The sequence below is a fragment of the Halomonas sp. SpR1 genome (assembly GCF_031010175.1).
Taxonomy (GTDB): Bacteria; Pseudomonadota; Gammaproteobacteria; order Pseudomonadales; family Halomonadaceae; genus Vreelandella.
The window spans coordinates 56,543-114,213 of the sequence record NZ_JAUAMB010000003.1 but is presented as its reverse complement, the minus strand read 5'-3'; the positions used below and the strand labels follow the sequence as shown (position 1 = coordinate 114,213).

Here is a 57,671-nt window from a genome sequence, read left to right as displayed (position 1 = left end):
TCAGCAGGAGATAGCCCCATTGCGTTGCCCCATCCGGATCTATATAGGGGATATAACGACTGGCGATTAACCAACCCAACAGCATATTGGCGAGGGTCCAGGCAGCGAGCCAACGCCAGTGAAAAAAGAGCTTCGCGATCATGGGAAGATAATCCAGAACAATTAACCGTCAGCCAGAGGAGATCCTAATGGCAGTGGGGGAGAAACGAAAAGCGGCAAAATAGTAACCCAGCTGCGTAGGTTCCCCAAGAGGTGTCACCCTCATTTTTGCTGACACGTACTGCTCTTTACCTAACCGAAAAGGGGCCGTAAGTGTTACGTTGCTGGTAGTTGCCTGAAGACTGAAATACGTACGGCCCGATGTATCAATGAATCTGGTATCAGTGAATTTACGTTTTATGGGCAATATTTTTCAAGAGCCGTAATTTTCCGAGTGGCGACCCTCTAGGTTGATAGACTCCCCGCCATCCACAAACAGAATTTGCCCTGCCACAAAAGGGGTGTTCAATAAGTAGTGCAAAGCTTGTACAAGGTATTCGGGGTCACCCTGGCGCTTTAGCGGAATGCCTTCAATGCGCCACTCAATATAGTCGCTGGTGCGCTGTGAGGCAGGCAGTACTACGCCAGGGGCGATGCCGTTAACGCGAATGCGCGGGGCAAACTCTAGCGCTGCCATACGGGTCATCTCTGCCAGACTTTTTTTCGATAACAGATACGCTGCGTAGGGGTATTGGTGATAGGCAACTTTGTTATCAATGATATTGATCACCTGGCCCTCTTTAACCTCTTTGGCAAAGTGGCGGGTGAGCAGTAATGGGGTAAACATATTGACCCTGAACTGGGTTTCCAGCATCGCCAGTTCGGTCGCGGAAATTGGCGCTGACTCGTAGGCGGAGGCGCTGTTCAGCAGCAAGTTAAGCCCTGGGAAGCGCTGCTTGGCCGACTGGATTAAGGCATTTAAGTCGTCGTTTAAAAAATCGCAGGAGAATATTGCGCACTCCCGCCCCTTGGCGCGGATACCACTGGCGACCTCTTCGGCCTCCTCCCGCGAGCTATTAACGTGTAGAGCAATATCGTAACCCGCATCGGCCAGGGCTTCGGAAAAGTAGCGACCCAAGCGGGTGGCGCCGCCGGTTACCAGAGCAGCTTGATGGCACATAGAGCGTTCCCTACTGTTTTATTGGTATGGGAAGACTTTCTGCGTGAGTGAAACGTTTGTCAATAACTTATACACAGCTTGCACGAAGCGCTAGCTTAGGAGTATGAGTAGAAGTGTCCTACTTTCAGGATGCTCTACGAGACGTCACTTTTAACAGGATGTCGCTATGCCTCCAACGACGCTATCTGCCGCCCCCTCTGCCCAGCTCCATGAGTGCTTGATCTCTTTAGGCTCTAACATTGAACCCGATCACTATGTGGTTCAGGCGCTTGATATCATTAGTCGTGAATGCAATCTGTTAGCTCGCTCAAAAACGATTCGCACCAGGCCGGTGGGGTACCAGCATCAGCCCGACTTTCTCAATGCCGCGCTGTTGGTGAGCACACCGCTTGAGCGTGAGGCTTTTCGTGCTTATCTCAAAGGGGTGGAGGATCGTCTGGGCCGTGTTAGAGGAGCGATTAAGTCGGGGCCACGCACCATGGATCTAGACATTGTGGCCTGGGATGGGGAGGTGGTCGATGACGGCTATTATCGGCACGATTACGTGAAAAAACCTGTCGATGAAGTGTTAGCGAGCAGTGGCCGCACCCTCTTATCACAAACGCGTTAATGGTTTTTGCTTCTAGGCCGATAGTAACCTTGCAGCCCCCAATAAGTTGGGCAGGCTAACTTCCCCCTCCCGGAGGCACGACACGCGTTGTTCAGCCTAAATACTAATGTGATGTCGCTTATCGTGCAGAATAACCTGCGCGGCAGTCAGCAATCCATGCAGACCGCAATGCAGCGCCTCTCTTCCGGGTTGCGCATTAATAGTGCCAAAGATGACGCCGCCGGACAGGCGATCGCCAATCGCATGACGTCACAAATTAAAGGCATGACCCAGGCGATCCGCAACACCAATGATGGCATCTCTATGGTGCAGACAGCGGAAGGCTCGCTCAATCAGATTAACGATAACCTGCAGCGCATCCGTGAGCTGAGCGTACAAGCGGCTAACGGCACCAACTCTTCCAATGATCTTGCTTCTATCCAAGCCGAGATTGGCCAGCGCATGGAAGAGATTGACCGCGTTGCCGGGCAGAGTAAGTTCAACGGTGTTGGGCTGTTGAATGACACTAAGTCGCTGAATATTCAGGTGGGCGCTAACGTTGGTGATAGCATTGCCGTTCGCTTTGAAGCCATGAATTTGCAGGGTTTGGGGCTGGAAGGCCTAAACGTATTGGACGATGGCAGTTCGACGGGTAATCCTATCGATATGGTGGATGAAGCGATCAAACGGCTAGATCAACAGCGCAGCTATTTGGGCGCCGTTCAGAACCGCTTTGAAAGTGTGATTGATGGGCTCAATAACAGCATCGTTAACACTTCTGATGCGCGGTCGCGCATTCAGGACGCCGACTACGCGAAAGAAGTTTCCAGCCTTCTTCGCGCGCGTATCCTTCAGCAGGCAGGCATCGCTATGCTGGCCCAGGCCAACCAGCAGCCGCAAATGATTCTGCGGCTGCTGGAAGGGCTGTAGCGCTCTTATCGTTTACTTCTTGGGTTCGTTAATTTAAAAACCATTCCTTTTTTGCAGCATTGCGCTTTTTTTACTTTAAATACCTGCTGTTTTTGCTCTTAACATTCCAATTTGGAATGCATTGAGCGTTTTTTTTCGTTTGTGAACCGTTGCGTGAATTTGCTTTGATACTGTCATTCACATGAAATGACAGGAGACGTCACGACAATGGATCTTCCCCATGTAAGTGCCGCGCTGGGTGTCATACACCCGATTTGTATTGCGCGTGGGCGTAATGCTGAAGTTTGGGATGAAGCCGACCAGCGTTATATCGATTTTATCGGTGGCATTGGCGTGCTGAATCTTGGCCATAGCCATCCAGCGGTTGTCGAAGCCGTTAAAGCCCAAGTCGAGACCTTAATGCACTCTGCCTTTAATGCGCTGCCGCATCGAGGCTATCTAGCGGTGACGGAAGCGCTGAATCAGTTCGTGCCGGTCTCGTATCCGTTGTCGTGCATGTTGACGAACAGTGGCGCAGAGGCCACCGAAAATGCGCTTAAAGTTGCCCGCGGCGTGACGGGGCGGCAAGCGGTTATTGCGTTTGATGATGCTTTCCATGGCCGGACGCTGGCAGCGTTAAACCTAAATGGCAAAGTTAAACCTTACAAATCGGGATTAGGCGCCTTGCCGGGGCCGGTTTATCACCTGCCTTTTCCTAGCCGGGATAGTGGTGTGACAGCGGAGCAGGCGCTTACTGCGCTGGAAAGGCTGTTTGACGTTGAAATACCTGTCGATGAAGTCGCCAGCATTATCGTTGAGCCCATTCAGGGCGAAGGTGGCTTTCGTTTACTCTGCCCGAAGTTTGCCAAAGTACTGCGAGACGTTTGCGATAAACACAACATCGTATTGATTTGTGACGAAATTCAGTCTGGCTTTGGGCGAACTGGCCAGCGGTTTGGCTTTACCCATTTGGGCATCGAGCCGGATCTCTTGCTAATGGGGAAGAGCATGGCCGCAGGCTTGCCGTTAGCCGCAGTGGTAGGCCGGCGCGAATTAATGGATGCGTTGCCCAAAGGCGCCTTGGGCGGCACCTATTCGGGGAATGCGGTGGCCTGCGCGGCTGCACTGGCAGTGATGGATGCCATGCAGGAAGACGCGCTAAGTGCATGGTCAGATGCACAAGAAGCGGCGATTGTTAGTGCTTATCAGCGCTGGAAAGCAAGCGAGCGCTTCCCCATGGTGGGGGCGATGACAGGCATTGGCGCTATGCGCGGCATTGTCTTTGAAGACACTGAAAACGCGACGGGGGCGGAGCACCTGGCCAACCTGTTGGCAGCCGGTCGTGATGCCGGGGTTTTATTAATGCCCAGTGGCCGTAAACGTAATGTCCTGCGCTTATTGCCGCCTTTGACCACCGAACCAGAGATCATGGCAGAAGGCCTGGGGCTCATCGAGCAGGCGCTGGAGACGCTCAAGGCATGATCGCAATGGTAGGCAAGGTGGCCGTGCAAAGAGGGTATGTGGCGTTTCTAGAGGCCTTGCGCGCCCGCGGCTTTGAGGGCGAAATCGCCCCGGATTATGCCAACCGCACGGTGCTGGCGACGGATAACTCGATATACCAGCGCCTGCCTCAGGCAGTGGTGTTTCCTAAGCACGCAGCAGACCTTGAACGCCTGGCAAAACTGGCTGCTGAACTGCCGCATCGCGATATTCTGCTAACGCCCCGCGGCGGCGGCACCGGCACCAACGGTCAGTCCCTCACCGACGGTATCGTGGTGGATGTCTCCCGCCATATGCACCAGATCCTTGAGATCGACGTTGAAAACCGCCGGGTGCGTGTCCAGGCGGGGGTGATCAAAGACCAGCTCAACGCGGCGCTCAAACCCCACGGGCTGTTTTTCGCCCCGGAGCTCTCCACCTCCAATCGCGCCACCCTTGGCGGCATGATCTCCACCGATGCCAGCGGCCAGGGCAGCTGCGAATACGGCAAAACCCGCGATCACGTACTGGAACTGGATACCATTCTGATCGGCGGTCAGCACCTGCACAGCCGTGCTTTAACCCAGGACGAAGAACAGGCCGAGCGCCAGCAGGAAGGCATTCTTGGCCGCGTGCATACCACCGCCGCCGAGATTATCGACCAGCAGCGTGAGCTGATTGCGGCTAAATTTCCGCCGCTCAACCGCTGTTTAACCGGCTACGACCTGGCCCATTTGCGCGATGGTGACGGCCAGCTTAACCTCAACAGTCTGCTGTGCGGCTCGGAAGGCTCATTAGGCTTTCTAAACGAAGCGGTGCTCAATGTGCTGCCGATCCCCAAGCATTCCACGCTGGTCAACGTGCGCTATACCAGTTTTATGGACGCGCTGCGCGATGCCAAAACGCTGAAAGCCGCCAGCGCTCGACCCACCTCCATCGAAACGGTGGATGACACCGTCCTCCAGCTCGCCATGGAGGACTTTGTCTGGGACAGCGTGGCCGAGTTTTTCCCAGCAACCGGAACGGCGCCGATTCGCGGCATCAATCTGATCGAGTTTAATGACGACAATGAAAACGCCCTCACCGAGCGGGTAAGGTCTTTTACCGAACAACTGAGCCAAGACACCAGCGTCGAGCGCCTGGGCTATACCCTGGCCGAAGGGCGCGGGCAGATTCAAAAAGTCTATGCCATGCGCAAACGTTCGGTGGGCCTGCTCGGCAATGTCCAGGGTGAGAAGCGCCCGATTCCATTTGTGGAAGATACCGCCGTGCCACCGGAGCATCTGGCGGACTTTATTGCCGAGTTTCGCGCCGCGCTGGATGCCCGCGGGCTTGCTTACGGCATGTTTGGCCATGTGGATGCAGGGGTACTGCACGTACGCCCCGCCATCGATATGAAGGATCCCGAGCAGGAAAAACTGATTCGAGCGGTCTCCGATGAGGTGGCAGCGCTTACCCAAAAATACGGCGGCCTGCTGTGGGGCGAACACGGCAAGGGCGTGCGCTCGGAGTACGCCCCCAGGTTCTTTGGCGAACTCTACCCCAGCCTGCAGCGGGTCAAAGCCGCCTTTGATCCGTTTAACCAGCTAAACCCTGGCAAGATCGCAACGCCCTCCGAGAGCAGCAAGCTCATCGCCAAGGATAGCGACCCCGATCTGCTGACCATTGATGGCGTGCCCATGCGCGGCCAGCTCGACCGTACCATCGACGAGCGTGCCTGGCAGGCTTACGACGCCGCGGTCTACTGTAACGGCAACGGCGCCTGCTACAACTACGATGTCGATGACCCCATGTGCCCGTCCTGGAAGGCCACCCGCGATCGCCGCCACTCGCCCAAAGGCCGCGCCAGCCTGATTCGCGAATGGCTGCGCCTGCAGTCCCAGGCGGGTATCGATGTGGTGGAAGAGTCGCGCAAGAAGAAAGCCGAGGGCGGCTGGGGCTTTATTAAACGCTTTCCGCTGCGGGTGGCGAATACCCTAAGCCGCAAACAGCACCACGACTACTCCCATGAAGTCTACGACGCCATGGCGGGCTGCCTGGCGTGCAAATCCTGTGCGGGTCAGTGCCCGATTAAAGTCAACGTACCGCAGTTCCGTTCGCAGTTCTTGGAGGTCTACCACGGCCGCTACCTGCGCCCGCTGCGCGACTACGTCATTGGCGGCACCGAGTTTATGCTGCCCACCCTGGCCAAGGCCGCGCCGCTGTATAACGCGGTGATTGGTCAACGCTGGGTAGAGCGGTTAATGCGCCGTACGCTGGGCATGAGTGATTCCCCCGCACTCTCTCGGGCCAGCGTTAAAAAGCAGCTGCACGCCTGGGGCATCGCCGAGGCAACGCCCCTCTCGCTGGCCCTGCTCACCGAACAGCAGCGCGCCAACAGCGTGATTATTGTTCAGGACGCCTTCACCACCCACTTTGAAGCCAAGCTGGTAATGGATGTCGTCGAGCTGTTGTCGCGACTTAACCTGCGCGTGTTTGTGATGCCCTTCTCCGCGAACGGCAAACCACTCCAGGTGCAGGGCTTTTTGGGAGCCTTCGAGCGTACCGCCGCCAAGCAGGCCGAGCGGCTGCGCACCCTGGCGCGCTTTGATATCCCCATGGTGGGTATCGACCCGGCGATGACGCTGACCTATCGCCAGGAGTACGTCAAAGCGTTGGGCAATGAGGCGGTGCCTGAGGTGCTGATGCTGCAGGAGTGGCTGGCGACCCGCATCACTACCCTGGCGCCCAGCCAGCTTAAGCTCACCGACCCAGGATTTAAGCTGCTCTCCCACTGCACCGAGAAGACCAACGCGCCGGGCAGCCCCAAAGCGTGGCAGCAGGTGTTTGCGGCGTTTGGGTTAGAGCTTGAATTGATGGCCACCGGCTGCTGCGGCATGTCCGGCACCTACGGCCACGAAACCCGCAACACTGCTACGTCAAAAACGATCTACGCCCAGTCCTGGCAGCCCCAGGTCGAGGCCGATGACAACACGGGTAAGCTGTTGGCTACCGGATACTCCTGCCGTAGCCAAGTGCAACGTTACTCAGCGCAAACGTTGCTCCATCCCCTGCAGGCACTATTGGCGCAATTGACGTCGGTATCTCACCGTTATCCCAACAATAGGCAAGAGAGAGCAATAAAATGACCCAAGCAGATCTTCTTTCCAGCAATGAGGTTCGCGACCGTTTTTCCAAGGCCATGTCGGCCATGTATCAAACAGAAGTGCCGCAGTACGGCACGCTGCTTGAACTGGTGGAAAGCGTCAACCAGGAAACGCTTAGCCAGCAGCCTGAACTGCACCGTCGACTGGAAGCTCAAGGAGAGCTGGCACGTTTGAGTGTAGAGCGCCACGGAGCGATACGTGTGGGAACAGCTGACGAGCTTTCCATGCTGCGCCGTCTGTTTGCCGTCATGGGTATGTACCCGGTGGGTTATTACGACCTTTCTGAAGCGGGGGTGCCGGTTCACTCAACGGCCTTCCGGCCCATTGATGATGACGCTCTGGCAATCAACCCTTTCCGGGTGTTTACCTCGCTACTGCGTTTAGAGCTCATTGAAAGTGATGCACTGCGCCAGCGTTCAGAAGAAATTCTGGCGAAACGCGATATTTTTACCCTGGGTGCGCGCGAGCTGATTAAGCGTCATGAAACCCAGGGGGGATTAACCAGTGAGGAAGCCGACCAGTTTGTAATGGAAGCACTGGAAACCTTCCGCTGGCACCAGGATGCCACGGTCAATCTGGATACCTATCAAGCGTTACACGACGAGCATCGTTTGATTGCTGATGTGGTGTGCTTCCGCGGGCCGCACATCAATCACCTGACGCCGCGTACCCTGGATATCGACGAAGTACAGCGCCGTATGCCGGAGATGGGCATGAACCCAAAAGCCGTTATTGAAGGGCCGCCGCGCCGTGAGTGCCCCATTTTGCTGCGTCAAACCAGCTTTAAAGCGTTAGAAGAGTCGATTCGCTTTGCTGGTGACGCCCAAGGTACCCATACCGCACGTTTTGGTGAAATCGAGCAGCGCGGTATGGCGCTAACGCCGAAAGGCCGTGCGCTGTATGACCAGTTGCTCAACGAAGGCCGCCAGCAGACCGCTGGGCTGGATAACGACGCACACCAAAAGGTCATGAAAGACGTCTTTGCCAAGCTTCCTGATAATGACGAGGCCATGCGCCGAGAGGGCCTGGCGTATTTTCACTATCACCTGACAGCCGCAGGTCAGGCCGTTAAAGAGAGTACCGGTCACGATATAGAAGCGTTGATCGAGCAAGGCCTGGTGGAAGCTCAGCCAATTACTTATGAAGACTTTCTACCGGTCAGTGCGGCGGGCATTTTCCAGTCGAACCTGGGGGGAGGGCAGAACGAGGCCTATGCGGGTAACGCTAATCGTGATGCCTTCGAAGAGGCGCTAGGTGTTCAAGTAACGGATGAGCTGTCACTCTATGCGGAACGCGAATACGCTTCTAAAGCCAAGGTGCTGGCAACGTTAAACGATGAGGTACTCGTTTAGAATCTACATGCAGCACAAGGATGTGCTGCAGTATCTTTAATTTAAAAGATGGCATTTAAAACATAAAAACGTGCGCATGCGGTTAACTCGCGGCGCACGTTTCTATTTCAGGTATGCATGCTTGATTAGATAAGCACCCTTAGACACTGGCCTGCATGGTATAGCGAGAAACCGCTTTCATAAGCACAGCTCCATAACGGGCGTGCTTTAATGGGTTTAGGCTGCGATAACGGCAGAGGGAGCAGGCTGTCATCGCCCTTGGCAATATAGTGAGCAAACCCCTCACCAACCACGGTACCGGTGGTAATGCCGCGCCCGTTGTAACCGGTGGCTGACAATATCCCTGGCGCAGGTTCAAAAATGCGTAAGGTGTGGTCAGGAGTAAAGGCGATCTTGCCCGTCCAGGTGTATTGCCAGCGAACGTTGCCGAGCGCAGGGAAGTAGTGGTTCTGTATCGTATCGGCCCAACGGGTCAGGTAGGCCAGCGGTTTGCCTTCGCCTTTGCCCAGGCTGCCCAGTAACAGGCGACCTTCCTTATCGCGCCGGATGCTGCTCAGCACGGTGCGGGTGTCCCAAGCACCTTGCTTGCCTGGGAGAATCGCCTCGGCGGCTTCGCTGGTAAGAGGTTCCGACGCCAGTTGATAGTAATGCCCAGTGAAAAAGTGCTTGCGGACTTGATTCCAGTCATCTTCTGTATAGGCGTTGGTGGCCATCACCACTCTGTTCGCGGTCACGCTACCGTCTTGGGTCAACACGCGCCAGCGGTCTCCTTGTTGCTCGATACCAGTGACTGCACTGTGGCAGTAAAGCGTGGCGCCTAAGTTGGCCGCCGTGCGAGCAAGTCCTCGCGTGTAGGCGCATGGATTGATAGTACCCGCGCGCTCATCAAGAAGCGCTGCCTGTATCTGGGACGTGCCGGTCGCAAGCTCGCATGCCTCACCTTCCAGGAGCGTCACCGGCGCCCCACGGTTTTGCAACTGATCGCGACGGCGGGCGAGCTCTTGGCAGCCTTTGGCATTATGGCCAAGGTGCAGCGTACCTGTTCGGGTAGCATCGCATGCGATCCCATGGCGCTCGATGAGATCGAAGACCTTTGACGGCGCGCCGCCCAGCACCGTGTTAGCCCGCTCACCGTTCTCTTTGCCCAGTGCGGCCACAATGTCATCGGGGGGTATCCAAAGCCCGGCATTGACCAGACCAACATTGCGTCCTGACCCGCCACTGGGGATATCCCCCGCCTCCAGCAAGGTTGCTTGGATACCTTGCTCGGCCAGGTGCAACGCGGTGGAGAGACCCGTAATCCCGCCGCCCACGACACACACATCGACCTCTTCATGGCTGGCTAACGCGGGGTAGTCGAGAGGCGTTTCAGCGCTCGTTTCGGGCCAAAGGCAGCGCTCGGAGAGGGTCGTTGGCATTTTAATACCTCCTTAAAAAGAAGCGCAGGCCGGCCCAAGGCCGACCTTATGTGTGGCTATGAAGTCGCTTGAGAGGTGGGAGCAGAGTGTGGCGCTTCAGTCGCGTTTGTTTCAGGCTGCTCGGGTTCGTCGCGGGGAATAAAGCGGCCGGTGAGCGCCCACAGCAGCCCGAATAGCGGCGATAGCCAGCAAGCAAAGGCGAAAGGTGCATAGGCCAGTGTGGGTACCCCGATAGTCGACGACACAAACCCACCGCCCATGTTCCAGGGAATCAATGGAGAAGAGAGCGTGCCGTTGTCTTCGATCGAGCGCGACAGCGTACAGGTTTTGTAGCCCATGGCCTGATACTGACCTTTTAGCAAACGGCCGGGTAACACCAGCGTTGTATACACATCGCCGATAATCGTGCTCACCGCGAGCGTCGTGCCGGAGCTTGTCGCCACCAGGCTGAAGCGACCTTTAATCAGCCGCATTAGCTGCTTGATGATCGCATCCACAGTGCCATACGCCTCCAGCATGCCAGCGAACCCCAACGCAAAGAACGTCAAGGTAACCACCCAGGTCATGGAGAGCACGCCACCACTGCTTAGCAGTGCATCAATCGCCGAATTGCCGGTATTGCTGCTAAAACCATTCTGCATGGCATCGAATACGGCGTGTAAGGTTTCGCCTTGAACACCGATGGCCACCAAACCGCCTATCGCCGCGCCGGTAAAGATGGTGGGAAAGGGAGGAAACTTGAACAGTGCCAGACCAATCACAACAACGGGTGGAATCAGCGTAACCCAGGAAAGTGTAAAGGTGGCATCAAGGGCCTGGCGAAAGGTGGCAATATCCGTGCTGCGTTCAAACTGACCGCCATAGTCAGCGCCCAACCACACATAAAGCACCAACGCTATGAGCATCGCGGGCACTGTGGTCGCCATCATGCTGCGTATATGGCTCCATAGATCCGTTTCACAGACCGCCGGTGTTAAATTGGTCGTCTCTGATAAGGGCGACATTTTATCGCCAAAGAAGGCACCTGAAACGAGCGCGCCGCCCGTTAGGTGCATGGGAATGCCCAGCCCCTCGCCGATGCCCATCAGGGCAAGCCCGAGTGTCCCGACTGTTCCCCAGGAAGTGCCCGTTGCGAGCGATACCAGGGCACTAATCACACAAGTAGCGACGAGGAAATAGGAGGGCGAAACCAGTTGAAAACCATAATACATCAGCGTGGGCACTGTGCCGGAAAGGATCCAGGTGCCAATCACCATGCCGACCGCCAAGAGAATAAAAATGGCGGGCATGCCGAGCTTGACCACCTCTAGCATAGAGGCTTCCATTTTTTCCCAGGGGACGCCCCGTATACGCCCGCATATGGCGCAAATCATAATGCCGAAAACTAACGGAATATGGGGAGTAAAGTCGGAGAAGATAAAAAACTGCAGTATAAGAATGGCAGTAGTGGCCAGGAGTGGTAATAGCGCCATCGCGAGGCCCGGCGTCGGGCCGATTTGGACATCGTCACGCATACATCACCTTCTTTTTTATGTTTTTAGTAAGGGCTCCTTACATAAGAGCCCTTGCTTGATGGGGAAGGGTTAGTCGAATTTAATGCCTTGCGCTAACGGCAGTTCACGGGAGTAGTTCACGGTATTGGTTTGGCGACGCATATAGCTCTTCCAGACGTCAGACCCTGACTCACGACCGCCGCCGGTCTCTTTCTCGCCGCCAAAGGCGCCGCCAATTTCAGCGCCGCTGGGGCCGATGTTGATGTTAGCGATGCCGCAATCACTGCCAACGGCGGAGACGAAGGTTTCAGCCTCACGCACATCGGTCGTAAAGATGCAGGATGACAGCCCCTGGGGAACGTCATTATTGGTGGCAATGGCCTCATCCAGCTCTTGATAGGTGAGCACATAGAGAATGGGCGCAAAGGTTTCGTGCTTGACCAGCGAATTTTGCTCGGTTACCTCAACAATGGCGGGTTCCACGTAGTAGCCATCATCGTTATTGGCAACATCGACACGTTCGCCCCCGAAGACATTCGCACCCTGCTCACGTGCTTTGGCCAATACGCTCTGCATCGCATCAAAGGCTTGTTGATCAATCAGTGGGCCTACCAAGTTGCCTTCCAGTGGGTTGCCAATGCTCACCCCTTGGTAGGCCTTTTTCAGCCGCGCTAACACGTCATCTTTTATGGACTCATGAACGATCAAGCGGCGTAGCGTGGTGCAGCGCTGTCCAGCCGTACCTACCGCGGAGAAGAGAATGGCGCGCGTCGCCATGTCCAGATCGGCACTCGGTGCCAAAATCATCGCATTGTTGCCGCCCAGCTCGAGAATGCTACGGCCAAAGCGCGACGCTACTTTGGGGCCGACTTCGCGACCCATACGGGTGCTGCCAGTGGCACTGATAAGCGCCACGCGTGAGTCATCTACTAGCTGCTCGCCCGCTGCCCGTTCGCCAATAATCACCTGGCTCAGGTGCTCGGGCGCTTCATCACCGAATTCTTCTATTGCGCGATCCAATAACGCTTGGCAGGCGAGTGCTGTTAACGGGGTTTTTTCAGAGGGTTTCCATAGCAGGCTATTACCACATACCAGGGCCAGGGCCGAATTCCATGCCCAAGGGGCAACAGGGAAGTTGAACGCGGTAATCAGGCCAATCGGGCCCAATGGATGCCAGCTCTCACGCATATGGTGGCCGGGGCGCTCGGAAGCAATGGTTAGGCCAAACAACTGGCGAGATTGGCCAACGGCGAGATCGCAAATATCGATCATCTCCTGAACTTCGCCCAGGCCTTCCTGAAGAATCTTGCCGCACTCCCAGGTGACCAACTCACCCAACGACTGTTTATGTTCGCGCAATTGCTCGCCAAACAGGCGAACCAATTCACCGCGACGCGGCGCTGGCACACGCTTCCAGGCTAAAAAAGCTTTTTCTGCATTCGCGATAGCGGTATCGATTTCGCTGTTGGAGGACGTTGTTAGACGACCAATCTCGCTGCCATCAATGGGGGTGGTTACAACAAGGTCACCGCCTTGATACTGCTCTTTTGCGACGCCCATTTTTTCCATCAGGGAATGAATCATTGCTTCACCAAATATTGAGTTGTGAGTAAATTGGTTGCAGGGCCAGTATTGCGAGGGTATTGGTGAGCCATCAAACGATGTTTATGAAAAATATCATTCCTTTATTTCATAAGGTGGGTTGGGATGCGACGTCGACATTTGCCTTCATTAACCGGCTTGCACTGTTTTGAAGCAGCTGCGCGCCATCTAAGTTTCACCCGTGCAGCGGATGAGCTCAGTTTGACCCAGAGCGCCGTGAGCAAGCAGGTCTCGCATCTGGAAGCGACGCTGCAACATCCGCTATTCCGGCGGGTAAGAAAGCGGTTGCATCTAACGCCGGAAGGGGCGGTTTACTTGAGTGAAGCGCGCAAAATATTAGCTCAGGTGGAGATGTCGACACGCTATATGCAGTCTTATGGCGTGGAGTCCGATGTATTGAATGTTGCCACCTTGCCCACTTTTGGTGCGCGTTGGCTCATCCCACGATTGAAGGGTTTCCGCTTTAAACACCCAAGCATTAACCTCAATATTTCGAATCGAGCCGAACCCTTTGACATGCAAAAGGAGCGCATTGAGATTGCGTTCTTTTTTGGCCATGGAGTATGGCCGCGCGCTGAGTGCATTAAGTTATTGGATGAGGAAGTCGTGCCTGTCTGCGCGCCTGGCGTGATGGAGCAAACGGACGTTAATGACCCGCTTGCACTCACCAAGATGATTTTGTTGCAGGTATCGACGCGTCCGGAAGCCTGGCACGACTGGTTTGAAGCCCAGAATCTATATACAGAGCACAGCTACCACGGGCCAAGGTTTGATACCTTTTATATGGCACTAAGAGCCGCGCGAGCAGGGTGTGGTGTCGCGTTAGTACCGAGGTTTCTTGCTCAAGAAGAGCTTGATGAAGGGAAACTGGTTATTCCCTGGCCGTTCTCACTCAACAGCCAGGATGCTTACTATATGGCCTACCCAGAACACATGGCTGATCTACATAAGGTCAAATCATTTACTGAATGGATTAAAGCGCGACTATAAGTGCCAAGCAGCGTTACTCGCTGCTTGGCACTTTATGCGTTACTCGATAATGCCCTGTTCCCGCGCCATGGCGTAAGCCGCTTTCGGGCCGTCCCACAGTGAGGGCAATAGAATGAACGACACCGGAATAGCGGTAATCACAATAAATTGTTGAAGGGCCGAGATTTGGCCAGCGCCCATATATAAAAGTACGGCTGCCATAATCGCCATGGCGATTCCCCAGAAGGCGCGCATATAAGGGCTGGGGTCGTCGTGGCCCGCACCCACTACCGCAATGGCGTAGCTCATCGAGTCGCCGGTGGTGGCGACGAATATCGTCGTCAACACTAAAATGGCCAGTGTCATCCAAGCACCGCCCGGCAGGGCCTGGGCAACTGTCAACGTCGCGACATCAAACTGGAAGCTATTAAGTGCCTCGGTGAGCTCAATTGCGTCAGTCATCTGGTAATAAATACCCGACCCGCCGAGCAGGGTAAACCACACGGTGGTGGCGATGGGGGCGAGAACCGCTACCGCGACGATCATTTCGCGGATGCTGCGGCCGCGGGAAATACGTGCCACAAAAATCGCTACCAGCGGTCCAAAACCGATAAACCAGGCAAAGAAGAAAACCGTCCACCACTGCAACCACCAGGCGGGTGCGGTTTCTGCTGTGATGGTGGCCATGGGGAAGAATTCATTCATATAGACCCCCATGCTGGAAAGGTAGCTATTGAATAAAAACAGGCTAGGGCCAAACAGCATAATGACGCCACCCACTGCCATGGCCAGGAACACATTAAAACGGCTAAGTAATTGCATCCCTTTGTGGACACCACTCATGGCAGAAAGCACGTACATACTGGCTAACACCGCTAATATAACCAATTGGCTGGTGTAGCTGTTGGGAAGACCAAACACCTCATGCAGGCCAAAACTGACCTGAGTCGCTAAAAAACCGATGGGGCCAACCGTACCGGCGACAACCGCTATAACGCAGCACGCATCAATGATGCCACCCAAGGGCCCGCGCATTAGCCGCTCTCCTAATAGCGGGTAGAGCAGGGTGCGCGGCTGTAATGGTTGACCTTTCACATAGTGAGCATGGGCAAGCACGATAGCGGTTAACGATCCTAACACCGCCCAGCCAATAAACCCCCAATGCATAAACGACTGCGCCAAGGCGTTGGAAACGGCTTCCGTCGTGCCTGCTTCGCTACTAAAAGCGGGCGGCGTTACAAGGAAATGGTAGACCGGCTCACCGGCGGCAAAAAATACCCCGCCGCCCGCCAGCAGCGTACACAAAATAATCGAGAGCCACTTAAACGTGCTCATTTCTGGTGCATCTAAATTGCCGATTTTGGCTTTTGCGGCTGGGGTTATCGCCAAACCCATCGCAATAAAAAAGGTAAGTAGCAACAGCAGTTGGAAGTAACTACCCAAGGCTAATGCCGTCCAAGCGAAGCCTTTGCTGATGGACTCAGCGACGAGTGTTACGTCGTAAAGCGATAGCGCCAGGAAAGCGACGATAAAGCCGATGCTCAAGATTAAAACGACAGGATCGCCGAGCGAAAGCCGCCCAGAACCGTTAACGTCAGGGACTTCGCCGCATGTGGCGGGGTGATTCATGGTGAATACCTTGTAGGGGCAGGGCTGGCAAAACAGCAGCCTATCAACGTCTTTTTAAGCGGCGTAGTGCTGATTAATTAGTGCTGAATAACATGCCAAATAACGGATAAAAAAAAGCGCCATTCAATGAATGGCGCAAGGACAGGAAACTGAGCATAGTATACCGCCAATTTAGACTAACGTCTAACATGATTTATCTTGGTGCGTTGTCAGGGTGCAAATGCACCATATTGGCGAAATAAGGTCAGGAGTGAGCGCTTAAAAAGTTGCTTAATAACTTGATAAACCAATAAAAAACTAAAAATGGCAGCATTGCTGCAAAGCTAAAGCATATTTTGTATACAAGGTATGCTCACGATGATGATGCCCGCTTCAAAACTCTCTTTCTCTACTCCAATACTCGGTCTCTCTACTGCACGCCTGCTCACTGGCTGCGTGGCAGCGTTGCTATTAATACCGGCGATCAGCCATGCCGATGACACCCAAATACGCTTTCAATTGGACTGGCGCTTTGAAGGCCCCTCTGCGCCATTTTTAATGGCCGCTGAAAAAGGCTACTTCGCCGATGAGGGGTTGGACGTTCAAATCGACTCCGGCAGTGGTTCGGCAGGGGCAATTAACCGCGTGGCGTCTGGGGCCTATGAAATGGGCTTTGGCGATCTTAACGCGCTGGTCGAGTTTCTCGCTGAAAACCCCGGCGGCCCCGGTATTCAGGGCGTTTATATCGTCTACGATGGTACCCCCGCTGCGGTGTTTGCCCGTAAAGACCGCGGTATCGAGAGCCCGGCTGATCTGAATGGTAAAACCATCGCAGCCCCCGCCTTTGACACTGGTTACCGCGCCTGGGGCGTGTTTGCCGCCGCTAATGACCTGGAAGCTGATGCAGTGGAGTGGCAAAACGTCGACCCCACGCTGCGTGAAACCCTGCTAACCCGGGGCGATGTAGATGCAATCACCGGCTTCTACTTTACCAGCCTGCTCAATCTTGAAGAGCGTGGTATGAGTGAAGAGGAACTGACGATTATGCCGTTCCCCGACTACGGCGTGCCGTTATACGGCAACGCGATTATCGCCAGCGAATCCTTCGCCGAAGACAATCCCGAAGCCGTGAAGGGTTTTCTACGTGCCTTTAACCGCGCCCTCGGCGATACCATTGCCGACCCAGAGGCCGCTATTGAGTACGTCAGAAACCGCGATGGCCTGATTGATGTAGAGATGGAAACCCGGCGTTTGAAGCTCGCCCTGGAGAGCGTCGTGGATACCCCTGATGCGCGTGAAAATGGCGTGGGCGGGGTCGATGACGAACGCCTAGCCCAGGCGATTCAACTGGTCGCCGATGCTTACCAGCTTGAGTCAATTCCAACCCCAGATCAGGTGTTCAACTCAAGCTACTTACCTCCCCAGGAAGCACGCATGCTGTTTTCGGCAGAAGGTGAATAAGCATGTCGGCAGCGTTCGTCACCTTTGATGACGTTAGCCTGGCCTACGATACGTCGGGTAACGCTATTGAAGATATCAACCTGAGCATCCACGAAGGCGAGTTTGTCGCCTTTGTTGGGCCTTCTGGGTGCGGTAAGTCGACCTTTATGAAACTTTGCACTGGTTTGCATGCGCCCACGACCGGGGCTGTGAATGTGGATGGAGAGCCGGTCACTGGGCCGCTGAAGATCTCCGGCATGGCGTTTCAAAACGCTAACCTGCTGCCCTGGCGCACTACCTTGGATAACGTCTTGCTGCCGCTGGAGATCGTCAAGCCTTACCGCCATCAGTTTCGTAAACGGCGTAAAGAGTTTATCGGCTGGGCGCGCAAGCTGCTCAAGACCGTAGGGCTTGAAGGCTACGAAGACCAGTACCCCTGGCAACTTTCCGGCGGTATGCAGCAGCGGGCGTCGATCTGCCGGGCGCTGATTCACCAACCGCGCCTGCTGATGCTGGACGAACCCTTCGGAGCGCTGGATGCGTTTACCCGCGAAGAGCTGTGGTGTGTGCTGCGCGACCTGTGGGAGGCGCAGCGCTTTACGGTAGTACTGGTGACCCACGACCTGCGTGAAGCGGCGTTTCTCGCCGACACCGTCTACATCATGAGCCGCCGCCCTGGCCGAGTGATCGAGCGCCGCCAAATCGAGCTGCCGCGCCCCCGCGCATTGGAAACCACTTACCAAAAACCCTTTATTGATCTGGTGCAGGAACTGCGCGCCCAGATTGGCGAAGTACGCAGTACTTAAAATTAATAGTACTTAATGAAAGGCGCGCTTATGACGAAACATAACCCCTTAATTGAACGGCTCGCGCCGTGGATCGCCGTGGTCGCTCTGGTCATTATCTGGGAAGTCACGGTACGGCTGTTTGATGTGCCCAGCTTTATCTTCCCTAGCGCCTTGGAGACCGCCCAGGCGCTGGTGACCTATTCCGGGCCTATCGCCATGCACTCCTGGCAAACCTTTTGGACAACGCTGATTGGCTTTGGCCTGGGCGTTGCCGTGGGGCTGGTGTTGGGCTTTATTATCGGCTCGTCGCGCTTTCTGTATAACGCCTGCTACCCGCTACTGGTGGGCTTTAACGCTATCCCCAAAGTCGCCTTTGTGCCCATCCTGGTCGTCTGGTTTGGGATCGGTTCAGTACCGGCGATTCTCACCGCCTTTTTGATCTGCTTTTTCCCCATCGTGGTTAATGTGGCCACCGGATTGGCCACTTTGGAGCCCGAGATGGAAGACGTGCTGCGGGTTTTGGGCGCGCGGCGTATGGATGTGCTGCTTAAAGTGGGCCTGCCGCGCTCGCTGCCGTATTTCTTTGCTTCGCTGAAGGTCGCTATCACCCTGGCATTTGTAGGCACCGTGGTGTCAGAAACCGTGGCCTCCAACCAGGGTATTGGTTACCTGATGATGAGTGCCGGTTCGCAAATGCGCATGGGGCTGGTATTTGCCGGGCTACTGGTGATCAGCGCCATGGCCATGGTGATGTACGAGCTGTTTGCTCAGTTGGAAAAGCGCATGACCGGGTGGGCGCACCGGGGGCAAAATCGTTAGGCTTACCAGCGATAGAGCAAAGATGCACTGGTGGTTGTGTCGGTGCGTACATTGGTGTCGTCAGGTGGCTGGGAGTTGTGCTTGATTTCGTGAGATAAACGCAGCGATAGCTTTGAGTTAAGCCGTGCTGTAAGCGCTGTAAGTGATCGAGAAGTGGTGTTTTGGTCGGTATACTCCACCGACATTTCCTGCTGAATATCGGCGTAGTCCGAAAATTTCCAGCGATAGTCCAGCGCGGTATAAGTCACCATCAAGCGCTCATCATCGTACTCGCGCAGCCGATCGTGACGATAACCCGGGCCCGCTTCCAGCGACAGCGTATGGGTGTCGTTCGACAGAATCTGGCGGCCGTAACCGCCAATCGCGGAGAGCTGCTGATCGTAACCGGCAAAGCGATCCTTCTCCCAGCGGGCAAAGCCAAATAGATAGTGCGGGCCATCCAGTTCATAGCGTTCGCGTCCAGAGACCAGGTACTGCTCGGCGCTGGTCTCGTCATCCTTGGTAACGTTACGCACTTCACCACGTAGCGAGTAGGTGAAGTTACCGGTAAGCCACGTCAGTAGCGTTTTACCAATCAGCGTTTGGCTGTTGGTGTTGCCTGAAAGGTGGGTAAAACCCAGCTCAACATCGCCGCTAAACACAGGGGCATCATCAGGCGGAGGGGGAGGGCCATAAAACGGGTTGGCATACGCCGCGGTTAACCACAGGGGCCAGCAGGCCAGCAAGAGTATCCATCGAACGATTGCCACTACATCCCTCCTTGGTTTCGGCATTACGCCATTATATCAGCGAACGATGACTTTAGGGTGACGGCGATTACGCCGTTGGCTAGCGCGTGCCATAATGGTGCGGTCACGCATTTCGAGTTTAACTATGAGTGTTTCTCGCCCCCGAACATTAGCCGACCTGCAGCGCTGGCGTCGCACCCGTGCAAGGCGTAGCTGGTACAAACGCAGTTTTCGCCTTCAGGTAATGTTGTTAGTCGGGTTACTGCTGGCAGGCATGCTACTGGCACAGGGTACGTATCTCAATCATCGCAAGGCGGAAATTATAAGCCAGCAGATGGGCGAGCGAGCGCTGGCAGTGGCCAAAACGGTGGCATCGATGCCGCAAATTATTAATGCCTTTGCGATCCCCGACCCCTCTTTCATTATTCAGCCCCTGGCGGAGCGCGTTCGCCATGAAACGGGGGCGCGCTATGTCGTCGTGGGCAATGCCCAAAGCATTCGCTACTCCCATCCTCTGCCGGAGCGGATTGGCCAGCCGATGGTGGGGGGCGATAATGATCAGGCGCTGATTCATGGCCAATACTATGTATCCGAGGCAACCGGGTCATTGGGCACCGCCATTCGTGGCAAAGCGCCCATTTGGGACGAAGAGGGCAATATCATCGGCCTGGTGTCTGTAGGCTTTATGATGGATCGGGTGGCGATGGACGTGGCGCGCTACAACAGCTTTGGCTGGGCATTGGTGGCGTTGATGATCTGTCTCGGCTTTGCCGGTGCCTACTGGTTATCGCAGCACCTCAAAAAGGTCATTTTAGGCCTGGAACCCTACGAAATAGCCCGTTTGGCTATGGAGAAAGAGGCCATTTTACAGTCGATCCACGAGGGCATTCTGGCGGTTAATCGTGAGGGCCATATCACCCTGGTCAACCAGCAGGCGCGGCGCTTTCTCAACTTAGACGATGAGCATGTGCTGCTGGGACAGCCCATCCGTGAGATCGTGCCTAATTCGCGGCTACTGGAGGTACTCCGGCGCGGCGAGCAGGAGTTCGACCAGGAGATGTGGCTGGGCGATCACCCGGTGGTGGTCAACCGCGTACCGATTCTGCACGAAGGCGAAATCGAGGGGGCAGTGGCCACTTTCCGCAGTCGTCGTGAGATCGTCGATCTATCCCAGGCGCTAACCCAAGCCAGCCGCGATGTGGATATGCTGCGCGCTCAGGCCCACGAGTTTTCCAATAAGCTCTACACCATCTCTGGGTTGCTACAGTTAGAGCGCATCGAGGAAGCCTTGGCGCTAATCCATCAGGAAACCGAGCGTGCCCAGGCGCAGATGAGCTTCTTAATGCGCAACGTAGCCGACGCCGTGCTTAGCGGTACGCTACTGGGTAAACTGACCCGCGCACGGGAGTTGGGCGTAGCGCTGGAAATTGATGAGCAAAGCTCGCTCTCCTGCCCGCTAACACCTACCGGGCAAGAGGTAATGATGAGCGTGGTGGGTAACTTGCTGGACAACGCCTGCCATGCAGCGCTGAATGGGCCGAGTAAAGCGCCTAAAGTACGCCTGTTTTTCACCGACCTGGGCGAGCAACTGCTGATTGAGGTGGAGGATAACGGGCCAGGGGTGCCTGCTCAATTCGCCGAGTCGATTTTCCAGGAAGGCTTTTCGACCAAAACGGGCAAACATCAGGGCATTGGCCTGGCGCTGGTGGCCAGGCTCTGTCGCCAGCACGGCGGTGCCGTGACCCTGGAGGAGAGTGAGCTGGGCGGCGCGTGCTTTATCGCGGTACTCGACCGCTCGCTGTGCCAAAAGCAGTCTTAACAGCAGTCTCAAAAACAATCTCAAAAACAATCTCAAAAACAGTGACCACGACGGCTAGGGAGGAAGGCAATGGCTGATGGAGAGTACGGCATTTTGGTCGTTGAAGACGATTTTCGCATTGCCGATATCCACAGAGCCTTTATTGAGCAGAGCGATGGCTTTTATGTAGTGGGCATGGCGCGAAACGGTGATGAAGCCAAGGCCATCATGGCGGAGCAGGCCGCCAGCATCCAACTGATTTTACTGGACGCCTACCTGCCCGATGTTGAAGGTTTGGAGCTGCTATGGGCTATTCGTCGCGACTATGTGCATGTGGATATCGTCATGGTCACCGCCGCTCGGGAAGTGGAAACCATTAGCGAGGCGCTGCGCGGCGGGGTGTTCGACTACCTTATCAAGCCCATTGAAGCCGCGCGGATGACGCAAATGCTGACCCGCTTTCGCCTCGAACGTGAAGCCTTGGCCAACCGGGCCGAGATGAATCAGGACGAATTGGATTCCGTGTTGGCGCGCCTGAAGCCCGGCGAGCCGTTGCGTGCTAACAACCAAGCCCTGTCCCAAGCCCTGCCTAAAGGGATTGATCGGTTGACGCTGCGCCGGGTGATTGATGCCCTGGCCAACGCCCCCGACTCTCTCACCGCCATGCAGATGGCGCGCACCATGGGCGCCAGCCGCTCAACCGCCCGCCGCTATTTAGAGTTTTTAGTTGCCGAGCAGGCAGTGAGTGCCGAGCTGGGCTATGGTGATGTAGGGCGGCCCGAGCGTCGCTATCGCTTGTTAGAAACGGCACACAACTGGCTTGAGTCTCTATAAATGCATGTATAAGCAAGCCGGCGTGAACAAAATGAACAAAATGCCCATAAAGAACTTTTTGTCTTTTATGAGCACAAGCTTGTCGGTCAGGGGCATGGTCTTCTAACGTTCGCGGCGTGCAGTCTCACAACAAGACGCCCCACACAACAACACTGATACGTGGAGAACGCCATCATGACGTCGCTTACCCTCAAGCGTTTATCTGTATTTGCTCTTCCCATCGTTGCTTTTGCCGGCATGACGACCGCGGCACAGGCGCAAGAGTGGACGCCGAGCCGCTCCATCGAATTCGTCGCACCGGCTAACCCCGGTGGCGGTTGGGATACCCTGGTTCGCACCATGTCCCGGGTGATTCAACAAGAAGAGCTGGCCGACGAAAGCTTCGCCGCGATTAACGTCCCCGGCGGCGGTGGTGCCGTAGCCTGGGCCCAAATCGCCCGCGATAGCGGCAACCCGCATAAGCTATTTGCTACCAGCCCGCCGATGATTCTGGTGCCGCTGGCAGGCGCCTCACGCTACGACCATACCGACTTTACCCCGGTCGCGCGGATTAACACTGACTACTCGATCATTCTGGTTGCAGCGGACTCCGAGTATCAAAATCTTGAAGATCTGCTCACCGCGCTGAAAGAAGACCCCAGCCTGAGCGTGGGCGGTGGCAGCGCCCCTGGCTCTATGGATCATATCGCCATTGCAGGCCTTGCCTCAGCAGCCGGTATGGACGCTTCGGCCGTTAACTACATCCCCTTCTCGGGCGGTGGCGATGCCATGACCAACCTGATGGGCGGCCACATTGAAGCCGTTGTCGGCGGTGCTGGTGAAGCGGTAGGCCAACTGGGTGAAGGCAGCCAACTGCGCGCGCTGGGCGTCTCTTCTGAAGAGCGTTTGGGCGGCGGTTTGAGCGAAGTGCCGACGTATCAAGAGCAGGGCTTCGACTACACCTTTGATATCTGGCGCGGCGTGATGGGCGCTCCAGATATGCCTGAAGAAGCAGTCGCCTACTACGAAGATCTGTTCGCCGAAATGTTGGAAACCGATGCATGGCGTGAGGCGAGCGACCAACTGGGCTGGATCGATGCCTACCAAAACAGCGAAGAATTTGGCGCCTTCCTGGATCAGCAGCAAGAGCAGTTCAGCGACGTGCTGAGCGAGCTTGGCCTACTGCGCCAGTAATTCCACTCCTGTATCGCCCAGCCGCCCAAGTGCGGCTGGGAGTCTTCCATAGTTAACGCCATAAGTTAATCGTTAACCGTGGGAGGCATGTCGGCTCTTTCGGAGAGACTCCTATGACTCGTTTAAATACCAACCAATGGTTAGCACTGGTATTTGCGGTATTGGCCGCTGGCTATATCGCGATGGCGTGGCAAATTCCCACTTTTCCTCTGCCGCGCCCGGTCGACTCTGACCTCTTTCCTAAAGTATTAGGCTTCGCGCTACTGATCCTGTCGGTGTTTCTGTTTTTCGAGAAACCTTCCCCGATATCCGGTGCCGATGAGATAGATCAAGAAGCCACCCAAGGCCCAATGCTGTTTACGCCATGGGCGCGGGTCATCGTGACCTCGCTGGCGATTGCCGCCTATGCGTTTTTGCTGGTACCCCTGGGCTTTGTGCTCGCCTCAACGCTACTCTGCGTCGGGCTGACGGTCTACTACGGTTATCGCCGCCATGGGGTTAACCTCGCTACGTCGCTGGGGGTAGTGCTGGCGCTCTACCTGACCATGACGCGGGTGATGGATGTTTACCTGCCCACTGGCGTGCTGCCTTTCTAAACAAAGCCGTGTTAGCAGGTCTTTCCGCTAGCAGTTCTTAAGAGAGTAATTCCCATGGATGCCTTCAATAATTTGATGTACGGCTTTGGCATCGCGCTTGAGCCAATCAATATTGCCTACGTGTTTGCCGGCGTATTTGCTGGCACCATCATCGGCATGCTGCCGGGCCTGGGGCCTATCAGTGCGCTTGCCTTGATGATTCCTATCACCTTTGCCATGGATCCTTCATCGGGCTTGATCCTGATGGCAGGGGTATACTACGGCGCCATTTTCGGTGGCTCTACGTCATCGATTCTGCTCAACGCTCCCGGCGTAGCGGGTACCGTGGCGACCTCCTTTGACGGCTACCCGATGGCTAAAAAAGGTCAGGCGGGTAAAGCGCTGGCGATTGCCGCCTACGCTTCCTTTATCGGTGGTACTGTTTCCGTTATCTTCTTAATGCTGATCGCCCCGCTGCTGTCGAAAGTGGCCGTGAGCTTTGGCCCTGCTGAATACTTCGCCTTAATGGTGCTGGGCTTAACCGCTGTCGTTTCGCTGTCGGATAAGTCCCTGGTTAAAGGACTAATTGCCGCTGTGGTGGGGGTGATTATCTCTATTATCGGTATCGACATGCAGACCGGGACTGAGCGCTTTACTTTCGGTTCAGTGCAGTTGCTTGATGGCATCGACTTCCTGGTGGTGGCTCTGGGGATTTTCGCCCTTGCTGAGGTGTTTTACATGCTGCTGCGGGGCGGCGGTGGCAAAGAAGCGCCCCGCAATGAGATTGGCTCGCTGAAATTGTCACGTAGCGAAGTGAAAGAAATCGCTGGCCCTATTGGTCGTAGTTCGATACTAGGTTTCTTCACCGGCGTACTGCCGGGCGCGGGCGCGACCATCGGTTCGTTTCTGGGCTATAGCATGGAAAAACGCATTGCTAAAGATGGTCACACCTTTGGTCAGGGTAATATCAAAGGCGTGGCGGCGCCGGAAGCGGCCAACAACGCTGCCTGTACTGGCTCCTTTGTGCCGCTGCTGACACTGGGCGTACCGGGTTCGGGTACTACCGCGGTACTGTTGGGTGCACTGCTGGTCATGGGCGTTAACCCCGGCCCGATGATGCTTGCAGAGCGCCCGGACGTGTTTTGGGGCGTGGTTGCCAGTATGTATATCGGCAACATCTTCCTGCTGGCACTTAACCTGCCGCTGATTCCCTATATCGCCAAAATTCTCGATATGCCCCGCCCATTGCTGCTGTCGCTGATTCTGATCTTCTGCATGATCGGTGTTTACGGCATGAGCTTCAGCGTATTTGATCTGCTGCTACTGCTTGGCTTTGGTTTGGTCGGCCTGGGTATGCGTCTGTTTGGCTTCCCCGCGGCACCGCTGATTCTAGCGCTGATTCTGGGCAACATCATGGAAGAGTCCATGCGCCGCGCACTGCAGATCTCCGGTGGCGACTGGATGACCTTTATCGACAAGCCCATCTCGCTAGGCCTGCTGGTGGTTGCCGTGCTGTCGCTCGGCCTACCGTTGCTGAAAAAACGGCGTAAGAAAGTCCCACCCGACGTGGCTGTTTAGCACCGCCATTTAAAGGGTGAATAGCGAGGAGTCTTGGTGATACCAAGGCTCCTTTTTTTAGTGCGCCAGGCATGGCGCGCAGCGCCTTGACTGGCGCTGTTCCTGGGGGTGGTGCCTCAGGATGACTTGGGGATGAAAGTCCCCTGCACGCCCGGCAAGGGGAAGTGCTAGCCGACGGCAAGGGTGTCTCCCGCGAGGGGGAATCTGAAGGCAGCCCGAGGCAAAACGCTGGCCTGACGAACAGGAAGCGGATACGAGGCGGTGTGGCGGGGTGAGATGGCTATAATCATCAAAGCCCAGTACTTGCACGGAACGCCATAACGTAGATCCGACAGGCATAAGCGGGAAGGTCGCGCGTCTTACCCTGGGAGGTCTGGTGGTCTGCCACGGTGCTACCGGCGTCGAGAGGCGACGGGATGGCTCACCAGACGTCAGCAGAGGCCATAGTAAGTGTCGATTCACCCCGGCACCAAGGGCCGAACATGAAGAACCGCGAGTAGGCGATAACGTCTCGAGGATCGATCATGAAGACAGAAACCGACGCTAATACCGTCACTCACCCAGAGGGGCAGGAGCAGTACTCCGCGTCCCAGCCGGTGAGCGTCGAGACGAGCCCGGCGTCGTTATCGTGGACGAAAGCGGAGCCAGCCTCGCTCATGGAACGGGTCGTAGACCCGGAGAACATGGCGCGAGCTTACCGTCGGGTGGTCACCAACAAGGGCGCACCGGGTGTCGATGGCATGACGGTGCATCAACTGGCTGACCACCTAAAGAAGCACTGGTCAACGCTGCACGAGCGGCTATTGGCCGATGAGTATCACCCCAGCCCGATCCGAGCCGTCGCCATCCCCAAACCCAAGGGTGGGACGCGGCAGCTTGGCATTCCTACGGTTACCGACCGCTTAATCCAGCAAGCGCTGTCCCAAGTGCTCATGCCGATCTTCGACCCAGCGTTCTCTACGTCGAGTTACGGCTACCGCCCCAGGCGCAGCGCTAAGCAGGCCGTCTCGGCCATGAAGGCCCACGTCACCGCCGGCCACCGCTGGGTGGTCGACCTTGATCTGGAAGCCTTCTTCGACCGAGTGAACCACGACCTGCTGATGGCCCGGGTGGCGCGGCGCGTTGACGACAAGCGCGTGCTGCGTCTGATCCGCCGCTATCTGGAAGCGGGCATGTTCCAACACGGCTTGCCCACGCCGAGGCGGCAGGGAACGCCCCAAGGCGGGCCACTCAGCCCGCTGCTGGCGAACATCCTGCTGGACGACATGGACAAGGAGCTTGAACACCGAGGCCACCGCTTCTGCCGCTACGCTGATGACGTGCAGGTGTATGTCAAAAGTCGGCGAGCAGGCGAGCGTGTCATGGAAAGCTTGAGTGAGTATCTCGAGAGCTCACTTCGGCTGACGGTCAGCCGCACGAAAAGTGCGGTGGATCGGCCATGGAAACGCGGCTATCTGGGCTACAGTCTTACTCGGCACAAGCAGTCGAAACTGACGCTAGCCAAGAGCAGTCTGAAGCGCATGATGCAGCGTGTCCGTGAGATCCTGAAGCGTGGGAGGGGGCGTCACATCCAGCGAGTGATCAAGGGGTTGGAACCCGTCCTGCGGGGTTGGGCCAACTACTTTGACCTCGTTGATGTAAAGCGCCCGCTGGAAGCGCTGGATCAATGGATACGCCGCCGCTTACGCGGCCTGATCTGGCGGCAATGGAAACGCCCAGCAACTCGGCGCCGGAAGTTAAAAGGGCTGGGCATAAACAGGCACCGCGCCTGGAAATCGGCGGGTAACGGTCGAGGCCCCTGGTGGAATGCCGGGGCTTCGCACATGAATCAAGCCCTGCCGAGAAAGTGGTTTTACGACCAGGGACTGATCTCGATACTGGACGCGGTAAGATGGCTCAAGCGTTCTTCATGAACCGCCGTGGTACGGAACCGTATGCCCGGTGGTGTGAGAGGACAGGGGAGGCGACTCCCCTTCCTACTCGATTCTATTCTTTTTTTATTCACCCCTTTTTATCGACTTTTTTAACTGATAACAAAGAGTGTGTTTGTAACTAATGGGTGAGTATTACGTTACCGGTCTGTGTTCAAAAAGCTCATGTGCTTAATTGGTGCGCTGTATCTTGGTGGTGCATTGAGAACGTACTTTGGCAGCGGTGTTGCGCTTTATTTTGGTGCAGAAGGGCAGTGTTGAATTTTTATGATGATTATTAAGTGGCTGATTAAATAGCTATAAGACCACTTTGTGCCAATCTGGCGCACCCCTTGCAAGTGTTAATGGCTAGTGGACGTATTGGCTAGTGGACGTATTGGGGTAGCTAACACAACAACCCCAAGTGCGAAGCCAATCATCAAGCCCCGGTCATAACAAACCCCAGTCATAAGGGGTGCAAGGAGATTAACAATGAACACTCTCAAACGCTCGACACACCCGCAACCATTCCTGTCACGTGGCCGTTTCGCGACCGCTCTACTTACCGCTGCCGTCATGGGCGCCAGCACTCAGGCCATCGCCCAGGACGGTGATCCGATCAAAGTCGGTATCCTGCACTCCCTCTCTGGCACCATGGCGATCAGTGAGACTGTCCTCAAAGACACCGTCGAAATGCTGATTGAACAGCAGAACGAAGCCGGTGGCTTGCTGGGTCGTCAGCTAGAAGCCGTGGTCGTCGACCCCGCCTCTAACTGGCCACTGTTTGCCGAACGCGCCCGTGAGCTGCTGGCTCAAGAAGAAGTCGACGTGATCTTCGGCAACTGGACCTCGGTTTCCCGTAAAGCGGTACTGCCGGTGGTCGAAGAGCTGAACGGCTTACTGTTCTACCCCGTTCAGTATGAAGGCGAAGAGTCCTCAGAAAATGTCTTCTACACCGGTGCCGCGCCTAACCAGCAGGCCATTCCTGCGGTTGAGTACCTGATCAACGAAGTGGGTATCGAGCGCTTTGCGCTGGTGGGTACCGACTATGTCTATCCGCGCACCACCAACCGCATCCTCGAAGCCTTCCTCAAGGATGAACACGGCATCGCGGAAGAAGACATCATGGTCAACTACACGCCGTTCGGCCACTCCGACTGGCAGAACATCGTGGCCGAAATTCGTCGTTTCGGTGAAGAGGGCAAACCCACCGCGGTAATCTCCACGGTTAACGGCGACGCCAACGTGCCTTTCTACACCGAGCTCTCTAACCAGGGGATCGACGCTGCCGATATTCCGGTCGTCGCCTTCTCAGTGGGTGAGCAGGAGTTGACCGGTATCGATACCGACCCGCTGGTGGGCCACCTGGCCGCCTGGAACTACTTCATGAGCGTCGATAACGACGACAACTACGACTTTATCGATGCCTGGATTGAGTACACCGGCGACGAAGAAGCGGTCACCAATGACCCCATGGAAGCGCACTACATTGGTTTCAATATGTGGGCTGAAGCGGTGCGTAAAGCCGGTACCACCGACGTAGATGCGGTCAAGGACGCCATCATCGGTGTCACGGTGCCTAACTTGACCGGCGGCTATGCAGCGATGATGCCCAACCACCACATCACCAAGCCGGTGCTGATTGGTGAAATTCAGGACAACGGCCAGTTCGATATCGTTTGGCAAACACCGTCTACCGTGGCGGGCGACGCCTGGTCTGACTACCTGCCTGGTTCGCGCGACCTGATTGCCGATTGGCGCAAGCCGATGGAGTGCGGCAACTTCAACGTCGTTAACGGTTCATGCGGTGGCAGCACCGCAGCAGAAGAAGCCGAAGCGGCACTCGCTGAGTAACGCATAACACCCCCTTGCCGCGCCGTGGTTCGATGGTAGGCGCGGCAAGGAGCACGCTATCTTTCCCTCTTAGATAACCAAAGGAAGAACCCCATGAGGCGTTTCCTTTCCTTGGCGCTGCTCTGCTTTCTGCTGGTGGGGACTACTCTCACCGCGCAGGCACAATCAACAGACGCCGCCAGCAATCCCACAAATGATGCGGCCGCGCTCGAACTGTTAGAGGCGCTGGACGTTGATTCCTACACCGCTAAAGGCGAAGCCATTACGGCTATTCTGCAAAGCGATGACGAGCGCGCCCGTGATTGGCTGCAGGCACTGCTGGATGGCCGCTTACAGCGCACCGAAAACGGTCGCTTTGTACTGGTGCTGGAGAACCGCGGCCGCGACTGGCCGGTGGCCGATGTATTGACCGGCGAAGCGCTGGGCGAGATGTCCCGACGCGATCTGGAGCGTATCGGTATTAATAACAACCTGCGCAATCAACTGCGCAGCGCCATTGCGGTCGTTGACCTCTACTCGCCCAGCGTTGAGCGCCGGCGTACCTCGGCTGAGCGCCTGTTGGGAGAAGTGGATGGTGAACTGGTGCCCACACTCAATGAACTGATCGAGCAGGAAGAAGACGATCAAGTGCGCTATCGCCTGACCCAGGCGGTGGCGATTTATCGCGCGGAAGCGGGCGAAATGGCGGGCGTCGAAGCATTGGATGGCAGCCTGCACCCGCGCTCTCGCGTGGCCTTAAGCCGAGCGGCCAATAGTGACGACCCGGTGGTGGCCAACGCCGCAGCAGCCTCTTTGGCGGGCATCGAGCAGCAGCTCAAAATCAACCGCGGTTTGGAAACCCTCTATTTCGGTTTGAGCCTGGGCTCGGTTCTGGTGCTCGCGGCGATTGGCCTGGCGATCACCTTTGGCGTCATGGGCGTGATCAATATGGCCCACGGCGAACTGATGATGCTGGGTGCCTATACCACCTGGGCGATGCAGCAACTGCTACCTGGCCAACCAGGGCTGGCGCTGATTCTTTCGATTCCTGCAGGCTTTATGGTCGCGGCGCTAGCCGGTGTGGCGATCGAACGCGGCGTTATCCAGTTCCTCAAGGGCCGCCCGTTGGAAACCCTGCTGGCAACCTTCGGTATCAGTTTGATTCTCCAGCAGCTAGTGCGCACGGTGATTTCACCGCTTAACCGTACCGTCATCACCCCGGAGTGGATGAGCGGCTCGCTGGTGGTTAACGATGCGCTGTCGCTCACGCTCAACCGCATGTACGTGCTCGGCTTTGCTCTGGTGGTGTTTGCGGGCCTGATGCTGATTATGCGCCGTACCCGGCTGGGGCTAGAGGTGCGTGCCGTGACCCAAAACCGCGCCATGGCGCGCTCCATGGGTATTCGTGCCACCCGAGTGGATATTATGACCTTTGCACTGGGCTCCGGCGTGGCCGGTCTTGCCGGGGTCGCGCTCTCCCAGCTCACTAACGTCGGCCCCAACCTGGGTCAGAACTACATCATCGACTCCTTTATGGTCGTGGTGTTCGGCGGCGTGGGCAACCTGTGGGGGACGCTAGTCGCTGGGCTCTCGCTGGGGGTTATCAACCAGGTGCTGGAACCCTGGGCAGGCGCGGTGCTGGCCAAAATTATCGTGCTGGTCTTTATCATCCTATTCATTCAAAAACGCCCGCGTGGACTCTTCCCGCAGAAGGGCCGGGCTGCGGAGGGCTAAACGATGTCATTAACGACCGAATCATCGACAAACTTTTGGCTAACACGCCCGTTCAGCGAACGTTCGACGCAGATATTTCTCGGCGTTTTAGTCGCCGCGCTGGCGTTGGTGACGCTGCTACACGTGGCGGTGCCACCGGAAAACCCGCTGCATATTGGCGCCTATACGGTCAACCTGTTCGGTAAATACCTAAGCTACGCGCTTCTGGCCGTGGCGGTGGATCTGGTGTGGGGCTATCTGGGCATTTTAAGCCTCGGCCACGGCGCCTTTTTTGCCATTGGCGGCTACGCCATGGGCATGTATTTAATGCGCCAGATCGGTGATCGTGGCACCTACGGTCACCCGGTACTGCCCGACTTTATGGTGTTCCTGAACTGGGATAGCCTGCCGTGGTTCTGGCAGGGCTTCGATATGGCCTGGTTTGCGTTTGCCATGGTGCTGCTGGCCCCGGGGCTATTAGCGCTGGTGTTTGGCTTTTTAGCGTTCCGTTCCCGGGTCACCGGGGTGTATCTGTCGATCATCACCCAGGCGCTGACCTTTGCCTTGATGCTGGCGTTCTTCCGCAATGAAATGGGCTTTGGCGGCAATAACGGCCTGACCGATTTCCGCGAAATAGTCGGCTTTGACTTACGCAGTGACGCCACCCGTTTGGGGCTTTTCCTGGCCACCGGCATTGCCCTGGCGCTGGGGTTTATCCTCTGTCGCGCCATTGTTACCAGCAAGCTGGGCAGGGTAAGTGTGGCCACCCGTGACGCCGAAGCGCGCACGCGCTTTCTTGGCTACCGGGTCGAACGCTTCCAGCTGTTTGTGTTTGTGGTTTCGGCCATGTTGGCAGGCCTGGCGGGGGCGCTCTACGTACCTCAGGTGGGGATTATCAACCCCAGCGAGTTCTCGCCGATTTTCTCCATCGAAATTGTGCTGTGGGTTGCGCTGGGCGGACGCGCCACGCTGTATGGCGCAGTGATCGGCGCCATTTTGGTCAACTACGCCAAAACCATCTTTACCGGCGTGATGCCCGATGCCTGGCTGTTTGCGCTAGGGGCGATGTTCGTACTGGTCACGGTGTTTCTGCCCAAAGGGGTGGCGGGGCTGTTTCGCTATCTCAAGCGGCGCAAGCGCGACGATCCGGCAAAGTCTGACCCGAATGCTGCTCCCACACCCAAGGAGGCCTCCGCATGAGTTTGCTGCACTCGCTGACCCAGCGTGACCGGGTGTTCGATTTTATGGCGCCCCAGGCCTCGCCGGTGGACGTCCGCCACGGCCCGATTCTTTACATGGAAGACGTCACCGTTAGCTTCGATGGCTTCAAAGCCATCAATAATCTCAACCTAACCATCGACGACGGTGAGCTGCGCTGCATTATCGGCCCCAACGGGGCGGGTAAAACCACCATGATGGATATCATCACCGGCAAAACGCGACCCACTAGCGGCAGCGTTTGGTTCGGCAGCCGTCATAACCTGTTGAATATGAACGAGCCCGATATCGCCAGCCTGGGCATTGGCCGTAAGTTTCAAAAGCCCACGGTGTTTGAAGCGCTGTCGGTGTTTGAAAATCTTGAGCTGGCCATGGCCGCCGATAAGCGGATTTTTCCCACGCTCACTGCGCGCATGACTGGCGAGATCAAAGACCGTATCGACGAAGTACTGGAAACCATCGGCTTAGCGGAGCTTCGCCATCAGCCCGCGGGGATTCTTTCCCACGGCCAGAAGCAGTGGTTGGAGATCGGCATGCTGCTGATGCAGCGCCCGCGGTTACTGCTGGTGGATGAGCCGGTAGCGGGCATGACCGAGCAGGAGATGGAGCGCACCGCCGAGCTGTTAACCGGGCTTGCCGGAAAGCAGTCCGTGGTGGTGGTGGAGCACGATATGGGCTTTGTGCGCTCGATCGCTCGTCAGGTAACCGTGCTGCACCAGGGCAGTGTGCTGGCGGAAGGCACCATGGATCAGGTCTCCAACGACCCCAAAGTCATAGAGGTCTACCTGGGTGCAGACGACGAGGAGGCCGCCTGATGCTCGCGATCGAAAAACTCAACCAGTTTTACGGCGAAAGCCACACGCTGTGGGATCTGGATCTTGACGTGCCCAAAGGCCAGTGCACCTGCGTGATGGGGCGTAACGGCGTAGGCAAAACCACGCTGTTAAAAGCCGTTATGGGCGAAGTGGCAGTGAAAAGCGGTAAGCTGCGTTACACCACTGAGACGGGCGAGATCGAGCTAACCAAAAAAGCGGTGGAGGAGCGCTCGCGACTGGGCATCGGCTATGTGCCCCAGGGGCGGCAGATATTTCCGCTGCTCACCGTGGAAGATAATCTGCGTACCGGCCTTGCCGCCCGCAGCGACGGGCTGAAAAAAATCCCCGAGCGGGTCTACGAGCTGTTCCCGGTGCTTAAGGAGATGAAAAACCGCCGGGGCGGCGACCTTTCTGGCGGGCAACAGCAGCAGCTGGCCATTGGCCGTGCGCTGGTCATCGAGCCTAAGCTGCTGATTTTGGACGAACCGGGGGAGGGCATTCAGCCCAATATCGTCGCCCAAATCGGCCAGGTAATCCGCCAGTTGATCAACGAGGACGGGTTAACGGTGCTGCTGGTAGAGCAAAAACTGCCCTTTGCCCGCAAGTACGCCGATCGCTTCGTGATCATGGATCGCGGCCGCCCGGTGGCCAAAGGCGAGATCAGCGAACTTTCCAATGAGCTGATCAAGCAGCATTTGACGGTTTAAGTTATCCACACCCGGTTCAGAGTCTTGGATCGGGTTGGAAGGGCAGCGCTTCGGCCGTGGCGACGATTTGATCAAATAAAGGGTGTGCCGGGTTGAGCATATAGTTGAGCTCTCTCGGCACGACCACGCTAGGCAGCGCCAGCGCCAGACTTTGGCCGGATGTCAGCCAGCCATCACCCAGTTCGGCGGTCTCTGCTGGCGCGGGTGCTTCCTGCCAGTTCTCCGGTAGATTTTCGACTCCAACGCTTAAAATACTCTTGGCCGGCAGCGTCAGGCGCAGCAGCACATAGGCATTAAGCAGCCGATAGCTTTCCAGATGCACCATAATTTCCAGTAGCGCCAGCGATTCAGAGCTTGCCACATACACACAGGCATTCCCTGGGCTGTTCCAGCGCCCACCGTAAAGCCGTGCACCTTCGCCATCAAACGCTGTCTCCTGAAACTTGCGCTTCACCAGCCGGTAAGCGGTGACCTCGCTCATACCGAGACCCCGTGCTCCAGCCGCCCGATCAAGTTAAGCACCGTTTGATACTCCGCCGAGGTTGCGCTCATTTCGACGGGACGGCGCCCGCCTAGCCCGGCATTAGGCTTGAGCAGCCAAGCGCGGGCGCCATCGGCGTCGCCTTCAAACAGATCCAGCGTCGCTTTAAAGAGCTCAGCAAAGCGATACAGCCGGTCACTTTCCGCCATCTTAAAGCGCCCCGATTTGGCGCGACGGCTCAACGTGGCAGAGGGAATGTCCACATAGCCTGCCAGTGCTTTTTGCTCGATACCTGACACTTTGGCAAGCTGGGGGTAAACCCGGTACTCCACGCCTTCATGCAATAACTCATGCAGCTTGCGGCCACGGGCAGGCAGGCCAACTTGTTGCCAGAAACCCGAAGCCAAGGCTTTGGGTGGTTGGTATTGAGTGAAGTGGACATCCATGGTGCCATCCTCTTTTGATAGTTCAAAGATATATCATTTGGTATACAGTGTGTGCTGGCACTCGTCAAGGAATACACATGGTCGAAAGACCTCTGAGGCAGTGATCAACTAAGAGCGCCTCTTTTCACTAAAACCCTGTTCTGTGTTCGGTTGTAGGTGATTCTTTGTCTGTAACATAGATTGCTTTAGCAATCAGAATCGGGTGGGGTATGCGCTATAAAGATAAACATCAGCTCGCCGCCGAGTGGCAAACGCTTCTGGAGCGCACGCCTAGGCCGCTGCGTCAGGCGGTAGAAACATTAGTAGAAAACCACTGTGGCTACTTTGCAGATCACTTTTATGGGGTGATGCTGGACGATCCCCATGCCTCGCTGTTTCTCTCAAACGGACAAGTGCAGCAACGCTTAAATCCTTCTATGCAGCGCTGGCTAAGTGCAATGTTCACTGTTGAGCATGTCGACTTTACTGCGTTGGTAGAGCATCAGGAGAAGGTGGGGCAGGTGCATGCCCGTATTGATATTCCCGTTAACCTGGTGCTTAACGGGGCGCGGCAGCTTAAGCAGGCGTTTTACCAGCAGATCAACGCGACGTTTGAAAGCCCGCTGTCGCCAGGGGATGCTTCGGTGTATGTCTCCGAGCATATTGATATGGCCATGGAAATCATGAGCCACGCCTACTCAGTGGCCAGCGACCGTAATGCGCGCACCGAAGAGGCGTACAAGCTATTTTCCCTCACTCAAAGCATCGGTGATGAGCGTGAGCGCCAGCGTTCGGCGCTGCTGAACTGGGAAAATGAGCTGATGTTTGCGGTGGCCGCCCAGCACGATATCGCCACGCTGCCGAAGTTAGCCAATTCCGATTTTGGCCTGTGGTACTTCCATAAAGCGTGCCATGCGTTTGAGGGCGCGCCAGAGATCGCCACTATCTCCCGGCATATTCAGCAAGTGGATCGTGAGTGGCTGGAACGCCTGCTACATGAAGATGCCAGCCAGCGGCTTAAGGCGCTGGGCGAGATTCGAGACGCCGCCCGCACGATATTGATGCTGCTCGACGATGTACTGAAGCGTGCTTCCGGTTTAGATGCCGGACGCGACAGCTTGACCCGCTTACTCAACCGCAAGTTTCTGTCGGTCGTGCTTAGCCGCGAAATCGACATTGCTCGCCATTCGGAGCACAGTTTTGCGCTGTTAATGGTGGATATCGACCACTTCAAATTGATCAACGACACCCATGGTCACGACGCAGGCGACAGCGTGCTGCAGCAGGTGGCAAGTATTCTTGATCGCTCTACCCGTGGGGGTGATTACGTGTTCCGCATGGGCGGCGAAGAGTTTTTAATCGTACTCGTGGATACCGATCATGAGGGTAGTCGATTATTTGCTGAGCGGTTGCGCCAGTCGGTGGCTAAAGAGCCGATGCTCGCTGGCGCGGATACGCTGCTTAACGTGACGATTAGCGTGGGCGTTACGCTTCACGATGGCCATCCTGACTATCACCACTCCCTGCAGCGGGCTGACCAAGCACTTTATCAAGCGAAGCGCGGCGGGCGAGATCGGGTCGTGGTGCTGTGATTATGTTGGAAGTGTAAATCTGATACTTCAATGCACTTATTTGGTGCCTCTGTGCTATCGGTGATCTTTTTTGGTGCGAAAAAAAACAAGGGTTTCGCCATGTCGTTAGACTTAAATTCCCGAATTGATCGCTCAATAGGGTTTTTCACCATTTTGGCGCATTAATTGCTTCTATTAAGTTAAAGGCACAGTGAATATCTGTCTGCCAAAGGCTTAGTGAAAAGGAAGCGATAGCTACCCATGATTCTGTGCGACCTCGCAAAACCACAAGTAGCCTCCGGCCACCGCTTCGACGAAGGCCGCCATTGGGCGGCTTCGTTGGCGTTACGCTTTGCCAACCGCGACGGCGCCACCCGCATGGTGCAAGCTCGTCACGCCGGGCCGCTACGGGTGCAGCGCCCGTTTTACCCGGAAGGCAGTGATGAGGCGTGCCATATCTACGTCCTGCACCCGCCGGGTGGTTTGGTCAGCGGCGATGCACTTACCATCAGCGCCCATGTAGAGCATGGTGCCCATGCGCTACTCACCACGCCAGCCGCCAATAAACTCTATAAAGCCGACAGCCAGGGCGTTGCCTGGACACAGCACACCCGGTTGAGCGTTGAAGATGGCGGCACCCTTGAGTGGCTGCCCCAGGAGACCATCGCCTTTGATGGCTCCAAGGGCGAGCAGCGCACCCAGATTGACCTTCACGGCAGCGCCCGTTGCCTAGGCTGGGAAGTGATGGCGCTAGGCCGCCCGGCCAGCGAGTTGCCTTATATTTCCGGGCGGATTGAGCAGCACTTTCGCTTAACCCTGGACGGCAAGCCGCTGTGGCTAGAGCGCCAGCCGCTTGATCCGCTTCACCCACGCTTTAAAGGTCGTTGGGGCCAAGGCGGTGCCACCGTGCAAGCGACGCTATGGGCGGTAGGCATTTCTGACGCGCCAGCGGCGATTGATGCCCTGCGTGAAGCGCTGCCGGATAACCCACGCTGGGCGGTCACCGTCCGTCATGGCGTTCTACTGCTGCGCTATCTCGGCAACTCGCGTAACGAAGCCTGGGCGCTGTGTGAACAGGCCTGGCACCTGCTGCGCCCCCGTTGGATAGACCGCGCCGCGCATACGCCACGGATTTGGCTTACCTAATCAGTATCCCTGTGATGCACTGCTGGAGACATATGCCATGGAATTAACCCCGAGAGATAAAGACAAGCTGCTGCTGTTCTCCGCCGCCCAACTGGCCGAGCGCCGCAAAGCCCGCGGTTTAAAGCTCAACTACCCCGAAGCGGTAGCGTTGATCAGCTTTGAGATTATGGAAGGCGCCCGGGATGGCCGCAGCGTAGCTGATTTAATGAGCTATGGCCGCGAGATCCTTAGCCGCGACGACGTGATGGAAGGCGTCGCTGAAATGATCGACGACGTGCAAGTGGAAGCCACTTTCCCCGACGGCACCAAGCTGGTCACTGTTCATACACCTATTGTGTGAGGGGTTAATTGTGAGGAGTGAGGGGTTAAGGGTGAGGGGTGAGGGGTGAATGGTTAGGGGTGAGTGGTTTTACTCCTCACATCTTACTCCTTACACCTCACAACAAAACGAAGGAGCAACCAAATGATTCCCGGTGAGTACAAGTTAAAAGACGGTGATATTGAGCTCTGCGTAGGGCGTGAGCGAATTAACATCGAAGTGGCCAATACCGGCGACCGGCCGATTCAGATCGGCTCTCACTACCACTTTGCCGAAGCCAATCCCGCACTGACCTTTGATCGCGCCAAGGCGCGCGGTTACCGCTTGGACGTGGCCGCAGGCACGGCGATTCGCTTTGAGCCTGGCCAAACCCGTGAAGTCACGCTGATTCCCTATGTGGGCAAGCGGGAAATTTACGGCTTCCGTGGCGATGTGATGGGTGCGCTTGATGGAGGTAAGCAATGAATCCGGTTAACAAGATCAGTCGGCAGGCTTACGCCGATATGTACGGCCCAACGGTAGGCGACCGTGTGCGCCTGGGCGATACCGACCTATGGATTGAAGTCGAAAAAGACGCCACCCACTACGGCGATGAAGTGAAGTTCGGCGGTGGCAAAGTCATCCGCGACGGCATGGGTCAGAGTCAGCGTGCCGACGACACGGTGATGGATACAGTCATCACCAATGCGCTGATTCTAGACTGGTGGGGCATCGTTAAAGCCGATGTGGGCATTCAAAACGGCCGCATCGCCGCGATTGGCAAAGCGGGCAATCCGGACACCCAGCCGGATGTAGAGATCGTGATTGGCCCCGGCACCGAAATCATCGCCGGAGAAGGCAAGATTCTCACCGCAGGCGCCCTGGATGCCCATATCCATTTTGTCTGCCCGCAGCTGGTGGAAGAAGCGCTGATGAGTGGCATTACCACGATGCTCGGCGGCGGCACCGGCCCGGCCACCGGCACTAACGCCACCACCTGCACCCCCGGCGCCTGGCATATTGGCAAAATGCTGCAGGCGGTGGACGATATGCCCATGAACATTGGCTTTCTGGGCAAAGGCAACGCCAGCCTGCCGGAATCTCTGGAACTACAGCTCCAAGCGGGCGCCATGGGCCTCAAGCTCCACGAAGATTGGGGCACCACGCCTGCCTCTATCAATAACTGCCTCAACGTCGCCGATGCTTACGATGTGCAGGTAGCGATCCACACCGACACCCTGAACGAATCGGGCTTTGTGGAAGACACCTTGGCGGCGTTTAATGAGCGCTGCATTCACACCTACCACACCGAAGGCGCGGGTGGCGGGCACGCCCCGGATATCCTCACTGCCTGCTCGAAAGCCTATGTGTTGCCGTCTTCCACCAACCCAACGCGGCCCTACACAGTCAACACTATCGACGAACACCTCGATATGCTGATGGTGTGCCACCACCTCGACCCCAACATTCCAGAAGACGTGGCCTTTGCCGACTCGCGCATTCGCCGCGAAACCATCGCCGCTGAAGATATCCTGCACGATCTGGGCGTGATCTCGATGATCGCCTCAGACTCCCAAGCTATGGGGCGGGTCGGTGAAGTGGTCTGCCGTACCTGGCAAACCGCGCATAAGATGAAGGTACAGCGCGGCCTGCTGCCAGAAGACGAAGCTCTGGGCGCCGATAACTTCCGCGCCAAGCGCTATATCGCCAAGTACACCATTAACCCGGCGATCACCCACGGTATTGCCCATGAAGTAGGCTCTATCGAAGTGGGTAAGCTGGCGGATCTAGTGCTGTGGAAACCGGCCTTTTTCGGCGTAAAACCGGCGATGATGATTAAAGGCGGCATGATTGCGGCGGCGCCCATGGGCGACCCCAACGCCTCGATTCCGACTCCCCAGCCGGTGCACTACCGCTATATGTTTGGTGCATTAGGCCGAGCGGCTAGCCAGACCCGGCTCAGCTTCGTTAGCCAAGCTGCGTTAGACGCTGGCATTAAAGAGACATTAGGCCTCAATAGCCAACTGGCGGCGTGCAAAAACGTACGCCAAGTGCGCAAGCAGGATATGAAGCTCAACGACGCCTGCCCCGATTTAACCGTCGACCCGCAGACCTACGAAGTGCGCTGCGATGGCGAAATTTTAACCTGCGAGCCCGCAACCGACCTGCCGTTGGCTCAGCGTTATCACTTGTTTTGATTGAGCTATTATCCGGGGTGCCGGGGGTAGACCTACGAGAGGGCGCTGTGAATACGTCCGTGTACGCTACTTTTGCCATCCATGGCAAAAGACCCTCTCTACGGCCTACCCCCGGCACAGCCGCAACGAGCGAGAAAGGACGCTAGTCATGCTAAAACTAATAGAACGTTTAGGGCCGATAGAGGAGAGCGCTGCCAGCGACACGCTGACTCTACCTTTCGAGCTACGCATCCGCGGACGCTTAAAAACGCAAAGCGATAATGGCCGTGAACTGGGACTGTTTCTGGATCGCGGCCCGGTGCTGCGCAGCGGTGAAGGCCTGAAAGCCGAAAGTGGCGAAGTCGTGCGCGTATGCGCGGCAGTAGAGCCGGTGGTTACCGCGCGAGTGAGTGCTGGCTTACCGCTGGCGCGGCTTGCTTACCACTTAGGCAACCGTCATGTTCAATTAGCGCTGGGTGAAGACGAAAAAGGCGCTTGGGTGCGCTTTCCGCCAGACCACGTGCTGGAAGAGCTCGCCGAACTGCTGGGTGCCGAACTAGAGCACCACAACGCCACCTTCGACCCAGAGCCCGGCGCCTATAACCAAGTGGGCGGCGGGCATTCCCATTCACACGGTCATGGCCATTCCCACGACCATGGGCATTCTCACGACCACGACCACGACCACGACCACGCACATGAGCACCACCATGCCCACTGATTCAGCCGCGCTAGAAAGCCAAAGCGATGAGTTGGCGCTGCTAGGCTTAATGCAACTGGTCAGCCCTGCGCTACCCATCGGTGCTTTTGCCTTCTCCCAAGGCCTGGAAAGCGCCTTTGAGCTGGACTGGGTGCGCGATGAGGCAAGCCTAGCCGAGTGGCTAAATGGCGTCTTGGAAGATGGCCTAACCCGCTGCGAACTGCCGGTGCTAGCGCGGCTGCATGAAGCATTTGACCAGGCGGACAGCCAATCAATCGCAGCCTGGGACGAGTGGCTGGCTGCCACGCGGGAAACTGCTGAGTTAGCCGGTGAAGATAGCCGCCTGGGCGCTTCGCTAAAACGCCTGCTGGCCAGCTTGGATCTATTACCCAAAGATGAACAGCCAAGTGAGGACTCACTACTGCCCTTGCTTGCGCCATTATTACCACCTAAGCCTGGCTATGTGACGTTGTTTGCCTATACGGCGCATGCCCGCGGCGTATCCGTTCGACAAACCTTGCTGGGCTTTGCCTGGGCGTGGCTGGAGAACCAACTGGCGGTGGCCTGCAAAGCACTGCCGCTAGGCCACACCGCTGCCCAGCGGGTGATTGAGCAATTGCGGCCAGCCTTAGTCGATGCCGTTAATCAGGCGCTGACACTAGATGACGACGAACTTGGCCCCGTGCTGCCCGGCTTAGCCCTGGCAAGCGCCTTACACGAAACCCAGTATTCACGACTGTTTAGAAGTTAGGAGACTTTTATCATGACGCACTGTTTACGTATTGGTGTGGGTGGCCCAGTAGGGTCTGGCAAAACCGCACTACTCAAGCAGCTCTGTTTAGCGCTGCGGGATTACTACGATATCGCCGTGGTCACCAATGACATCTACACCCGCGAAGATGCCGACTTTTTGCTTAAGCACGATGCCCTGCCTGCGGATCGTATTCTTGGCGTAGAGACCGGCGGCTGCCCGCATACTGCGATCCGCGAAGACGCCTCCATGAATCTGGCGGCCATTGATGAATTACAGGCGCGGCACCCGAAGCTGGAACTGGTGATGGTCGAGTCTGGCGGCGACAACCTCTCGGCAACCTTCAGCCCCGAGCTTTCCGATCTCACGCTCTACGTGATCGACGTCTCCGCCGGCGACAAAATCCCCCGCAAAGGTGGCCCCGGTATCACCAAATCTGACCTGCTGATCATCAACAAGATCGACATCGCCGAGCAGGTACACGCGTCGTTAGACATCATGGAGCGCGATTCCAAGAAAATGCGCGGCGAACGGCCCTTTGTGTTTACCAACCTGTATGACGGGGTGGGGCTGGAAGAGATCATCCGCTTTATTCTCGATAAAGGGATGCTTGATGAGCGGCGCCCAAAGGCTGCAGCGACCGCAAGCTAACGTCAATCGACCCGCGTAATCGGCTGGCGATTTGGATCGACGTACCAGGGCAAGCCAAGGCGGGTATTGCGTTCCAGTTCGGCAATCACCTGGGCGCCGAGCAGTAAAATGATGGCGCCCACTTCCAGGCTAATCAGCACGATCACCAGCGTGGCCAGCGAACCGTAGACGGCGTTCACGAACGACAGGTTGGCGAAATAGTAGACCAGTAACAGTCGAACTCCCTCCCACATTAGGGCCGCGACAAAGCCGCCTACGATTGCCCGGCGTAAAGCGATACGCACCACCGGCAGGACTTTGTAGATAGCGCTGAAGAGTAGAAAAACGCCGATGAAGCTGGCTAGGTTAAGCACTGGCTCTGACAACCCAGCCAAGGGCAGCTCTCGGTCGAAAATGGCCATGACCAGCGCATTCAGCGAACTGGCCAGGGTGACCACTAGCGTGAGCACCATAAGCGCCGCCCCGAGTACCACCATAAAGGCATAAGGCAGCAGCACTGACACCCAGACGCTGCGCTTGATATGCGGGCTATCCGGCGCATGGAAAATAATCGCTAAAGCGTCTTCGAGCATACGAAAGGCGAAGGAGCTGAACAGTAACAGGACAGGAAAGCTCAGAATGCCGATCACATCTCGGGATTCCAGCAGGCTGCGCACGGCCTCAACCAAGACCTCGGCGTGGGCAGGCGCCATATGGCGTGCTTGTATCGACAGGACATTGAGAAGGTGCTGCTGATCTACCACCTGGGTTAATAGCACCACCAGTACGGCGAAAAGTGGCACAATAGAGAGCAGAATATTGTAGCCCACGCCGCCAGCAAGCAAGATACCGTGATTTTTTAGGAAATTGCCTAATACACGCCAGGTAAAGTGAGCCAGCCGAGGGAGCAGGAGCAAGATAGCGCTAAAAAATGAGGGGTTTTGAACCATGCTTGCCATTCTCCTTGTGCGCAAGGGTTTGTACGAAAAGTCGGCGAGCGAGCGCAGGCAGTTTTCGTACAAAGCCTAGAGCCATGATACGCCTATGGTGCTAGCAAGTAACAAGGGCAAAGAACAAGAAACACAGGAATGGACGGGTCGGGGTTCAGATGAAGGGAAGCCCAAAAAACAAAAAGGTCGCCCTGACCAGGCGGTAGGAAGGTCAGGGCAACCGAAGATTGTGGTTAAGCGACTTGCTTAAAAACGGGCCGTCCTTGGCCACCACACCCCAACATTGGACGTTTACTCAAGCAATAACCTTAACTCAGGTTATGAACCTAATTATTAATTGCTAATTAACTGAAAATTAAGCAGAAAAAACCAGTGAAATGGTTAAAGTTTGTACATTTCAGGTCGATAGGGCCCCTATAACTACTAAAAATTCTCCACTCAAGACTGACTCTGGAACTTGCTCACAAATGGCCACTTCTTCTCCCAAACGAGCCCTTGGTTTACAAACCAAGGTGCTGATGCTTGTACTGCTCCCCCTTCTGTTAGTAACGGTTGCGCTGGTCGGCTTTAAAGCCTATAGCAACGCCCAAGACACCCGCGATACCTTGGCAAATCAGCGTGAAATGCTGATTGAAGAGCGCCGCAACGCGGTGCGCGATATCGTCCAAATGGCGACGTCTGCGATCGAGCCCATTTACGAACAAGCCGGTGCCAACGATGAGGCCGCCAAACAGCGGGTGGCCGAACTGGTGCGTTCCATGCGCTTTGAAGACAACAACTACATCTTCATCTACGACTATGACGGTAACAATATCGTCACGGCGCCTGCACCGGAGCGTGAAGGCACCAACATGATCGATGCGCAAACCCCCGATGGCACTTACCTGATTCGCGAGATCATTAAGCTCGCCCAGAGCGGCGGTGGCTTCTACAGCTATATGTGGGATTACCCAGGTACCAACCGAATTGAACCCAAGCACTCCTTCGTTGACCGCCTGGAAAAATGGGACTGGCTCATTGGTGCAGGGGTTTACGTTACCGATGCTGACGACGCCATTGCCGAGCTTGAAGCGGCGGCTGCCGCCGATTTGCGCCAAGGCATTATATTTGCCTCCCTTTTGGGGCTGGGTCTATTTGTAGTGATTGCGCTGATCGCATATGCCTTGGTGCGCCGCACGCTGGGGCCAATCAAGCGTACTACCGCGGCGATGCAAGACATCGCCCAGGGACGTGGTGACTTAACCCGTCGCTTGGCAGTTGAAAGCGGCGACGAAATTGGCGAGCTTGGCGTTCAGTTCAATGCCTTTGTGGCGAGGATGCAGAATACACTGCGCGATGTGCGCCGCAGTACGCTTAGCGTGCACCAGGCGGCGGGGGAGATCTCACAAAGCTCTGATGAACTCGCCACCCGCACCGAACAGGCAGCGGCTAACCTGCAGCAAACCTCGGCTTCCATGGAAGAGATCACCTCGACGGTTAATCACAGCGCCGACAACGCCCAGCAGGCCAATACGCTGGTGCTTTCCACCGCTGACGTGGCCCGCGAAGGTGAGACCTCGATGGAGCAGGTTGAGAGCACCATGCGCGATATTAACGACTCCGCATCGCGCATTAGTGATATTATCAGCATGATCGATTCAATTGCCTTCCAGACCAATATTCTAGCGCTCAACGCCTCAGTGGAAGCTGCACGGGCGGGTGAGCATGGCCGTGGCTTTGCCGTGGTGGCGCAAGAGGTGCGGGTGCTGGCCAGCCGTTCGAGCGATGCTTCCAAAGAGATTCGTGCCCTTATCGATACGTCTGTTCAGCACACTGAATCGGGCGCGAAGCTGGTGCGTAGCGCGGGCGACACCATGCGTGAGATTGTCTCCAGCGTGGCGAAAGTCACCGACGTAATCGGTGAGATCACCGCGGGCGCTAAAGAGCAGAGCAGCGGTATCGGCCAGATCAACACCGCCGTGGCCGAAATGGACACCATGACCCAGCAGAACGCCGCCATGGTGCAAGAGTCGACCACCGCCGCTGCCAATATGCGCCGCCATGCGGAGCACCTGAATCAGCTAATCAACTCCTTTGTACTCGGCGAAGACGAGCCACAGCATCAGGCGCTAGCCTCTCCGGCGCCTCAGCAGCGTGGCAGCGATAGCGCCATGAAGCGTCCTGCGCTTTCATCCCACGCCTCATCACAGCCCTCTTCAAAGCCCTCACCGGCGAAGCATGCCGCAGATGAGTGGGAAGAGTTCTAACGCTGATGATCAGTGCTGGTGATATCAGCACTTATGAACGATGGGATCGAGTAGGAAGGGGAGTTGCCTCCCCTGTCCTCTCACACCACCGGGCACCGAAGCGTCGGACCGACGGTTTCGTACCACGGCGGTTCATGAAGAACGCTTGAGCCATCTTACCGTATCGAGTATCGAGATTAGGCCCTGATCGTAGAACCGTTTCCTCGGCAGAGCCTGATTCATGTGCGAAGCCCCGGCATTCCACCAGGGGCCTCGACCGTTCCCCGCCGATTTCCAGGCACGGTGCCTGTCTATGCCCAGCCCTTTTAACTTCCGGCGCCGAGTTGCTGGGCGTTTCCATTGCCGCCAGATCAGGCCGCGTAAGCGGCGGCGTATCCATTGATCCAGCGCTTCCAGCGGGCGCTTTACATCAACGAGGTCAAAGTAGTTGGCCCAACCCCGCAGGACGGGTTCCAACCCCTTGATCACTCGCTGGATGTGACGCCCCCTCCCACGCTTCAGGATCTCACGGACACGCTGCATCATTCGCTTCAGGCTGCTCTTGGCTAGCGTCAGTTTCGACTGCTTGTGCCGAGTAAGACTGTAGCCCAGATAGCCGCGTTTCCATGGCCGATCCACCGCACTTTTCGTGCGGCTGACCGTCAGCCGAAGTGAGCTCTCGAGATACTCACTCAAGCTTTCCATGACACGCTCGCCTGCTCGCCGACTTTTGACATACACCTGCACGTCATCGGCGTAGCGGCAGAAGCGGTGGCCTCGGTGTTCAAGCTCCTTGTCCATGTCGTCCAGCAGGATGTTCGCCAGCAGCGGGCTGAGTGGCCCGCCTTGGGGCGCTCCCTGCCGTCTTGGCGTGGGCAAGCCGTGCTGGAACATGCCCGCCTCCAGATAGCGGCGGATAAGACGCAGCACGCGCTTGTCGTCAACGCGCCGCGCCACCCGTGCCATCAGCAGGTCGTGGTTCACTCGGTCGAAGAAGGCTTCCAGATCAAGGTCGACCACCCAGCGGTGGCCGGCGGTGACGTGGGCCTTCATGGCCGAGACGGCCTGCTTAGCGCTGCGCTTGGGGCGGTAGCCGTAACTCGACGCGGAGAACGCTGGGTCGAAGATCGGCATGAGCACCTGGGACAGCGCTTGCTGGATTAAGCGGTCGGTAACCGTAGGAATGCCAAGCTGCCGCGTCCCACCCTTGGGTTTGGGGATGGCGACGGCTCGGATCGGGCTGGGGTGATACTCATCGGCCAATAGCCGCTCGCGCAGCGTTGACCAGTGCTGCTTTAGGTGGTCAGCCAGTTGATGCACCGTCATGCCATCGACACCCGGTGCGCCCTTGTTGGTGACCACCCGACGGTAAGCTCGCGCCATGTTCTCCGGGTCAACGACCCGTTCCATGAGCGAGGCTGGCTCCGCTTTCGTCCACGATAACGACGCCGGGCTCGTCTCGACGCTCACCGGCTGGGACGCGGAGTGCTGCCCCTGTCCCTCTGGGTGAGTGACGGTATTAGCGTCGGTTTCTGTCTTCATGATCGATCCTCGAGACGTTATCGCCTACTCGCGGTTCTTCATGTTCGGCCCTTGGTGCCGGGGTGAACCGGCACTTACTATGGCCTCGGCTGACGTCTGGTGGTTCATCCCGTCGCCTCTCGACGCCGGTAGCACCGTGGCAGACCACCAGACCTCCCAGGGTAAGACGCGCGACCTTCCCGCTTATGCCTGTCGGATCTACGTTATGGCGTTCCGTGCAAGTACTGGGCTTTGATGATTATAGCCATCTCACCCCGCCATAGCGCCTCGTATCCGCTTCCTGTTCGTCAGGCCAGCGTTTTGCCTCGGGCTGCCTTCAGATTCCCCCTCGCGGGAGACACCCTTGCCGTCGGCTAGCACTTCCCCTTGCCGGGCGTGCAGGGGACTTTCACCCCCAAGTCATCCTGAGGCACCACCCCCAGGAACAGCGCCAGTCAAGGCGCTGCGCGCCATGCCTGGCGCACTATAAAAACGGGGCTTGCCAGATGGCAAGCCCCGTTACGTTAACGCTTATCCGGCATGCCGTTTTGCAAGCCTTTCCGCCAACAGGGTGACGGCCCGCCGCGCCATGGGGGAAAGCTCGCTATCTTCGCATTCCAGTGTCGCCACCAGACGGTGCTTCATTGAACGTGCCCAGAAGGTTTCCAGGTGGTGACAGGTGGCCGCTGCGACCGTTTCTGCATCGCGACCACCCCCCAGGTTAGCGGCGATCTGGTTAGTCATGTGAATCAGGTGGGTATCTTTTTGCAACGACATTGCATGTCTCCTCAGCCGTGGGCAATAGCCGCCGTGAAGGGGCGATGGTAAATCAGATGGCGGCCGGGCCGCGCAAAGCCTGCCAGTAGCAGCCCCGATGTCTGGGCCTGCTCCACCGCGAGCGCCGTGGCCGCCGAAACCGCCACCAGGGCGCCAATACCGGCACTGGCACATTTGTGCACCATCTCGTAGCTGGCGCGGCTGGTGACCAGCGCGAACCCTTCACCGAGGGGAAGGGCCTCGCGGGCAAGGGCACCAATCAATTTGTCCAGCGCGTTATGGCGGCCAACATCTTCGCAGAGCCGTTGGATGCGCCCCTGGGCATCGCACCAGGCGGCACCGTGGCTAGCGCCAGTGGCTGCCTGCAGCGGCTGGTGAGAGGCCAGTTCCTGCAGGGAGCGCTGAATGGCGGCATCGCTAAGTGATGGCGCCATGACAGAGGGGATCGGACGAATGGCCTGCTCCAGGGCTTCGGTGCCGCACAGGCCGCAGCCGGTTCGCCCCGTCAGGCTGCGCCGCCGCTGTTTGAGCTCAGCCATCCGCTGGCTGGCAATGGTGAGGTGAACGGTGAGGCCTTGGGGCGCTTCGTGGATATCCAGGTCGTAGCACTCATCGGTATTTGCCAGGATTCCTTCGGAAAGGCTGAAGCCGAGGGCAAAATCCTCAAGGTCTGCGGGACTTGCCATCATCACCGCATGGGAGATGCCGTTGTAGACCAGTGCCACTGGCCTTTCCAGGGCCAGTAGATCCTCCTGAGTATCGGTGTACCAGCCGTTAGCGCCACGGCGCACCTCCACCGGCTGGCGCGCTACCGCATCGCGGGAGTGGTGGGTGATCATGGCGCCTCCTGATGAGCGTTGGCCAGGTGGTCACGCTGGATCAGGTCGAACGTGCTAAAGCGCTGCTGCCAGGCGGAGGGTTGGCTGACTTTTTCCACCTGCACCGCCGTGACCTTGTACTCCGGGCAGTTGGTGGCCCAGTCCGAGTTGTCCGTCGTGATGACGTTGGCGCCGCTGCCAGGATGGTGGAAGGTGGTGTAGACCACGCCCGGCTGCATGCGCTCGCTGAGCCGTGCGCGCAGTACTGTCTGGCCAGAGCGACTAGTGATGCCCAGCCAGTCGCCGTCACGCACGCCGCGCAGTTCCGCATCTGATGGGTGCAGTTCCAACACGTCTTCATCGTGCCAGCGCTGGTTGTCGGTACGCCGAGTCTGGGCGCCCACGTTGTACTGGCTGAGAATCCGCCCGGTGGTGAGCAGTAGCGGGAAGCGGCGGTTAGCGCGCTCTTCAGTGGCCACGTACTCGGTAATGGCAAAGCGCCCCAGGCCAATGGGGAAGTCAACCTCGTGCATGGTCGGCATGCCCAGCGGGTACTCGGCGTTGCAGGGCCACTGCAGGCTGCCGCGCTCCTCCAGTTTGGCGTAGCTAACGCCCGCGAAGCTTGGCGTCAACTGAGCGATCTCGTCCATGATCTCGGACGGATGGGTGTAGTGCATCGGGTAGCCCAGCGCATTGGCCAGATCCTGGGTGACTTCCCAGTCTTCCTTGCCGGCCACCGGGGGCGTCACCTTGCGTACCCGGTTGATGCGCCGCTCGGCGTTGGTGAAGGTGCCGTTCTTCTCCAGGAAGCTTGAACCGGGCAGCAGCACGTGGGCGAATTTGGCCGTTTCGTTGAGGAAAATGTCCTGCACGATCAGGCAGTCCAGCGACGTGAGTGCCGCCTCGACGTGCTGGGTGTTGGGGTCGGACTGGGCGATATCTTCGCCCTGCACGTAAAGCGCTTTAAAGGTGCCTTCGATGGCAGCGTCGAACATGTTGGGAATGCGCAGCCCCGGCTCGTCGTCGAGTGTCACGCCCCATACGGACTCAAAGCGGCCCCGGGCGATGGGGTCGGCCACGTGTTGGTAGCCCGGCAGCTCGTGAGGGAAGGAGCCCATGTCACACGAACCCTGGACGTTATTCTGGCCGCGCAGCGGGTTCACGCCCACGCCCTCGCGGCCAATATTGCCGGTGGCCAGGGCCAGGTTGGCAATGCCCATCACCATGGTGGAGCCCTGGCTGTGCTCGGTGACGCCCAGGCCGTAGTAGATGGCACCGTTGCCTGCCGAGGCGTAGGTGCGCGCTGCCTGACGCACGGCCTTGGCGGGCACGCCGGTAATGGCTTCGCTGGCCTCCGGGGAGTGGCGCGGTTCAGCAATAAACTCACGCCAGCGGTTATAGGCATCGGTGTCGCAGCGCTTGGCGACAAACGCTTTGTCTTCCAGACCTTCCGTCACCACCACGTGGCCCAGCGCGTTGACCAGCGCCACGTTGGTGCCCGGACGCAGCGGCAGGTGCTGGGCCTCGCCCAGGTGCGGGGTTTTTAACAGATCGATGCGGCGCGGGTCGGCGACGATCAGCTTGGCGCCCTGGCGCAGGCGCTTGCGCATCAGCGAGCCAAACACCGGGTGAGCGTCGGTGGGGTTGGCACCGATGACGATGATTGCGTCGGCCTTCATCACCGAATCAAACGTCTGGGTACCCGCAGATTCGCCCAGCGTGGTTTTCAGGCCGTAGCCGGTGGGCGAGTGGCAGACCCGCGCGCAGGTGTCGGTATTGTTGTTGCCAAACGCCGCGCGGATCAGCTTCTGCACCAGGTAGGTCTCTTCGTTGGTGCAGCGCGATGAGGTAATCCCGCCAATGCTCTCGCGGCCGTGCTCGGCCTGAATTGCTTTCAGGCGGCTGGCGGCAAAGCCGATGGCTTCTTCCCAGCTGACTTCGCGCCAGGGCTGGTCGATGCTGTCGCGAATCATCGGCGTGGTCAGGCGATCCGGATGGGTGGCGTAGCCGAACGCAAAGCGCCCCTTGACGCAGGAGTGGCCGTGATTGGCGTCGCCGCCCTTGTAGGGCACCATGCGCACCAGCTGGTCGCCCTTCATCTGGGCCTCGAACGAGCAGCCTACGCCGCAGTAGGCGCAGGTGGTGACCACGCTGCGATCCGGCACGCCGTGGTCGATCACGCTTTTTTCCATCAGTGTAGCCGTGGGGCAGGCCTGCACGCAGGCGCCACACGAAACGCAGTCCGAGTCCATGAAGGCATTGTTCTGGCCCGCCGACACTTTGGAGTCGAACCCGCGGCCGTCAATGGTCAGGGCGAAGGTGCCCTGCACTTCGTCGCAGGCGCGCACGCAGCGTGAACATAGGATGCACTTGCTGGAATCGAAGCTGAAGTAGGGGTTGGACTCGTCCTTGACAGCGTCCAGATGGTTCTCGCCCGTAAAGCCGTAGCGCACCTCGCGCAGCCCGACGCTGCCGGCCATGTCCTGCAGTTCGCAGTCGCCGTTGGCGGGGCAGGTCAGGCAGTCCAGCGGGTGGTCGGAGATGTACAGCTCCATTACGTTGCGGCGCAGCTTGGCCAGCCGCTCGTTCTGGGTGGTCACCTTCATGCCCTCTGCGACCGGCGTGGTGCAGGCCGCGGGCAGGCCGCGGCGCCCCTCCACCTGCACGGCGCAGAGCCGGCAGGAGCCAAAAGGCTCAAGGCTGTCGGTGGCGCACAGCTTGGGAATGTTGATATCCGCCAGCGCCGCCGCGCGCAGTACCGAGGTGCCCTCCGGCACGCTGATCGTCACGCCGTCGATAGCAAGGCTCACCGAGGCAGTGCCGACGGTTTGGGAAGGGAAGGGCGTACCGAGGTCTTTGCTGTGCTCGGCCTGTTTGGCATGCTGCTTGGGGTCGAAGTGCTGGATCATGATCTGTCTCCGTTCGCCGTCCGCTGGAAGTCGTCGGGGAAGTGTGTGAGCGCGCTTTGCACCGGGAAGGGGGCCATGCCGCCCATGGCGCAGAGCGAGCCATCCACCATCGTTTCGCAAAGATCGCTCAGCAGGGCGAGGTTGGCCTCGCGATTGTCGTTGGCGCGAATGCGGTCAATCACCTCCACGCCCCGGGTTGAGCCGATCCGGCAGGGCGTGCACTTGCCGCAGGACTCCACCTTGCAGAACTCCATCGAAAAGCGCGCCTGCTCGGCCATGTCGACGCTGTCATCGAACATCACCACGCCGCCGTGGCCGACGCCTGCGCCGACCTCGGCGAAGGTTTCGTAATCCAGCGGCATGTCCCACTGGCTCTCGGGCAGGTAGGCGCACAGCGGCCCGCCCACCTGGACGGCGCGCAAGGGCCTGTCGGTGAGCGTGCCGCCGCCGAACTCCTCCATCAGCGTGCGCAGGGTGGTGCCAAAGGCGAGTTCCACCAGACCACCACGCTTGACGTTGCCTGCCAGTTGCAGGGCCAGGGTGCCCCGCGAGCGGCCCATGCCGTGAGTGGCGTAGGCCTCGGCACCTTCGGCCAGAATAAACGGTACGGCGGCCAGCGAGAGCACGTTATTGACCACCGTCGGGCGGCCAAACAACCCTTCGATGGCGGGCAGCGGTGGCTTGAAGCGCACCATGCCGCGCTTGCCTTCCAGGCTTTCGAGTAGCGAGGTTTCCTCACCGCAGATATAGGCCCCGGCGCCGAGGCGGACTTCCAGGTGGAAGGTACGGCCACTGCCGCAAAGGTTGTCGCCCAGGTAACCGGCCTGCTCGGCGCGGGCAATGGCCTCGTCGAGCACCTGCTTGGCCAGTGGGTATTCGGAGCGCAGGTAGATATAGCCCTGGGTTGCCTCAACGGCAAGCCCGGCGATGGTCATGCCTTCGATCAGCATGTAAGGGTCGCACTCCATCGCCAGGCGATCGGCGAAAGTGCCGGAATCGCCCTCGTCGGCATTGCAGACGATATATTTCTGGTCGGCGGGCGTATCGAGCACCGTCTGCCACTTGATGCCGGTCGGGAAGGCGGCCCCGCCGCGCCCGCGCAGGCCCGAGGCTTTGACTTCCTCGACAATGTCCTGTGGCTCGCGCTGCAGCGCTGACGCCAGGCCGCAAAAACCGCTGTGGGCGCGATAGTCGTCAATCGACAACGGGTCGGTGATGCCGATACGCGCGAAGGTCAGGCGCTGCTGCTTGGCAAGGTAGTCAATCTCCTCGGTGGGGCCCAGCGCCAGGGGGTGGCTGACGCTACCCTCGAGCAGGCCGTTGTCGAGCAGCGAGGGCACATCAGCAGGTGTGACCGGCCCGTAGGCGAACCGCCCAATGGGGGTTTCAACTTCCACCAGCGGCTCGAGCCAGGCAAGGCCGCGGGAGCCGTTGCGTACCAGCGCGATTGACTGGCCGCGTGCGGCGGCCTCTCTCATCAGGCGGCTGGCGATCACATCGGCACCCAGTGAAAGCGCGGTGGTATCGCGGGGGACAAAAACGCGAATGCTCATCCCATCACCTCCAGCGGCCGGGTTTGTAGCTCATCCATCAATTCATCGAAGGCTTCCGGCGTGACGCGGCCGCGTATGCTGTCGTCCACGCGGATCGATGGGCCGCAGGCGCAGTTGCCCAGGCAGTAAACGGCTTCGAGGGTGATTTCGCGATCCGGCGTGGTCTGGTGGTAGTCGACCCCCAGGCGTGCCTTGGCGTGGGCTTCGAGCTGGCGCGCCCCTACCGACTGACACGCCTCCGCACGGCAGATCTGCACGACGTGGCGCCCCGGCGGCGTGGTGCGAAAATGGTGGTAGAAGCTGATGACACCGTGCACTTCAGCACGTGTCTGGTTCAGGGCATCGGCGATGATGGGCACCGCTGCCTCGGGGATAAAGCCGATGCGATCCTGAAGGGCGTGGAGGATCGGCAGCAGGGCGCCGGGCTTGTGCTTCAGGGCGTCGACCTCGGCCTGAATTGCCTGGGGCGCCCACTCCTGGGAATGGTTCATGATGCCTTCCTCACGACTGCTTATTATGTTTTAAATATGCACTGCTTTTCATATTTAAAAAGACGTGCATCACGGTGAAGACAAAGCTAGCATCAAGTTATCGACTTAAAAATATGAAATAGTGTGCCTATGAAACGGATCAAGGTAACGCCCACCTGGTGCTTCAGTGATGAAGAGGGGCACCGTCTCGATACCAACCTTCTGCGCTTGCTGGGGGCGGTGCATCGTCATGGCAAGTTGACCCATGCCGCCGAAGAGGCGGGTATTTCCTATCGTCACGCGTGGAATTTACTGCGCCAGGGCGGTGAGTTCTTTGGTGTTTCCCTGGTCGCCATGGCGCGTGGGCGAGGGGCGCAATTATCACCGCTGGGTGAAAAGCTGCTGTGGGCCGAACAACGTGCCACCGCTCGGTTAAGCCCGCAGCTTGATAGCCTGAGCTCAGAGCTGAATCTTGCCATTCAGCAGCACCAGGAAGGGGTGCACCCGGTTCTGCGTCTCCACGCCAGTCACGGTTTTGCGATAGAGCTGCTGCCGCAGCATTTGGGCGAGTTGCAGATTGACCTGCAGTACTGCAGCCCGCTGGAGGCACTGGCGGCCCTTAACCGCAATGGCTGCGACCTGGCGGGCTGTCATCTACCCAGGGGCGCCGTAGGTGAAAAGGCACGGCGTAAATACCGCCAACTACTAAAGCCCCGTTCTCATCGGCTGATAGGGTTTATCGCCCGCCAGCAGGGGTTGATGGTGGCGCCGGGTAACCCATTGGGCATTGATGGCGTTGCAGCGCTGGCCGAAAGGCAGGTCACGTTTATCAACCGTCAGGCATCGTCAGGCACCCGCGAACTGCTGGACAGCCTGCTGGCCGAGGCCGGTATTTCAGCAGCCAACGTGAACGGTTACGAGATTGAGGAGTATACCCACTCTGCGGTAGCGGCCTATGTGGCGGCGGGAATGGCGGATGCAGGTTTTGGTGTCGAAGCGGCCGCGCAGCGGTTCGGGCTTGATTTTGTGCCGCTGGCCACGGAAGACTATTTATTGGCCTGCCACAATCGCTCTTTGAAAGAGCCTAAATTTGCCGACTTTTTGCAAGCGTTGCACAGCGCTTCCTTCCAGGAGGCGGTGCAGCGCCTGCCGGGCTATAGTCCCAGCCAGTGTGGCTGCGTGATCGAGCTTGCCAGCTTTTTATAAGGCTACATGAATTAACGTAATAAGCCAGTCGATAACGTAAACGCCCCACTCTTTAACTAAAGAGCGGGGCGTTCTTCAAGGTGAGATGGCTTGCGGGCTTGTCAGTAATGAGTGAACCAGAGAATGATGTTGGGGAATAGAGTGAATATTCCCACTGCACCTAATAGGATCAGCCAATAAGGCAGCGATGCTTTCGCAGCAGCGGTTAAATCGACCTCATTTTTAGAGATTGAGGATAAGACGAAAAGGTTGAGGCCTACAGGTGGAGTGATCATTCCTATCTCTATTAGCAGAGTGACAATAATACCAAACCAGATGGGATCAAATCCTAAACTCGTGATCATCGGGAAGGTGATAGGAAGAGTCATTAGCAGTAGCGATATGCCATCGAAAAAGCATCCTAAAACAATATAGATGACAACAATCATCAACAATATGCCATAAGGGCCTAAACCAAAGTTGCCAATGGTTTCTACTGCTGCGCGTGGAATACCTAATAAGCTCACCGCTTGAGAAAGGATAACCGTTCCAATTAGGATCATACCGATAGCCGTAAACATGATAGAGGCATGCTTAAACGCTAGCCAAAGGCGCTTTAACGTTAAATCTCCCCACGTCAAACCAAGTACGATACTGGCCACCACCCCAAGCGCTGCCGACTCCGTCGGCGTTGCTATGCCCATGTAAATCGTACCGAGCACGAAGAAAATTAGTATGGGGAGAGGCCAAATCTCTTTTAAGCCGTTCAAAATATGCGAGCGGGTTATTTCTTCTTTGCTCGTTGGTGTGACAGGCTTGCCAATTCGGGAGCGTATAATAATCCATGTGGAGAAGGCGCAAGCAATCAGTAATCCCGGCAACATACCCGCGATAAAGAGCTTCCCGATGGAAACATTTTGCGTTGCGCCATAAATGATAAGCGCCAGGCTTGGGGGAATTAACAGGCCAAGCGTCCCTCCAGCCGCGAGCGTGCCGACCACAACGCTTGGATTGTATCCTCTGTTTTTAAGCTCCGGGTAGCCCACTGCCCCTATGGCCGCTGCCGTAGAGGTGCTGGAGCCACTCACTGCACCAAACAGCGTGCAAACGGCAATATTGGTATGCAGTAATTGGCCCGGGACGCGGGCAAACAGAGGAGTAAGGCCATTATAGACGCGTTTGGAGACGCCGCTTGCCAGCAGTATTTCACCCAGGAATATAAATAATGGGACTGCACTTAAGGTGAAATCTGTCAGCATGTTCCACGTGGCGTTAATGGCTAAGGGCGTTGCTCCGTTTGCCTGAAAATAGAGCAGCAGTATGCCTGTCAGCCCTAACGCGGCCCCCAAGATGGCTCCACTTGTCAGAAATATAACCAAGCTTCCACTTAATAATAGCCAGCTCATTAAATGACATCCTCTGTTAAGGTGGCGTCGGCTGCTGGCTGCTTCAGGCCATGCGTGATCTGAACTAACATGCAGAGCACCATCGATAACGGCATAATCGCCATCCACGGCCAGAGTAGAATGCCGCTAATGTCCGTGCGTGAATTAAGCGAAAATGAGAAATTCATGAAATTCCAGGACTCATAGGCAAAAATAGAGCAGAAGGTAAGCAGTGTTATAACACCAATAAAATCCATTACCTTGGCGATACCTAACGGTACTAAATTGATGAGTATTTCAATTCGAATATGACGTCCCTGATTAAGCACATGAGGAAGGCAAAGAAAGGTGAGTGATAAGAAGAGAAGGCCGGCGAGTTCGTCTGAAAAGCGTAGGGGGCGCCCGCCCAGATAACGCATTAATGTACTGATGAATATCAGTGCGGTCATGCTAACACCGCTCGCTACGCCAAGAAGAAAAGAGCCATAGGCCACTTTATGAATAACCCTGTTAATGTTCACAATCATTTTTTATGCTCCAAAAAAGAGCCAATGTAAAAATTGGCTCTTTTTCTAGCTATCTAATTATTGATTATCTGAAAGCGCTTGAGTAACCGTGTTGTAGTAACGCTTGCCGTCTTCGCCCGACTCTTCAGCCATGGTTTGCCATGCACTCCAAGCCGCCGTTACAAAGGTGTCAAGATCCTCATCAGAAAACGCCGGTAGCATGGTAATGCCAAGGGCCTCGCGCTCTTGACGCGCCTGCGCTTCGCGCTCTGGGTCGACTGCGGATTCCTTGGTTGCTTCCCAAATTTCTTGGCCTGCTTCTTCTAATGCCTGGCGCTGGTTATCATTTAAGCCTGAAAGTGCTTTTTCGCTGATGCCAAATAACCATGGTGAGGCTGCCCAAGGGTGCAAGTACGCTTCGTATTCAGTCACTTCTTGTAACGAAACGGTGGGCGCAACGGTTGATAGGTAGTAGGCGCAATCCACGACGCCTGTCTGGAGTGCCATATACATATCATTTTGCGGAATGACCTGGGCAGAAATACCCAGTAAATCAAAGGTATCAACCAAGTGCCTCGACCAAACACGCACTTTTTTGTCCTGTAATTCTTCTAGCGTGTGAACCGGCTCTTTGCAGTGCAAACCGACGTCAAATATGGGAGCAACCACGCCGCCGACTATTTGAATGTCCCAGTTCGCAAAACCTTCATCATAGAGTTCTCTAATAACACTCAGAATCTCAGTGTGCTGTGATGACTCGGTAATAGCGCCTTGAGCATAAACTGACGCCAGGGCAGGAGCATCGCGGGTATAGTACTCGCCATATAGCAATGCCATATCGACCATGCCCTGCTGGAGTATTCTTAGCATGTCGGCTTCTTTTAATCCTAAAGCGCCTGCATGATAGACCTCGACTTCCAGTTCCCCCTCTGATTTTTCTTTGACCAACTGAGCAAATCTATCAATCTGCGCTGCTTCAGGCCTAGACTGAGCTAAGCCGCTATGAAAAGTTAAGGTGATATTATCTGCTTGTACATGTTGAATGGTAGCGAGGGAGCCGAGAAGAGAAATGCCAAACACTATTTTTTTGCTTTTTAAGTTATGCATTGTGGATGTCTCATTGGAGTAGGTGGGCATTTCATCTTGCGGCAGGAGTCGTTGCTAAAAGAGTTATGTTTGCGGCATTTTTTGCCTGATAGGCGACATAGGAAAATGATTAATGAACTTTTTTAATACCGATAATTAATTGTTTTTAGTTTTTTGGCCAAGTAGTAAATCAGTTTCTCAGGATAAGTGACCTTTTGGCGCATTTTTTGCACTCTTTAAAGCGGGGCGGGTATTGTGATGCCAAGAGCTTGCATCTTGGTGAGTTTTAAATAAAAGCTAAGTGGCACCCTTCAATGGGGAGATGGAACATGAGAGATGGTTTTATTAGCAAATTAAAGAATAAAAACATGGCTTACCTGCACTCAGAGGCTTCGAGGGAATCATCTGTAAGGGTTAAACGGGTGGCCTTCATACTGCTAGACCATTTCTCCAT

Annotated in this window: 51 protein-coding genes (2 of these 51 running past the window's edge); 32 read left to right on the top strand and 19 right to left on the bottom strand. The window is 56.9% G+C overall.

Going from position 1 to position 57,671, the window contains the following annotated elements:
• On the bottom strand, nt 1–142 hold the 5' end (the start) of the coding sequence (locus QT231_RS03665; protein WP_308335578.1) for a DUF3413 domain-containing protein. The gene continues 1,700 nt to the left of window position 1, outside the view; the window shows 142 of its 1,842 coding nt (coding positions 1–142); it begins with the start codon at nt 140–142; its stop codon lies off the left edge, out of view.
• A 270-nt stretch (nt 143–412) separates the two neighbouring features.
• Nucleotides 413–1,159: an SDR family NAD(P)-dependent oxidoreductase gene (locus QT231_RS03660; RefSeq protein WP_308335577.1), complete on the bottom strand. Its 747-nt coding sequence runs from the start codon at nt 1,157–1,159 to the stop codon at nt 413–415.
• A gap of 166 nt (nt 1,160–1,325) precedes the next feature.
• Here QT231_RS03660 and folK point away from each other — a divergent pair, with 166 nt between their 5' ends.
• From folK to QT231_RS03635, 5 genes are all read left to right on the top strand, one after another.
• Entirely contained in the window at nt 1,326–1,769 is a 444-nt protein-coding gene (gene folK / locus QT231_RS03655; RefSeq protein ID WP_308335576.1) for a 2-amino-4-hydroxy-6-hydroxymethyldihydropteridine diphosphokinase, read from the top strand.
• 87 nt (nt 1,770–1,856) lie between these two features.
• A complete protein-coding gene (locus tag QT231_RS03650) occupies nt 1,857–2,678 on the top strand; it encodes a flagellin (protein ID WP_308335575.1) in 822 nt (273 codons plus the stop codon).
• A gap of 207 nt (nt 2,679–2,885) precedes the next feature.
• Complete coding sequence (locus QT231_RS03645; RefSeq protein ID WP_308335574.1) at nt 2,886–4,139, top strand: aspartate aminotransferase family protein; 1,254 nt, start codon at nt 2,886–2,888, stop codon at nt 4,137–4,139.
• Nucleotides 4,136–7,264: an FAD-binding and (Fe-S)-binding domain-containing protein gene (locus tag QT231_RS03640; RefSeq protein ID WP_308335573.1), complete on the top strand. Its 3,129-nt coding sequence runs from the start codon at nt 4,136–4,138 to the stop codon at nt 7,262–7,264. The genes QT231_RS03645 and QT231_RS03640 overlap by 4 nt, the downstream gene beginning before the upstream one ends.
• A complete protein-coding gene (locus QT231_RS03635) occupies nt 7,261–8,634 on the top strand; it encodes a VOC family protein (RefSeq protein ID WP_308335572.1) in 1,374 nt (457 codons plus the stop codon). The genes QT231_RS03640 and QT231_RS03635 overlap by 4 nt, the downstream gene beginning before the upstream one ends.
• Nucleotides 8,635–8,759: 125 nt before the next feature.
• Here the strand turns inward: QT231_RS03635 and QT231_RS03630 are convergent, their stop codons facing one another.
• From QT231_RS03630 to QT231_RS03620, 3 genes are all read right to left on the bottom strand, one after another.
• Nucleotides 8,760–10,052, bottom strand: coding sequence for an FAD-binding oxidoreductase (locus tag QT231_RS03630; RefSeq protein WP_308335571.1), 1,293 nt, complete (start codon nt 10,050–10,052; stop codon nt 8,760–8,762).
• Nucleotides 10,053–10,108: 56 nt separating this feature from the next.
• Nucleotides 10,109–11,566, bottom strand: a complete 1,458-nt coding sequence (nhaC, locus tag QT231_RS03625) for a Na+/H+ antiporter NhaC (RefSeq protein ID WP_308335570.1) — start codon at nt 11,564–11,566, stop codon at nt 10,109–10,111.
• Nucleotides 11,567–11,635: 69 nt separating this feature from the next.
• Nucleotides 11,636–13,129 (bottom strand): aldehyde dehydrogenase family protein, encoded by a 1,494-nt coding sequence (locus QT231_RS03620; RefSeq protein WP_308335569.1) that lies wholly within the window; start codon nt 13,127–13,129, stop codon nt 11,636–11,638.
• 123 nt (nt 13,130–13,252) lie between these two features.
• Here QT231_RS03620 and gcvA point away from each other — a divergent pair, with 123 nt between their 5' ends.
• Nucleotides 13,253–14,137, top strand: a complete 885-nt coding sequence (gcvA, locus tag QT231_RS03615; RefSeq protein ID WP_308335568.1) for a transcriptional regulator GcvA — start codon at nt 13,253–13,255, stop codon at nt 14,135–14,137.
• Between the two features lie 39 nt (nt 14,138–14,176).
• Here gcvA and QT231_RS03610 read toward each other — a convergent pair whose 3' ends face one another.
• Nucleotides 14,177–15,745 carry a BCCT family transporter gene (locus QT231_RS03610; protein ID WP_308335567.1) on the bottom strand — a complete coding sequence of 523 codons (1,569 nt, stop codon included), beginning with the start codon at nt 15,743–15,745 and terminating at the stop codon, nt 14,177–14,179.
• 357 nt (nt 15,746–16,102) lie between these two features.
• On the opposite strand from QT231_RS03610, the gene QT231_RS03605 reads away from it, so the two are divergent.
• From QT231_RS03605 to QT231_RS03595, 3 genes are read left to right on the top strand one after another with little or no spacing between them, the layout of a single operon-like run.
• Nucleotides 16,103–17,185, top strand: coding sequence for an ABC transporter substrate-binding protein (locus tag QT231_RS03605; protein WP_308335566.1), 1,083 nt, complete (start codon nt 16,103–16,105; stop codon nt 17,183–17,185).
• Nucleotides 17,186–17,187: 2 nt separating this feature from the next.
• Complete coding sequence (locus QT231_RS03600) at nt 17,188–17,970, top strand: ABC transporter ATP-binding protein (RefSeq protein ID WP_308335565.1); 783 nt, start codon at nt 17,188–17,190, stop codon at nt 17,968–17,970.
• 30 nt (nt 17,971–18,000) lie between these two features.
• A complete protein-coding gene (locus QT231_RS03595) occupies nt 18,001–18,771 on the top strand; it encodes an ABC transporter permease (protein WP_064235651.1) in 771 nt (256 codons plus the stop codon).
• Between the two features lie 2 nt (nt 18,772–18,773).
• Here the strand turns inward: QT231_RS03595 and QT231_RS03590 are convergent, their stop codons facing one another.
• Entirely contained in the window at nt 18,774–19,544 is a 771-nt protein-coding gene (locus tag QT231_RS03590; RefSeq protein ID WP_308335564.1) for a DUF481 domain-containing protein, read from the bottom strand.
• 100 nt (nt 19,545–19,644) lie between these two features.
• On the opposite strand from QT231_RS03590, the gene QT231_RS03585 reads away from it, so the two are divergent.
• The 11 genes from QT231_RS03585 to urtE all read left to right on the top strand — a co-directional run bounded on the left by QT231_RS03585 (nt 19,645) and on the right by urtE (nt 33,653).
• A complete protein-coding gene (locus tag QT231_RS03585; protein WP_308335563.1) occupies nt 19,645–21,318 on the top strand; it encodes a sensor histidine kinase in 1,674 nt (557 codons plus the stop codon).
• Nucleotides 21,319–21,387: 69 nt separating this feature from the next.
• The gene (locus QT231_RS03580) at nt 21,388–22,131 is read left to right on the top strand and encodes a response regulator (protein ID WP_308335562.1); all 744 of its coding nucleotides are present in this window, start codon (nt 21,388–21,390) and stop codon (nt 22,129–22,131) included.
• A gap of 174 nt (nt 22,132–22,305) precedes the next feature.
• Nucleotides 22,306–23,304: a tripartite tricarboxylate transporter substrate binding protein gene (locus tag QT231_RS03575; protein ID WP_308335561.1), complete on the top strand. Its 999-nt coding sequence runs from the start codon at nt 22,306–22,308 to the stop codon at nt 23,302–23,304.
• Nucleotides 23,305–23,417: 113 nt separating this feature from the next.
• A complete protein-coding gene (locus QT231_RS03570) occupies nt 23,418–23,900 on the top strand; it encodes a tripartite tricarboxylate transporter TctB family protein (RefSeq protein WP_308335560.1) in 483 nt (160 codons plus the stop codon).
• Nucleotides 23,901–23,954: 54 nt separating this feature from the next.
• Nucleotides 23,955–25,457: a tripartite tricarboxylate transporter permease gene (locus tag QT231_RS03565; protein ID WP_308335559.1), complete on the top strand. Its 1,503-nt coding sequence runs from the start codon at nt 23,955–23,957 to the stop codon at nt 25,455–25,457.
• Nucleotides 25,458–25,981: 524 nt separating this feature from the next.
• Nucleotides 25,982–27,370, top strand: coding sequence for a group II intron reverse transcriptase/maturase (gene ltrA / locus QT231_RS03560; RefSeq protein ID WP_308335558.1), 1,389 nt, complete (start codon nt 25,982–25,984; stop codon nt 27,368–27,370).
• A gap of 489 nt (nt 27,371–27,859) precedes the next feature.
• On the top strand, nt 27,860–29,221 hold the full coding sequence (urtA, locus tag QT231_RS03555; protein WP_308335557.1) for an urea ABC transporter substrate-binding protein: 1,362 nt from the start codon (nt 27,860–27,862) through the stop codon (nt 29,219–29,221).
• Between the two features lie 93 nt (nt 29,222–29,314).
• Nucleotides 29,315–30,934, top strand: coding sequence for an urea ABC transporter permease subunit UrtB (gene urtB, locus QT231_RS03550; protein ID WP_308335556.1), 1,620 nt, complete (start codon nt 29,315–29,317; stop codon nt 30,932–30,934).
• Between the two features lie 3 nt (nt 30,935–30,937).
• Entirely contained in the window at nt 30,938–32,113 is a 1,176-nt protein-coding gene (urtC, locus tag QT231_RS03545) for an urea ABC transporter permease subunit UrtC (RefSeq protein WP_308335555.1), read from the top strand.
• Nucleotides 32,110–32,946, top strand: a complete 837-nt coding sequence (urtD, locus tag QT231_RS03540; RefSeq protein WP_308335554.1) for an urea ABC transporter ATP-binding protein UrtD — start codon at nt 32,110–32,112, stop codon at nt 32,944–32,946. The genes urtC and urtD overlap by 4 nt, the downstream gene beginning before the upstream one ends.
• Complete coding sequence (urtE, locus tag QT231_RS03535; RefSeq protein WP_308335553.1) at nt 32,946–33,653, top strand: urea ABC transporter ATP-binding subunit UrtE; 708 nt, start codon at nt 32,946–32,948, stop codon at nt 33,651–33,653. Before urtD ends, urtE begins: the two co-directional genes overlap by 1 nt.
• Before the next feature lie 16 nt (nt 33,654–33,669).
• Here the strand turns inward: urtE and QT231_RS03530 are convergent, their stop codons facing one another.
• On the bottom strand, nt 33,670–34,134 hold the full coding sequence (locus tag QT231_RS03530; protein WP_308335552.1) for an RES family NAD+ phosphorylase: 465 nt from the start codon (nt 34,132–34,134) through the stop codon (nt 33,670–33,672).
• Entirely contained in the window at nt 34,131–34,580 is a 450-nt protein-coding gene (locus QT231_RS03525; protein ID WP_308335551.1) for an antitoxin Xre/MbcA/ParS toxin-binding domain-containing protein, read from the bottom strand. Before QT231_RS03525 ends, QT231_RS03530 begins: the two co-directional genes overlap by 4 nt.
• A 209-nt stretch (nt 34,581–34,789) precedes the next feature.
• On the opposite strand from QT231_RS03525, the gene QT231_RS03520 reads away from it, so the two are divergent.
• From QT231_RS03520 to ureG, 8 genes are all read left to right on the top strand, one after another.
• Entirely contained in the window at nt 34,790–36,151 is a 1,362-nt protein-coding gene (locus QT231_RS03520) for a diguanylate cyclase (RefSeq protein ID WP_308335550.1), read from the top strand.
• A 240-nt stretch (nt 36,152–36,391) separates the two neighbouring features.
• Nucleotides 36,392–37,276 (top strand): urease accessory protein UreD, encoded by an 885-nt coding sequence (locus tag QT231_RS03515; protein ID WP_308335549.1) that lies wholly within the window; start codon nt 36,392–36,394, stop codon nt 37,274–37,276.
• Between the two features lie 37 nt (nt 37,277–37,313).
• Nucleotides 37,314–37,616 (top strand): urease subunit gamma, encoded by a 303-nt coding sequence (locus QT231_RS03510; RefSeq protein ID WP_007112420.1) that lies wholly within the window; start codon nt 37,314–37,316, stop codon nt 37,614–37,616.
• A 123-nt stretch (nt 37,617–37,739) separates the two neighbouring features.
• Complete coding sequence (locus QT231_RS03505) at nt 37,740–38,060, top strand: urease subunit beta (protein ID WP_308335548.1); 321 nt, start codon at nt 37,740–37,742, stop codon at nt 38,058–38,060.
• On the top strand, nt 38,057–39,772 hold the full coding sequence (gene ureC / locus QT231_RS03500; protein ID WP_308335547.1) for an urease subunit alpha: 1,716 nt from the start codon (nt 38,057–38,059) through the stop codon (nt 39,770–39,772). Before QT231_RS03505 ends, ureC begins: the two co-directional genes overlap by 4 nt.
• A 148-nt stretch (nt 39,773–39,920) precedes the next feature.
• On the top strand, nt 39,921–40,472 hold the full coding sequence (ureE, locus tag QT231_RS03495) for an urease accessory protein UreE (protein WP_308335546.1): 552 nt from the start codon (nt 39,921–39,923) through the stop codon (nt 40,470–40,472).
• The gene (locus QT231_RS03490; protein WP_308335545.1) at nt 40,462–41,202 is read left to right on the top strand and encodes an urease accessory protein UreF; all 741 of its coding nucleotides are present in this window, start codon (nt 40,462–40,464) and stop codon (nt 41,200–41,202) included. Before ureE ends, QT231_RS03490 begins: the two co-directional genes overlap by 11 nt.
• A 12-nt stretch (nt 41,203–41,214) precedes the next feature.
• Nucleotides 41,215–41,853 (top strand): urease accessory protein UreG, encoded by a 639-nt coding sequence (gene ureG / locus QT231_RS03485; RefSeq protein ID WP_308335544.1) that lies wholly within the window; start codon nt 41,215–41,217, stop codon nt 41,851–41,853.
• 2 nt (nt 41,854–41,855) lie between these two features.
• On the opposite strand, the gene QT231_RS03480 is transcribed toward ureG, so the two are convergent.
• Complete coding sequence (locus QT231_RS03480) at nt 41,856–42,782, bottom strand: YihY/virulence factor BrkB family protein (protein ID WP_308335543.1); 927 nt, start codon at nt 42,780–42,782, stop codon at nt 41,856–41,858.
• 467 nt (nt 42,783–43,249) lie between these two features.
• Between QT231_RS03480 and QT231_RS03475 the strand changes: the two genes are divergently transcribed.
• Nucleotides 43,250–45,028: a methyl-accepting chemotaxis protein gene (locus QT231_RS03475; protein ID WP_308335542.1), complete on the top strand. Its 1,779-nt coding sequence runs from the start codon at nt 43,250–43,252 to the stop codon at nt 45,026–45,028.
• A 132-nt stretch (nt 45,029–45,160) separates the two neighbouring features.
• Here QT231_RS03475 and ltrA (QT231_RS03470) read toward each other — a convergent pair whose 3' ends face one another.
• A complete protein-coding gene (ltrA, locus tag QT231_RS03470; protein WP_308335541.1) occupies nt 45,161–46,549 on the bottom strand; it encodes a group II intron reverse transcriptase/maturase in 1,389 nt (462 codons plus the stop codon).
• On the opposite strand from ltrA (QT231_RS03470), the gene QT231_RS03465 reads away from it, so the two are divergent.
• Nucleotides 46,548–46,784: a hypothetical protein gene (locus QT231_RS03465; protein WP_308335540.1), complete on the top strand. Its 237-nt coding sequence runs from the start codon at nt 46,548–46,550 to the stop codon at nt 46,782–46,784. The genes ltrA (QT231_RS03470) and QT231_RS03465 overlap by 2 nt on opposite strands.
• A gap of 275 nt (nt 46,785–47,059) precedes the next feature.
• Here QT231_RS03465 and QT231_RS03460 read toward each other — a convergent pair whose 3' ends face one another.
• The 5 genes from QT231_RS03460 to QT231_RS03440 are packed head-to-tail and all read right to left on the bottom strand — an operon-like array spanning nt 47,060 to nt 53,076.
• A complete protein-coding gene (locus QT231_RS03460; RefSeq protein WP_308335539.1) occupies nt 47,060–47,305 on the bottom strand; it encodes a formate dehydrogenase subunit delta in 246 nt (81 codons plus the stop codon).
• A gap of 11 nt (nt 47,306–47,316) precedes the next feature.
• Nucleotides 47,317–48,144, bottom strand: coding sequence for a formate dehydrogenase accessory sulfurtransferase FdhD (gene fdhD, locus QT231_RS03455; RefSeq protein WP_308335538.1), 828 nt, complete (start codon nt 48,142–48,144; stop codon nt 47,317–47,319).
• Nucleotides 48,141–51,032: a formate dehydrogenase subunit alpha gene (fdhF, locus tag QT231_RS03450; RefSeq protein WP_308335537.1), complete on the bottom strand. Its 2,892-nt coding sequence runs from the start codon at nt 51,030–51,032 to the stop codon at nt 48,141–48,143. Before fdhF ends, fdhD begins: the two co-directional genes overlap by 4 nt.
• Nucleotides 51,029–52,585 carry an NADH-ubiquinone oxidoreductase-F iron-sulfur binding region domain-containing protein gene (locus QT231_RS03445; RefSeq protein WP_308335536.1) on the bottom strand — a complete coding sequence of 519 codons (1,557 nt, stop codon included), beginning with the start codon at nt 52,583–52,585 and terminating at the stop codon, nt 51,029–51,031. The genes fdhF and QT231_RS03445 overlap by 4 nt, the downstream gene beginning before the upstream one ends.
• A complete protein-coding gene (locus tag QT231_RS03440; RefSeq protein WP_308335535.1) occupies nt 52,582–53,076 on the bottom strand; it encodes a formate dehydrogenase subunit gamma in 495 nt (164 codons plus the stop codon). Before QT231_RS03440 ends, QT231_RS03445 begins: the two co-directional genes overlap by 4 nt.
• Before the next feature lie 129 nt (nt 53,077–53,205).
• Here QT231_RS03440 and QT231_RS03435 point away from each other — a divergent pair, with 129 nt between their 5' ends.
• Nucleotides 53,206–54,261 (top strand): substrate-binding domain-containing protein, encoded by a 1,056-nt coding sequence (locus QT231_RS03435; protein WP_308335534.1) that lies wholly within the window; start codon nt 53,206–53,208, stop codon nt 54,259–54,261.
• 101 nt (nt 54,262–54,362) lie between these two features.
• Here the strand turns inward: QT231_RS03435 and QT231_RS03430 are convergent, their stop codons facing one another.
• Genes QT231_RS03430 through dctP form a run of 3 tightly spaced genes read right to left on the bottom strand, consistent with a single transcriptional unit; the run spans nt 54,363 to nt 57,238 of the window.
• Nucleotides 54,363–55,646, bottom strand: a complete 1,284-nt coding sequence (locus tag QT231_RS03430) for a TRAP transporter large permease subunit (RefSeq protein ID WP_308335533.1) — start codon at nt 55,644–55,646, stop codon at nt 54,363–54,365.
• The gene (locus tag QT231_RS03425; protein WP_308335532.1) at nt 55,646–56,152 is read right to left on the bottom strand and encodes a TRAP transporter small permease; all 507 of its coding nucleotides are present in this window, start codon (nt 56,150–56,152) and stop codon (nt 55,646–55,648) included. Before QT231_RS03425 ends, QT231_RS03430 begins: the two co-directional genes overlap by 1 nt.
• Before the next feature lie 57 nt (nt 56,153–56,209).
• On the bottom strand, nt 56,210–57,238 hold the full coding sequence (gene dctP / locus QT231_RS03420; protein ID WP_308335531.1) for a TRAP transporter substrate-binding protein DctP: 1,029 nt from the start codon (nt 57,236–57,238) through the stop codon (nt 56,210–56,212).
• A 308-nt stretch (nt 57,239–57,546) separates the two neighbouring features.
• Between dctP and QT231_RS03415 the strand changes: the two genes are divergently transcribed.
• A protein-coding gene (locus tag QT231_RS03415) for a GlxA family transcriptional regulator (protein WP_308335530.1) crosses the window boundary here: on the top strand, nt 57,547–57,671 show its 5' portion. 928 nt of this gene lie beyond the right edge of the window; only the first 125 of its 1,053 coding nucleotides appear in the window; the start codon lies at nt 57,547–57,549; the stop codon falls past the right edge of the window.

Excerpts from the sequence above, each read along its gene's own strand:
- urtD (WP_308335554.1), top strand. The coding sequence starts at position 32,110 with ATGAGTTTGCTGCACTCGCTGACCCAGCGTGACCGGGTGTTCGATTTT.
- ureE (WP_308335546.1), top strand. The coding sequence starts at position 39,921 with ATGCTAAAACTAATAGAACGTTTAGGGCCGATAGAGGAGAGCGCTGCC.
- QT231_RS03525 (WP_308335551.1), bottom strand. The coding sequence starts at position 34,580 with ATGGATGTCCACTTCACTCAATACCAACCACCCAAAGCCTTGGCTTCG.
- QT231_RS03590 (WP_308335564.1), bottom strand. The coding sequence starts at position 19,544 with ATGCCGAAACCAAGGAGGGATGTAGTGGCAATCGTTCGATGGATACTC.
- folK (WP_308335576.1), top strand. The coding sequence starts at position 1,326 with ATGCCTCCAACGACGCTATCTGCCGCCCCCTCTGCCCAGCTCCATGAG.
- QT231_RS03445 (WP_308335536.1), bottom strand. The coding sequence starts at position 52,585 with ATGAGCATTCGCGTTTTTGTCCCCCGCGATACCACCGCGCTTTCACTG.
- urtA (WP_308335557.1), top strand. The coding sequence starts at position 27,860 with ATGAACACTCTCAAACGCTCGACACACCCGCAACCATTCCTGTCACGT.
- QT231_RS03530 (WP_308335552.1), bottom strand. The coding sequence starts at position 34,134 with ATGAGCGAGGTCACCGCTTACCGGCTGGTGAAGCGCAAGTTTCAGGAG.
- QT231_RS03630 (WP_308335571.1), bottom strand. The coding sequence starts at position 10,052 with ATGCCAACGACCCTCTCCGAGCGCTGCCTTTGGCCCGAAACGAGCGCT.
- QT231_RS03505 (WP_308335548.1), top strand. The coding sequence starts at position 37,740 with ATGATTCCCGGTGAGTACAAGTTAAAAGACGGTGATATTGAGCTCTGC.
- QT231_RS03425 (WP_308335532.1), bottom strand. The coding sequence starts at position 56,152 with ATGATTGTGAACATTAACAGGGTTATTCATAAAGTGGCCTATGGCTCT.
- QT231_RS03620 (WP_308335569.1), bottom strand. The coding sequence starts at position 13,129 with ATGATTCATTCCCTGATGGAAAAAATGGGCGTCGCAAAAGAGCAGTAT.
- QT231_RS03440 (WP_308335535.1), bottom strand. The coding sequence starts at position 53,076 with ATGAACCATTCCCAGGAGTGGGCGCCCCAGGCAATTCAGGCCGAGGTC.
- QT231_RS03565 (WP_308335559.1), top strand. The coding sequence starts at position 23,955 with ATGGATGCCTTCAATAATTTGATGTACGGCTTTGGCATCGCGCTTGAG.
- ltrA (WP_308335541.1), bottom strand. The coding sequence starts at position 46,549 with ATGAAGACAGAAACCGACGCTAATACCGTCACTCACCCAGAGGGACAG.
- QT231_RS03570 (WP_308335560.1), top strand. The coding sequence starts at position 23,418 with ATGACTCGTTTAAATACCAACCAATGGTTAGCACTGGTATTTGCGGTA.
- urtE (WP_308335553.1), top strand. The coding sequence starts at position 32,946 with ATGCTCGCGATCGAAAAACTCAACCAGTTTTACGGCGAAAGCCACACG.
- QT231_RS03490 (WP_308335545.1), top strand. The coding sequence starts at position 40,462 with ATGCCCACTGATTCAGCCGCGCTAGAAAGCCAAAGCGATGAGTTGGCG.
- urtC (WP_308335555.1), top strand. The coding sequence starts at position 30,938 with ATGTCATTAACGACCGAATCATCGACAAACTTTTGGCTAACACGCCCG.
- QT231_RS03520 (WP_308335550.1), top strand. The coding sequence starts at position 34,790 with ATGCGCTATAAAGATAAACATCAGCTCGCCGCCGAGTGGCAAACGCTT.
- gcvA (WP_308335568.1), top strand. The coding sequence starts at position 13,253 with ATGCGACGTCGACATTTGCCTTCATTAACCGGCTTGCACTGTTTTGAA.
- QT231_RS03510 (WP_007112420.1), top strand. The coding sequence starts at position 37,314 with ATGGAATTAACCCCGAGAGATAAAGACAAGCTGCTGCTGTTCTCCGCC.
- QT231_RS03600 (WP_308335565.1), top strand. The coding sequence starts at position 17,188 with ATGTCGGCAGCGTTCGTCACCTTTGATGACGTTAGCCTGGCCTACGAT.
- QT231_RS03480 (WP_308335543.1), bottom strand. The coding sequence starts at position 42,782 with ATGGTTCAAAACCCCTCATTTTTTAGCGCTATCTTGCTCCTGCTCCCT.
- dctP (WP_308335531.1), bottom strand. The coding sequence starts at position 57,238 with ATGCATAACTTAAAAAGCAAAAAAATAGTGTTTGGCATTTCTCTTCTC.
- QT231_RS03645 (WP_308335574.1), top strand. The coding sequence starts at position 2,886 with ATGGATCTTCCCCATGTAAGTGCCGCGCTGGGTGTCATACACCCGATT.
- QT231_RS03610 (WP_308335567.1), bottom strand. The coding sequence starts at position 15,745 with ATGAATCACCCCGCCACATGCGGCGAAGTCCCTGACGTTAACGGTTCT.
- QT231_RS03435 (WP_308335534.1), top strand. The coding sequence starts at position 53,206 with ATGAAACGGATCAAGGTAACGCCCACCTGGTGCTTCAGTGATGAAGAG.
- QT231_RS03465 (WP_308335540.1), top strand. The coding sequence starts at position 46,548 with ATGATCGATCCTCGAGACGTTATCGCCTACTCGCGGTTCTTCATGTTC.
- nhaC (WP_308335570.1), bottom strand. The coding sequence starts at position 11,566 with ATGCGTGACGATGTCCAAATCGGCCCGACGCCGGGCCTCGCGATGGCG.
- urtB (WP_308335556.1), top strand. The coding sequence starts at position 29,315 with ATGAGGCGTTTCCTTTCCTTGGCGCTGCTCTGCTTTCTGCTGGTGGGG.
- fdhF (WP_308335537.1), bottom strand. The coding sequence starts at position 51,032 with ATGATCCAGCACTTCGACCCCAAGCAGCATGCCAAACAGGCCGAGCAC.
- QT231_RS03575 (WP_308335561.1), top strand. The coding sequence starts at position 22,306 with ATGACGTCGCTTACCCTCAAGCGTTTATCTGTATTTGCTCTTCCCATC.
- QT231_RS03605 (WP_308335566.1), top strand. The coding sequence starts at position 16,103 with ATGATGATGCCCGCTTCAAAACTCTCTTTCTCTACTCCAATACTCGGT.
- QT231_RS03660 (WP_308335577.1), bottom strand. The coding sequence starts at position 1,159 with ATGTGCCATCAAGCTGCTCTGGTAACCGGCGGCGCCACCCGCTTGGGT.
- QT231_RS03475 (WP_308335542.1), top strand. The coding sequence starts at position 43,250 with ATGGCCACTTCTTCTCCCAAACGAGCCCTTGGTTTACAAACCAAGGTG.
- QT231_RS03635 (WP_308335572.1), top strand. The coding sequence starts at position 7,261 with ATGACCCAAGCAGATCTTCTTTCCAGCAATGAGGTTCGCGACCGTTTT.
- QT231_RS03460 (WP_308335539.1), bottom strand. The coding sequence starts at position 47,305 with ATGTCGTTGCAAAAAGATACCCACCTGATTCACATGACTAACCAGATC.
- QT231_RS03640 (WP_308335573.1), top strand. The coding sequence starts at position 4,136 with ATGATCGCAATGGTAGGCAAGGTGGCCGTGCAAAGAGGGTATGTGGCG.
- QT231_RS03580 (WP_308335562.1), top strand. The coding sequence starts at position 21,388 with ATGGCTGATGGAGAGTACGGCATTTTGGTCGTTGAAGACGATTTTCGC.
- QT231_RS03595 (WP_064235651.1), top strand. The coding sequence starts at position 18,001 with ATGACGAAACATAACCCCTTAATTGAACGGCTCGCGCCGTGGATCGCC.
- QT231_RS03515 (WP_308335549.1), top strand. The coding sequence starts at position 36,392 with ATGATTCTGTGCGACCTCGCAAAACCACAAGTAGCCTCCGGCCACCGC.
- fdhD (WP_308335538.1), bottom strand. The coding sequence starts at position 48,144 with ATGATCACCCACCACTCCCGCGATGCGGTAGCGCGCCAGCCGGTGGAG.
- ureC (WP_308335547.1), top strand. The coding sequence starts at position 38,057 with ATGAATCCGGTTAACAAGATCAGTCGGCAGGCTTACGCCGATATGTAC.
- ltrA (WP_308335558.1), top strand. The coding sequence starts at position 25,982 with ATGAAGACAGAAACCGACGCTAATACCGTCACTCACCCAGAGGGGCAG.
- QT231_RS03585 (WP_308335563.1), top strand. The coding sequence starts at position 19,645 with ATGAGTGTTTCTCGCCCCCGAACATTAGCCGACCTGCAGCGCTGGCGT.
- QT231_RS03430 (WP_308335533.1), bottom strand. The coding sequence starts at position 55,646 with ATGAGCTGGCTATTATTAAGTGGAAGCTTGGTTATATTTCTGACAAGT.
- ureG (WP_308335544.1), top strand. The coding sequence starts at position 41,215 with ATGACGCACTGTTTACGTATTGGTGTGGGTGGCCCAGTAGGGTCTGGC.